The sequence below is a fragment of the Mesorhizobium sp. B2-3-7 genome (assembly GCF_006442695.1).
In the GTDB taxonomy this organism is placed as follows: domain Bacteria; phylum Pseudomonadota; class Alphaproteobacteria; order Rhizobiales; family Rhizobiaceae; genus Mesorhizobium.
In genome coordinates this window covers 1-57,671 of sequence record NZ_VFVV01000006.1, presented here as the reverse complement: position 1 = coordinate 57,671, position 57,671 = coordinate 1, and the positions used below count along the sequence as shown (strand labels likewise).

The 57,671-nt window shown below is 63.4% G+C and carries 39 protein-coding genes and 2 pseudogenes; 15 read left to right on the top strand and 26 right to left on the bottom strand.

Annotation, left to right across the window (positions count from 1 at the left end; genetic code table 11):
• Positions 1 to 128: 128 nt before the first annotated feature.
• From tam to FJ940_RS13290, 3 genes are all read right to left on the bottom strand, one after another.
• On the bottom strand, positions 129 to 911 hold the full coding sequence (gene tam / locus FJ940_RS13300; RefSeq protein WP_224684568.1) for a trans-aconitate 2-methyltransferase: 783 nt from the start codon (positions 909 to 911) through the stop codon (positions 129 to 131).
• 115 nt (positions 912 to 1,026) lie between these two features.
• Positions 1,027 to 2,676, bottom strand: coding sequence for an energy-dependent translational throttle protein EttA (gene ettA, locus FJ940_RS13295; protein ID WP_140567404.1), 1,650 nt, complete (start codon positions 2,674 to 2,676; stop codon positions 1,027 to 1,029).
• Between the two features lie 173 nt (positions 2,677 to 2,849).
• On the bottom strand, positions 2,850 to 3,857 hold the full coding sequence (locus FJ940_RS13290; RefSeq protein WP_140557505.1) for a ribonuclease: 1,008 nt from the start codon (positions 3,855 to 3,857) through the stop codon (positions 2,850 to 2,852).
• A gap of 186 nt (positions 3,858 to 4,043) precedes the next feature.
• On the opposite strand from FJ940_RS13290, the gene FJ940_RS13285 reads away from it, so the two are divergent.
• The 3 genes from FJ940_RS13285 (at position 4,044) to FJ940_RS13275 (ending at position 7,875) form a co-directional block, all read left to right on the top strand.
• Positions 4,044 to 4,976 carry an alpha/beta hydrolase gene (locus FJ940_RS13285; protein WP_140656791.1) on the top strand — a complete coding sequence of 311 codons (933 nt, stop codon included), beginning with the start codon at positions 4,044 to 4,046 and terminating at the stop codon, positions 4,974 to 4,976.
• Between the two features lie 80 nt (positions 4,977 to 5,056).
• Positions 5,057 to 6,229, top strand: a complete 1,173-nt coding sequence (locus tag FJ940_RS13280; protein ID WP_140516648.1) for a CaiB/BaiF CoA-transferase family protein — start codon at positions 5,057 to 5,059, stop codon at positions 6,227 to 6,229.
• A complete protein-coding gene (locus tag FJ940_RS13275) occupies positions 6,226 to 7,875 on the top strand; it encodes a thiamine pyrophosphate-binding protein (protein WP_140656790.1) in 1,650 nt (549 codons plus the stop codon). Before FJ940_RS13280 ends, FJ940_RS13275 begins: the two co-directional genes overlap by 4 nt.
• Before the next feature lie 87 nt (positions 7,876 to 7,962).
• On the opposite strand, the gene FJ940_RS13270 is transcribed toward FJ940_RS13275, so the two are convergent.
• From FJ940_RS13270 to FJ940_RS13245, 5 genes are all read right to left on the bottom strand, one after another.
• Positions 7,963 to 8,412 carry a CHRD domain-containing protein gene (locus FJ940_RS13270; RefSeq protein WP_140521232.1) on the bottom strand — a complete coding sequence of 150 codons (450 nt, stop codon included), beginning with the start codon at positions 8,410 to 8,412 and terminating at the stop codon, positions 7,963 to 7,965.
• 184 nt (positions 8,413 to 8,596) lie between these two features.
• Positions 8,597 to 9,568 (bottom strand): ABC transporter substrate-binding protein, encoded by a 972-nt coding sequence (locus tag FJ940_RS13265; protein WP_140521233.1) that lies wholly within the window; start codon positions 9,566 to 9,568, stop codon positions 8,597 to 8,599.
• Positions 9,569 to 9,606: 38 nt separating this feature from the next.
• The gene (locus FJ940_RS13260; protein WP_140656789.1) at positions 9,607 to 10,761 is read right to left on the bottom strand and encodes an ABC transporter permease; all 1,155 of its coding nucleotides are present in this window, start codon (positions 10,759 to 10,761) and stop codon (positions 9,607 to 9,609) included.
• The gene (locus FJ940_RS13255; RefSeq protein WP_140495135.1) at positions 10,758 to 11,636 is read right to left on the bottom strand and encodes an ABC transporter permease; all 879 of its coding nucleotides are present in this window, start codon (positions 11,634 to 11,636) and stop codon (positions 10,758 to 10,760) included. The genes FJ940_RS13260 and FJ940_RS13255 overlap by 4 nt, the downstream gene beginning before the upstream one ends.
• 367 nt (positions 11,637 to 12,003) lie before the next feature.
• The gene (locus FJ940_RS13245) at positions 12,004 to 12,795 is read right to left on the bottom strand and encodes an ABC transporter ATP-binding protein (RefSeq protein ID WP_140495131.1); all 792 of its coding nucleotides are present in this window, start codon (positions 12,793 to 12,795) and stop codon (positions 12,004 to 12,006) included.
• A 130-nt stretch (positions 12,796 to 12,925) separates the two neighbouring features.
• On the opposite strand from FJ940_RS13245, the gene FJ940_RS13240 reads away from it, so the two are divergent.
• Complete coding sequence (locus tag FJ940_RS13240) at positions 12,926 to 13,330, top strand: cupin domain-containing protein (RefSeq protein WP_140656787.1); 405 nt, start codon at positions 12,926 to 12,928, stop codon at positions 13,328 to 13,330.
• 328 nt (positions 13,331 to 13,658) lie between these two features.
• Here FJ940_RS13240 and hydA read toward each other — a convergent pair whose 3' ends face one another.
• From hydA to FJ940_RS13220, 3 genes are all read right to left on the bottom strand, one after another.
• On the bottom strand, positions 13,659 to 15,110 hold the full coding sequence (hydA, locus tag FJ940_RS13230) for a dihydropyrimidinase (RefSeq protein WP_140656786.1): 1,452 nt from the start codon (positions 15,108 to 15,110) through the stop codon (positions 13,659 to 13,661).
• 64 nt (positions 15,111 to 15,174) lie between these two features.
• On the bottom strand, positions 15,175 to 16,425 hold the full coding sequence (locus tag FJ940_RS13225) for a Zn-dependent hydrolase (protein WP_140656785.1): 1,251 nt from the start codon (positions 16,423 to 16,425) through the stop codon (positions 15,175 to 15,177).
• Between the two features lie 71 nt (positions 16,426 to 16,496).
• On the bottom strand, positions 16,497 to 17,825 hold the full coding sequence (locus FJ940_RS13220) for an aspartate aminotransferase family protein (protein WP_140656784.1): 1,329 nt from the start codon (positions 17,823 to 17,825) through the stop codon (positions 16,497 to 16,499).
• Positions 17,826 to 18,052: 227 nt separating this feature from the next.
• Between FJ940_RS13220 and FJ940_RS13215 the strand changes: the two genes are divergently transcribed.
• Positions 18,053 to 18,688: a TetR family transcriptional regulator C-terminal domain-containing protein gene (locus FJ940_RS13215; protein WP_140495120.1), complete on the top strand. Its 636-nt coding sequence runs from the start codon at positions 18,053 to 18,055 to the stop codon at positions 18,686 to 18,688.
• A 15-nt stretch (positions 18,689 to 18,703) separates the two neighbouring features.
• Here the strand turns inward: FJ940_RS13215 and FJ940_RS13210 are convergent, their stop codons facing one another.
• Positions 18,704 to 19,576, bottom strand: coding sequence for a helix-turn-helix transcriptional regulator (locus FJ940_RS13210; RefSeq protein WP_140656782.1), 873 nt, complete (start codon positions 19,574 to 19,576; stop codon positions 18,704 to 18,706).
• Between the two features lie 102 nt (positions 19,577 to 19,678).
• On the opposite strand from FJ940_RS13210, the gene FJ940_RS13205 reads away from it, so the two are divergent.
• The gene (locus FJ940_RS13205; protein ID WP_140516716.1) at positions 19,679 to 20,518 is read left to right on the top strand and encodes an SDR family NAD(P)-dependent oxidoreductase; all 840 of its coding nucleotides are present in this window, start codon (positions 19,679 to 19,681) and stop codon (positions 20,516 to 20,518) included.
• Complete coding sequence (locus FJ940_RS13200; RefSeq protein ID WP_140516664.1) at positions 20,515 to 21,237, top strand: SDR family oxidoreductase; 723 nt, start codon at positions 20,515 to 20,517, stop codon at positions 21,235 to 21,237. Before FJ940_RS13205 ends, FJ940_RS13200 begins: the two co-directional genes overlap by 4 nt.
• Before the next feature lie 9 nt (positions 21,238 to 21,246).
• Here FJ940_RS13200 and FJ940_RS13195 read toward each other — a convergent pair whose 3' ends face one another.
• From FJ940_RS13195 to FJ940_RS13175, 5 genes are all read right to left on the bottom strand, one after another.
• Positions 21,247 to 21,624, bottom strand: a complete 378-nt coding sequence (locus FJ940_RS13195; protein WP_140516666.1) for a DoxX family protein — start codon at positions 21,622 to 21,624, stop codon at positions 21,247 to 21,249.
• 69 nt (positions 21,625 to 21,693) lie between these two features.
• Positions 21,694 to 22,152 carry a carboxymuconolactone decarboxylase family protein gene (locus tag FJ940_RS13190; protein WP_140495113.1) on the bottom strand — a complete coding sequence of 153 codons (459 nt, stop codon included), beginning with the start codon at positions 22,150 to 22,152 and terminating at the stop codon, positions 21,694 to 21,696.
• 11 nt (positions 22,153 to 22,163) lie between these two features.
• Positions 22,164 to 22,682, bottom strand: a complete 519-nt coding sequence (locus tag FJ940_RS13185; RefSeq protein ID WP_140495111.1) for an Rrf2 family transcriptional regulator — start codon at positions 22,680 to 22,682, stop codon at positions 22,164 to 22,166.
• A gap of 109 nt (positions 22,683 to 22,791) precedes the next feature.
• Positions 22,792 to 24,105 (bottom strand): NAD-dependent dihydropyrimidine dehydrogenase subunit PreA, encoded by a 1,314-nt coding sequence (preA, locus tag FJ940_RS13180; protein ID WP_140656781.1) that lies wholly within the window; start codon positions 24,103 to 24,105, stop codon positions 22,792 to 22,794.
• Between the two features lie 2 nt (positions 24,106 to 24,107).
• Positions 24,108 to 25,472, bottom strand: coding sequence for an NAD(P)-dependent oxidoreductase (locus FJ940_RS13175; protein WP_140516668.1), 1,365 nt, complete (start codon positions 25,470 to 25,472; stop codon positions 24,108 to 24,110).
• A 300-nt stretch (positions 25,473 to 25,772) separates the two neighbouring features.
• Between FJ940_RS13175 and FJ940_RS13170 the strand changes: the two genes are divergently transcribed.
• Entirely contained in the window at positions 25,773 to 26,549 is a 777-nt protein-coding gene (locus tag FJ940_RS13170) for a VOC family protein (protein ID WP_140656780.1), read from the top strand.
• 73 nt (positions 26,550 to 26,622) lie between these two features.
• Here FJ940_RS13170 and FJ940_RS13165 read toward each other — a convergent pair whose 3' ends face one another.
• The gene (locus FJ940_RS13165) at positions 26,623 to 27,111 is read right to left on the bottom strand and encodes a hypothetical protein (RefSeq protein WP_140656779.1); all 489 of its coding nucleotides are present in this window, start codon (positions 27,109 to 27,111) and stop codon (positions 26,623 to 26,625) included.
• Between the two features lie 199 nt (positions 27,112 to 27,310).
• Here FJ940_RS13165 and FJ940_RS13160 point away from each other — a divergent pair, with 199 nt between their 5' ends.
• Positions 27,311 to 27,703: a DoxX family protein gene (locus FJ940_RS13160; protein ID WP_140495101.1), complete on the top strand. Its 393-nt coding sequence runs from the start codon at positions 27,311 to 27,313 to the stop codon at positions 27,701 to 27,703.
• 21 nt (positions 27,704 to 27,724) lie between these two features.
• Here the strand turns inward: FJ940_RS13160 and FJ940_RS13155 are convergent, their stop codons facing one another.
• Complete coding sequence (locus FJ940_RS13155) at positions 27,725 to 30,151, bottom strand: FAD-dependent oxidoreductase (RefSeq protein WP_140656777.1); 2,427 nt, start codon at positions 30,149 to 30,151, stop codon at positions 27,725 to 27,727.
• A 66-nt stretch (positions 30,152 to 30,217) separates the two neighbouring features.
• A complete protein-coding gene (locus tag FJ940_RS13150) occupies positions 30,218 to 31,756 on the bottom strand; it encodes a trimethylamine methyltransferase family protein (protein ID WP_140656776.1) in 1,539 nt (512 codons plus the stop codon).
• Between FJ940_RS13150 and FJ940_RS13145 the strand changes: the two genes are divergently transcribed.
• Together FJ940_RS13145 and FJ940_RS13140 are read left to right on the top strand one after the other, a co-directional pair.
• Positions 31,755 to 31,958 carry a hypothetical protein gene (locus FJ940_RS13145; RefSeq protein ID WP_140656775.1) on the top strand — a complete coding sequence of 68 codons (204 nt, stop codon included), beginning with the start codon at positions 31,755 to 31,757 and terminating at the stop codon, positions 31,956 to 31,958. The two genes, FJ940_RS13150 and FJ940_RS13145, sit on opposite strands and share 2 nt — an antisense overlap.
• 16 nt (positions 31,959 to 31,974) lie before the next feature.
• Positions 31,975 to 32,565, top strand: a complete 591-nt coding sequence (locus tag FJ940_RS13140) for a transglycosylase SLT domain-containing protein (protein ID WP_140521244.1) — start codon at positions 31,975 to 31,977, stop codon at positions 32,563 to 32,565.
• 544 nt (positions 32,566 to 33,109) lie between these two features.
• On the opposite strand, the pseudogene FJ940_RS13135 reads toward FJ940_RS13140, so the two are convergent.
• From FJ940_RS13135 to FJ940_RS13110, 6 genes and pseudogenes are all read right to left on the bottom strand, one after another.
• Positions 33,110 to 35,311 (bottom strand): annotated as a pseudogene (locus tag FJ940_RS13135) (ABC transporter ATP-binding protein); the annotation flags it as partial.
• Between the two features lie 53 nt (positions 35,312 to 35,364).
• Positions 35,365 to 36,522, bottom strand: coding sequence for an ABC transporter permease (locus FJ940_RS13130; protein ID WP_140495091.1), 1,158 nt, complete (start codon positions 36,520 to 36,522; stop codon positions 35,365 to 35,367).
• Between the two features lie 12 nt (positions 36,523 to 36,534).
• Entirely contained in the window at positions 36,535 to 37,569 is a 1,035-nt protein-coding gene (locus tag FJ940_RS13125) for an ABC transporter permease (RefSeq protein ID WP_140521245.1), read from the bottom strand.
• Positions 37,570 to 37,718: 149 nt separating this feature from the next.
• Positions 37,719 to 39,377 carry an ABC transporter substrate-binding protein gene (locus FJ940_RS13120; RefSeq protein ID WP_140656773.1) on the bottom strand — a complete coding sequence of 553 codons (1,659 nt, stop codon included), beginning with the start codon at positions 39,375 to 39,377 and terminating at the stop codon, positions 37,719 to 37,721.
• A 262-nt stretch (positions 39,378 to 39,639) separates the two neighbouring features.
• On the bottom strand, positions 39,640 to 45,693 hold the full coding sequence (locus FJ940_RS13115) for a translocation/assembly module TamB domain-containing protein (protein ID WP_140656771.1): 6,054 nt from the start codon (positions 45,691 to 45,693) through the stop codon (positions 39,640 to 39,642).
• Between the two features lie 2 nt (positions 45,694 to 45,695).
• Positions 45,696 to 47,621 (bottom strand): autotransporter assembly complex family protein, encoded by a 1,926-nt coding sequence (locus tag FJ940_RS13110; RefSeq protein ID WP_140656770.1) that lies wholly within the window; start codon positions 47,619 to 47,621, stop codon positions 45,696 to 45,698.
• Positions 47,622 to 47,894: 273 nt separating this feature from the next.
• Here FJ940_RS13110 and FJ940_RS13105 point away from each other — a divergent pair, with 273 nt between their 5' ends.
• From FJ940_RS13105 to FJ940_RS13080, 4 genes and pseudogenes are all read left to right on the top strand, one after another.
• Entirely contained in the window at positions 47,895 to 53,393 is a 5,499-nt protein-coding gene (locus FJ940_RS13105; RefSeq protein WP_140656769.1) for an alpha-2-macroglobulin family protein, read from the top strand.
• Positions 53,394 to 53,605: 212 nt separating this feature from the next.
• Positions 53,606 to 55,699, top strand: a complete 2,094-nt coding sequence (gene pbpC / locus FJ940_RS13095) for a penicillin-binding protein 1C (protein ID WP_140516692.1) — start codon at positions 53,606 to 53,608, stop codon at positions 55,697 to 55,699.
• A gap of 557 nt (positions 55,700 to 56,256) precedes the next feature.
• Positions 56,257 to 57,282: a sulfate ABC transporter substrate-binding protein gene (locus tag FJ940_RS13085; RefSeq protein WP_140516694.1), complete on the top strand. Its 1,026-nt coding sequence runs from the start codon at positions 56,257 to 56,259 to the stop codon at positions 57,280 to 57,282.
• Between the two features lie 21 nt (positions 57,283 to 57,303).
• Positions 57,304 to 57,671, top strand: a pseudogene (locus FJ940_RS13080) (molybdate ABC transporter permease subunit); the annotation flags it as partial.

The following is a 57,671-nucleotide window of genomic DNA, read 5'->3' as shown; positions in this document are numbered from 1 at the left end:
ATGCCAGCTTAAACCGGTTCCCACGTCCCCTCACCATGCGCACAGTTTGGTGTTAGTCTGTGAGTTGTTCCAGCATGCACCGTCGCGGCTGCACACGAACTGCCCCGGCTCCTCATCGACGTTGTCGTTCAAGCCCGCTTGGCGACAATGAAAATGCGCGGGAAACGCAACAGCACCTTGCCATTTGCGGTCTTGTTATAGGCCTTGGCGATCCTGGCCGTGTAGCTTTCGAGGAACAGCATCTTCTCGTCCGCATCGAGCGGGTCGACAAAAGGCTTCAAGCCCGTCGACTTCACCCATTCCACGATCGCCCCGGCGTCGGCCAGCGGATGGTTATAGACCGTGTGCCAGATGTCGAGCCGGTCCGAGAGTGGCGACAACAGATCATAATAGAACGACACCGGCGGCAGCGGCGCGCGCGCCGCCCCTTTCAGCTTGGCTGCGAACGGCATTTCGGCGGCGGTCTCGCGCATCAGCCTGTGGGAATCCTCGCCCATATTGTCTGGCATCTGCACGGCGAGCGCGCCGCCGGGCGCAAGAAACCCCATCAGCCGCTGGAAGACATCAGGATGTTCCGGCAGCCACTGGAACACGGCATTGGCGAAGATCACATCGACCGGTTGAGCCGGCGCCCATGTCGAGGCATCGGCAAGGTCGAAGCTGACATTGGGCAGGCGTGCCCTAGCCTTCTCGATCATGTCGGGAGACGTGTCGAAGCCGCTCACCTGTGCATCCGGCCAGCGCGCGACCAGAAGCTCCGTCGAATTGCCCGGCCCGCAGCCTATGTCGACAACCCTGCGGGGGAAGTCGACCGGCACCTGCGCCACCAAGTCGCGCGCAGGACGCGTGCGCTCGTCCTCGAACTTCAAATATTGGGCGGCGGACCAATCGGGCTTTGCTGGGCTGTTCAACGGTAAGACCTCGCGGCGGTTGCCACCTTCCATGACCGGCGCGACAAGCCGGCTATCCCAATTGGATGACGATCCCGTCGTCGCCGACCCGGAACCGCCACTGCAATAACGGCCCTTACCGCGTCAGCCTCTTATGCGTCATGCGGTGCGGGGCCGCCGCCTCCGCGCCCAGGCGGCGAACCTTGTCCTTCTCATACTCCTCGAAATTGCCTTCGAACCATTCGACATGCGCGTCGCCCTCGAAGGCGAGCATGTGGGTCGCCATGCGATCGAGGAACATGCGGTCGTGGCTGATGATGACAGCGCAGCCGGCATAGGCTTCCAGCGCGTCTTCGAGCGCGCTCAGCGTCTCGGTGTCGAGGTCGTTGGTCGGTTCGTCGAGCAAAAGCACATTGCCGCCGCCTTTGAGCATCTTGGCCAGATGCACTCGGTTGCGTTGGCCGCCCGAAAGGTTGCCGACCTTCTGCTGCTGATCGCCGCCACGGAAGTTGAAGGACGAGCAATAGGCGCGGCTGTTGACCTCGTGCTTGCCAAGCTTGATGACTTCGGCGCCACCGGAGATTTCTTCCCACACCGTCTTGTTCGGGTCCAGCGCGTCACGGCTCTGGTCGACATAGCCGAGCTTGACCGTCTCGCCGATGCGGATCGACCCCGCATCAGGCTTTTCCTGGCCAGTGAAGGTCTTGAACAGCGTCGTCTTGCCAGCGCCGTTCGGGCCGATGACGCCGACAATGCCGCCCGGCGGCAGCCTGAACGACAGGTCCTCGATCAAAAGCTCATCGCCGAAGCCCTTGGTGAGCCCTTCAACCTCGATGACGACATTGCCGAGGCGCTCGCCCGACGGAATGACGATCTGCGTGTCGGTCGGCTTGCGATTCTGCGACTGCTCGACCAGTTCCTCATAGGCCTTGATACGGGCCTTGGACTTGGTCTGGCGCGCCTTCGGCGAGGATTGGATCCACTCGCGCTCGCGCCAGATCGACTTCTGGCGGGCGTCGTCCTCGCGGCCTTCCTGGATCAGGCGTTTGGCCTTGGCGTCGAGATATTTGGTGTAGTTGCCCTCGTAAGGGATGCCACGGCCGCGATCGAGCTCGAGAATCCATCCCGTGACATTGTCGAGGAAGTAGCGGTCGTGGGTGATGATCAGCACCGAGCCCGGATAGTCGCGCAGGTGCTTTTCCAGCCACGCCGTGGTCTCGGCGTCGAGATGGTTGGTCGGCTCGTCGAGCAAAAGCAGGTCGGGCTGTTCCAGGAGCAGCCGGCACAGCGCCACGCGGCGGCGCTCGCCGCCCGACAGATTGGTCACCTCGGAATCGGCCGGCGGGCACTGCAGCGCGTCCATCGCCATCTCGACCTGCTGCTCGAGGTCCCAAAGGTTGAGCCGATCCATCTCGTCCTGGAGCTTGGCCGACTCGTCTGCCGTCTCGTCGGAATAGTTCATCATCAATTCGTTGTAGCGCTCGATGATGGCGGTCTTCCTGCCGACGCCGTCCATGACGTTTTCACGCACGGTCTTGCTGTTGTCGAGCTGCGGCTCCTGCGCCAGGTAGCCGACCGTGGCGCCTTCGGCCAGCCACGCCTCGCCCTGGAACTCCTTGTCGAGCCCGGCCATGATGCGCAGGATGGTCGACTTACCCGAACCGTTAGGACCGAGAATGCCGATCTTGGCGTCCGGGTAGAAGGACAGATGAACGTTATCGAGCACCTTCTTGGTGCCGTAGGCCTTTGACAGGCCTGACATGTGATAGATGAACTGGCGTGCCACGCGCGCTTTCCCTGAAAAACTGACTGATTTGTCGATCTGAATGGAGGTTGGCCGCTATGTAGGCGATGCGGAGCCGAACGGCAATCGCTTTCGCCGCATCGAACCGATCACAGGCCGCACAACAACGGGCGTTGGCGCCCCGGCCTGCCTGCCGGCTGGAATGAGCTCAGGACCTACTGGAACCCGATTGCGTCGACGGTTCCGGTCGGGCAACCGGCCTTGTTGGTCGGCACCGAGGCCAGCAGCAGGTCCTTGAGCGAGCTGTTTGGGCCGATCGGACCGGCAAGGCCAAGCGTCAACTCTCCGATCAGCCGCCGGCCGCTCGACGGATCGATGACACAGGAGACGCGCACGCGATCGCCGGCGCCGGCGCCAAAGGCCTGGTCGAAGGCGCCGCGGATCTGGTCCGCCGTCAGCTTGCCGCCAATGTTCTTGGCGAAGAGATCGCGCACCGCTGAGCCGTTCACCGCGCGCATCAGGCCGAGTGCGTCGGAAAAATACTCCTGCTGGTTCTTGCCGTAGCAGGTGCCGTGCTTGATCCATTCATGCCGCTCCAACTGCGAAGCGGTGCCCGGCATAACCTTGTCGAGTTCCGCGCGCGTGCCGGCGTCCAAATTGACAGGCGGAAGATCCTTCCAGTGCGCCGGACTGTCGTTGGCCTTGTCGCTGGCCGGTACCTGGCAATAGAAGTTCCCGTTCGGCTGCGGCCACAGGCCGTGCAAGGTGAAGTTGCTGGCATCGAATTCATTCGGGTTTTGTGCCTTGCATTCGCTCTTGCTGGACTTGGTCTCGCAAAAAGCCGGCTGCCAGCTCAGCGCGAAGACATATTCGGGTTTTCCCGACGCCGCCGGCTTGCCCTGCCCGCCGGGGGTCGCCGGCAGCGTTGCTGCGCTGCTGCCGGAGAGATGTCCGCAACTGACCTTCACCCAGCGCCGATCCGGATCTGCGCCCGGCACCAGAATGAGATAGTGCGTCGGCGCATCCTTGTTGCCCGCCAGCAGTTGATAGCTCTGTCCGGCATCAGTCGAGACATTGCCGGGATTCTTGCCGTTCTTGATGGCTTGCGTCGCCGGACAGGAGGCGTCGGCAACGAAGGTGCCACTCATCCTGACGTCGGCATGGGCCGCACCCGTTAACGATGCCGCCAACATGGCCAATCCGAAAACAACAGCAATGCGCATGGGAATCCCTGGATGAAAAAGGTGGGCGACAGACTGAAGCTGTCTCCATGTCAGAATTGCGATATTCCACCGGCCAGATGCAAGAAACATCATCGCGAGAAATCCGGAATGGCGGATTGACGCTGAACCGGCCCCGGCGCAAACAAGGCCGGCGCCACCGAGGCGGGCCAGGGTGGAAATCACTGAATGTCATTCAGCCAGCAGCGCATGGTCCGTTCGCCGACCGGCGCCGACCTCAATCTTCTGGTCCGGCAGGCCGACGGCCATCCGCGCGCCGTCATCCAGATCAATCACGGGCTGGCAGAGCATGCGGCGCGCTATGATCGTTTTGCCGAATTCCTGGGCGCGCGCGGCTTTAGTGTCTATGTTCACGATCATCGCGGCCATGGCACAACGAAGGCACCCGACGCACCGCTGGGCAGGTTCGCGCATGAGGACGGCCCCGCCAAGGTCATCGCCGATGTCGGCGCCATCCATGATCTCATCGCCGGGGAGCAGCCGGGCCTGCCCGTCATCCTGTTCGGCCATTCGATGGGCGCGTCCGTGGCGCTGAACTTTCTCCTGGCCCATTCGAACCGCGTTCACGCCGCCGCCATCTGGAATGGCAATTTTTCAGCTGGCCTGCTCGGGCAGGTGGCGCTCGGCATCCTTGCATGGGAAAGGATGCGGCTCGGCTCGGACGTCCCATCGCGCCTGCTGCCGAAACTCACCTTCCAGGCCTGGGGTAAGGCGGTGCCCAACCACCGCACCTTGTTCGACTGGCTGTCACGCGATCCCGCCGAGGTCGACAAATACATCGCCGACCCGCTATGCGGCTGGGACGCCTCGGTGTCGATGTGGCGCGATGTCGTGCAGATGGCGCTCAATGGCGGCAGGGACGCCGGTTTCGTCGGCGTTCGGCGCGACCTCCCCGTCAGCGTCGTGGGGGGCGAAAAAGACCCTGCCTCGGATTATGGCAAAGGGATCATCCAGCTTGCCGGACGCATGCGCAAAATGGGCTTTTCGAATCTCGTTTCAAAGGTTTACAGCGAGACCCGCCACGAAAGCCTGAACGAGGTGAATCGCGACATCGTCATGGACGATTTCGCGGCATGGGCCGAGACGATCCTGACGCGATGAAGCGTTGGCCCATTGCAAGAGCCGTGACAGCGGCAATCTCTGTTGATAGAGGCTTCGGTTCCGACCAATTCTGGTGATTTATGGCTGAGCCCCCGCTGAAAGGCGTCCGCGTCGTCGAACTCGCCCGCATCCTTGCCGGGCCCTGGGCCGGGCAGTTGCTTGCCGATCTCGGCGCCGACGTCATCAAGGTCGAAAGCCCGGACGGCGGCGACGACACCCGCAAATGGGGCCCGCCCTTCGTCATGGGCAAGGATGGCGAGAACCTGTCGGCCGCCTATTACCATTCCTGCAATCGCGGCAAGCGCTCCATCGCCATCGATTTTTCGACACCGGAGGGCGCCGAAACCGTGCGCCGGCTGGTGGCAACGTCTGACGTGCTGATCGAAAACTTCAAGCTTGGCGGTTTGAAGAAATACGGACTCGACTATGACAGCCTGCGCAAGATCAATCCGCGCCTCGTTTATTGCTCGATCACCGGATTCGGCCAGGACGGTCCTTACGCGCCGCGCGCCGGCTACGATTTCATCATCCAGGGCATGGCCGGCATGATGTCGATCACCGGCGAGGCGGGACGCGAGCCGCAGAAGGCCGGCGTCGCCATCTCCGACATCTTCACTGGCCTCTATTCCGTCATCGCCATCCAGGCGGCACTTCGCCACGCCGAAAAAACCGGCGAAGGCCAGCACATCGACATGGCATTGTTCGACACCCAAATCTCGGCGCTCGGCAACCAGAACCTCAACTATCTCGTCTCCGGCAAGTCGCCTGTGCAGATGGGCAACGCGCATATGAACATCGCGCCCTACGAGGTGCTGCCGGTCCGGGACGGTCACATCATCCTGGCGGTCGGCAATGACGGCCAGTTCGCCAGGTTCTGCGCGGTGGTCGGGCTGGACGAATTGCCCGGCAATCCCGATTTCGCCACCAATCCGGCCCGCGTCGCCAACCGGGCGGCGCTACGCGAGCGGATCGTCGAGGCGCTGAAGACCAAGGATCGCGACCCGCTGCTGGCCAAGCTGGAAGCGGCCAGCGTGCCGGCGAGCCCGATCAACACGATCGGACAGATGTTCGCCGACCCGCAGGCGATCGCGCGCGGCATGCGGCTCGATCTCGACGACGGCCATGGCAATCTTCTGCCCTCGGTTCGCGCACCGATGATCATGTCCGAAACACCGCTCGTCTATGAGCGCCCCTCGCCCCGCCTGGGCGAACATACTGACGAAATCCTTGCCGAACTGGAGAGAGCAAAATGAAAACCGGCGGACAATTGATCGTCGACGCGCTCGAGGCCAACGGCACCGACCGTATCTTCTGCGTGCCAGGCGAATCCTACCTCGCGGTGCTCGACGCGCTGCACGATTCGGCGATCCGCACCATCGTCTGCCGCCAGGAGGGTGGCGCCGCCATGATGGCCGACTGCCAAGGCCGCCTGACCGGCAAACCCGGTATCTGCTTCGTCACCCGCGGCCCCGGCGCCACCAATGCCTCCGCCGGCATCCATATCGCCATGCAGGATTCAGTTCCCGTGATCCTGTTCATCGGCCAGGTCGCCAGCCACGCCAAGCAGCGCGAGGCCTTCCAGGAAGTGGACTATGTCAGGTTCTTTGGCGACATCGCAAAATGGGTGGTAGAGATCGACGATGCGTCGCGTATTCCCGAATTCGTCACCCGCGCCTTTGCCGTGGCGACCTCCGGACGCCCAGGTCCCGTCGTCATCTCGCTGCCGGAAGACATGCTGACCAGTGTCGTCGATGCACCGGCCGCGATCGCCTACACCCCGGTCGAGACCAGCCCCGCCGAAGCCGAACTCGACCGGCTCGAGGCGCTGCTCAATGCCGCCAAACGACCGATCGCGATCCTGGGCGGCACACGTTGGGATTTCCAGGCTGTTCAGGAAATCACCCGCATCGCCGAGGCGTGGTCGCTACCGGTCGGCTGCTCCTTCCGCCGCCAGATGCTGTTCGATCATCTGCACCCGAACTATGCCGGCGATGTCGGCATCGGCATCAACCCGAAGCTGGCGACAGCAATCAAGCAGGCCGATCTGATGCTGCTGATCGGCGGCCGCATGGGCGAGATGCCGTCCTCGGACTATACGCTGCTGAAGAGCCCCTACCCTGACCAGACGCTGGTCCATGTCCACCCCGATGCCGGCGAACTAGGCCGCGTCTACCGTCCAACACTTGCGATCAACGCCTCGCCCGCCGCCTTCGTGCGCGCCTTCGCCAACCGGAAGGGACCGGCATCGCCGGGCTGGGCGGCGGAGACGGCAAAGCTCCATGCCGCTTATCTCGACTGGTCGACCCCACCGGAAAGCGGTCCGGGCGCCGTCCAGATGGGGCTGATCATGACCTATCTCGAAACGGTGCTGCCCGACGATGCCATCCTGACCAACGGCGCCGGCAACTACGCCACGTGGGTGCACCGCTTCCATCGCTTCCGCCGCTTTGCCACACAGGGCGCGCCGACCTCAGGCTCGATGGGTTACGGAACGCCGGCGGCGGTAGCGGCCAAGGCGCTTTATCCGGATCGCACCGTAGTCGCTTTCGCCGGCGACGGCTGCTTCCTGATGAACGGGCAGGAATTCGCCACCGCCGTGCAATACGGGTTGCCGATCATCGTCATCGTCGTCAATAATGGCATCTACGGCACCATCCGCATGCACCAGGAGCGTGAATACCCCGGGCGGGTGGTGGCCACGGACCTCAAGAATCCGGACTTCGCCGCCCTGGCGCGTGCCTATGGTGGCCATGGCGAAACGGTGGAGAAAACCGCCGACTTCGCCCCTGCCTTCGAGCGTGCTCGCGCCAGCGGCAAGCCGGCAATCGTCGAGATCCGGCTCGATCCGGAGGCAATCACCCCGACCCGAACGATGACGCAGATAAGAGACAAGGCCTGAAAGTCGGTTTCCGGCAGGAGAAAGGGCGGCGCTGTCCCGCAAAGCTTTCGCAAGCAAATACGGGCGCGCGCCCCGAGCGACGTCGCGTTACATCGCCGCCGCCGCCTTTTCGATCTGACCGCGGATCTCGCCGTCCTTGTTGGCCGCGGTGTGTATGTTGACGTAATATTTGCCGGCCTCCAGATCGGTCACCTGCGTATCGGTCAATGTCGCCGATCCCTTGATCGGGCTCTTGAGTTTTTTGAACGGGATTACGGGGTCCGCATTTTCCCCCTTCGCGGCCGGGCCATGAATATGTGCGGCCGTCGCCGGCCCGCTGAGGCCGGAGTATTTGACGTTCCAACTGAGTTTCTTCTTGGCGGTGTCAAAGGTGAATGTGGCGGTTCCCTTGCCCTTGGTAGTGACGGGTGGGCTCTGCTGGCTGCCATCGAGCGTCGCCTTGAACTTCATCATGTCGGCCAGGGCCGGCGACGCGAACAGGAAAGCGGTCGAAATGGCCAGCGCCGAAAGCGTCGGCAAGACGGTCTGTGTGCGCATGAAGAACCTCCGATTGGCTGTAGCATCCGCCGTGGCTCCCCGCACGCGCATGCCTCCGACGCAACGCTCGGCCGCCCCAATGTATCCAGGCACACGCTTTTGTGATTTGGCCGCATGAAAAAGGGGCGGTCGCCCGCCCCTCCAACATCGTCCATCAAGCCCCGTCACGAGGCCGCTTTGAGGCCTACTTGATCGCCTTGTCGGTGATCGCGGTGGTATAGGCGCCCTTCGGCTCCTTGGTGATGATCTTCTGGTCGAGCAACGCCTTGGCGGTACGCTCATAGGTCGCTGGGTCGAGCTTGCCGTCGGCATTGTCGATGAGCTTGGCGACTTCGCTCATCATACGCTTCTGGTGGTTCTCGTCCTGGCCGCCACCGTCCATGACGATCTCGGCCGCTTCGTCATTGTTGTCGACGGCGTATTTCCAACCCTTCATCGAGGCGCGCACGAAACGCACCATCTTGTCCTCGAAGGCCGGATCCTTGAGCTTATCCTCCGAGGCATAAAGCCCGTCCTCGAGCAGGTCGTTGCCCATCGCCGAGTAGTTGAACACGGTGAGCTGCTCCGGCTTGTAGCCGGCGTCGATCAGCTGCCAAAATTCATTGTAGGTCATGACCGAGATGCAATCCGCCTGCTTCTGAATCAGCGGCTGCACGTCAAAGCTCTGCTTGAGAACGGTGACACCATCCGGGCCGCCATCGGTCTTGAGGCCAAGCTTGTTCATCCAGGCGTAGAACGGATATTCGTTGCCGAAGAACCAGACGCCGAGCGTGTGGCCCTTGAAGTCGGCTTCGGTCTTGATCGGGCCGTCTTTCGGGCAGACCAGTTCCATGCCGGCCTTCTTGAACGGCTGGGCGATGTTGACCAGCGGCACGCCCTTTTCGCGGGCTGCCAGCGCGCCGCCCATCCAGTCGACGATGACATCGGCGCCGCCGCCGGCGATCACCTGCTCGGGCGCAATGTCGGGACCGCCCGGCTTGATGTCGACGTCGAGACCCTCGGCCTCGTAGAAGCCCTTCGCCTTGGCGACGTAATAACCGGCAAACTGGGCCTGCGTGACCCATTTCAGCTGCAACGTCACCTTGTCGGCAGCCATTGCCTGGAACGCGGCCAGCGACATCGCGCCGGCCAGTACAGGAATAATCAGTCTTTTCATTTTTTTCCCTCTGGAGTTAGTGCCCAAACCCACCGCCCCTATCCACCACGGACAGAGGGATGCCAAAACGTGACGGCTCTTTCGACAAGAGCGACCACCCCATAAAAGACCGAACCCGCAAGGGCTGCAACTGCGATTTCGGCCCAGACCATGTCGATGTTCATCCGTCCGACTTCGGTCGAGATGCGGAAGCCCATGCCGACGACGGGCGTGCCGAAGAACTCGGCGACGATGGCGCCGATCAGCGCCAGCGTCGAGTTGATCTTCAGCGCGTTGAAGATGAAGGGAGCGGCGGCCGGCAGCCTGAGCTTGATAAGCGTCGGCCAGTAGCCCGACGCATAGGTGCGCATCAGGTCGCGCTCCATATGGCCGGACGCGGCCAGACCGGCGACGGTGTTCACCAGCATCGGGAAGAAGGTCATGATGATGACGACAGCCGCCTTGGACTGCCAGTCGAAGCCGAACCACATCACCATGATCGGCGCCACGCCGATGATCGGCAGCGCCGAGACCATGTTGCCGATGGGCAGCAGGCCGCGCCGCAGGAACGGCACCCGGTCGGCGAGAATGGCCGTGACAAAGCCGGCGCCGCTGCCCACGATATAGCCGAAGATAACAGCCTTGAAGATGGTCTGCCGGACATCGGCGCCAAGGATCGGCAGCGAACTGGCGATGCGCGCGCCGATGGCGCTCGGCGGCGGCAACAGGATGAACGGGATGCCGGCGCCACGCGTCACCGCTTCCCAGATGATCAGGATCCAGGCGCCGAAGATGGCGGGGATGATCAGGCGCAGCGCCGTGCGCATCCAGCTTGCGGTGGGGTGCAGTCCCGATAGCGCCGCGACGCAGCGCCAGCCAAGCAGCCAGGCGGCCGTGAGCAGCACGAAATACGGCGCCAGTGCCGTGCCTTCGAAACCAGCGATACCTGAGATCAGCAGCCAGGCGACGAGGTGGGCGCCGACAAACAGTACGACCGCTTCCACAAAGGGCGAAATCCTGATCATCGAGACCAGGGCCGTCAGCATGGCAAGGCCAAACATCAGGCCCTTCGTTCCGAGATAGGGATAGTTGGCGCTGGTTGTCGGGTCCGCTAGCGCCGCCGCTTCCGGCTTCGACATGGCGCCGAGTGCGACCGCCATCAGGCACAGCACGATGGCCAGCACAGCCTGCCAGGAAGGCTTCAGCCGGTTCATGCCGGCCTCCCGCCCATGGCGCGGTCGACGAGGCGCCCGGCAATGCCGACCACCATGACCAGCAGCGCGGCCACGATCGAGCCCGCGACAAGCGCCGACCAGATGTCGATGGACTGGCTGTAATAGGCGCCAGCGAGCAGCTTGGCGCCGATGCCGGCGACGGCGCCCGTCGGCAGTTCGCCGACAATGGCGCCGACCAGACTGGCCGCCACCGCCACCTTCATCGAGGTGAACAGGAACGGCACCGAGGCCGGCACGCGCAGCTTCCAGAAGGTCTGCGCACGGCTGGCATTGTAGGTGTGCATCAGGTCGAGATGCATGATCTCGGGCGAGCGCAGGCCTTTCACCATGCCAACCGTCACCGGGAAGAACGACAGATAGGTCGAAATCATCGCCTTCGGGATCAGGCCGGTGATGCCGATCGCCGCCAGCACCACGATGATCATCGGCGCCACCGCCAGGATCGGGATGGTCTGCGAGGCGATGATCCATGGCATCAGGCTGCGGTCGAGCGTCGCCACATGTACGATGCCCACCGCGATGATGATGCCGAGCGCCGTGCCGAAGGCAAAGCCCAGCAGCGTCGAGGACAGCGTCACCCAGGCATTGTAGACCAGGCTGCGGTTCGAAGTGACGTTGCGCAGGAACGTGTTCTCGAAAAAGTTCACCGCCACCTGGTGCGGCGCCGGCAGCGTCGGCTTCGGCTGCGAGAGCGTCTTGCCGATGAACTCGACGGTGCCGGGCGTTTCGTTGGCACGTTGGTCGAGATCGCGCTGGAACGGCGTGTTGAGTATGACGGCGAAGACGTACCAGAGTACGACCACGCCGGCGAGGATGGAGGTTACCGGGATGACCTTTGAGCGGAAGGTGTCCATCTAGCGCCGCCCTTCTCCTCTCCCCACCGGGGAGAGGGTGGCCGGAGCGAAGCGGAGGTCGGGGGCCCTTGCCTTCGTCATCCTAGGGCGAAGCAAGGAGCGAAGCGACGCGGCGCAGACCCTAGAATTCATGCCGTTACCTCTCCGCTCCGCGACCATTCGGAATATGGCTCCCTCCGCGCCGCTTAGCCTGCCGAATATTCTCGACTGTTTGCGCCTTTCGGCAGGCGTCACGGCATGGATCCTAGGGTCTACGTATGCCGCTTCGCGGCTACTCCGCCCTAGAATGACGAAGGCGTAGGTGGCCGCTCCTTCGTGAGGTGGAGGCGCCTTTCGGGGCGCTGCCGCCAGTCCATCCTGCCCCCGCTCAATCATCATAGCTGTGCCCTGCCCTTAAGCCGTCTCGCACCCGTGCGGCGATCGCCAGGAACTCCGGCGTCTCGCGGATGTCGAGTGGCCGCTCCTTCGGCAGCGTCGATTCGATGACGTCGCTGACGCGGCCCGGACGCGGCGACATGACGACGATGCGCGTCGATAAATACACCGCCTCGGGAATGGAGTGCGTGACGAAGCAGATGGTCTTGTTGGTGCGCGCCCACAATTGCAGCAATTGCCCGTTGAGATGGTCGCGCACGATCTCGTCCAGCGCGCCGAACGGCTCGTCCATCAACAGAAGGTCGGCATCGAAGGCGAGCGCGCGAGCGATCGAGGCGCGCTGCTGCATGCCGCCGGAAAGCTGCCAAGGATACTTCTTCTCGAAGCCGGAAAGGTTGACGAGATCGAGCGTGCGCCTGATCCGCTCTCCCTGCTCCGCCCCGGACAGACCCATGATCTCCAGCGGCAGCGCGACGTTGCGCTCGATGGTGCGCCAGGGAAACAGGGCGGCGGCCTGGAAGACATAGCCGTAGGCGCGTTTCTCGCGCGCCTGTTCTGCTGTCATGCCGTTGACCGAAATGGTCCCCGAGGTCGGCTTCTCAAGATCGGCGATGACCCGCAGCAAGGTCGTCTTGCCGCAGCCCGACGGCCCGATGAAGGAAACGAACTCACCCTTGCCGATGGTCAGGTCGACATTGGACAGCGCCTGTACCGGCCCGTCATTGGTCTGGAAGGTCAGGCCAAGCTTGCTTGCCGCGACGACGGCTGGCGAAATCCCCGTCATCGGCCGCGGCCTGCCTGTTCCTGCCCCTTTAGTGCCGGCCCGATTCCGATTGCTTTTATCGCGATGTTGTTTTCCACTCGCCCAGTCCCATTGGTCTTGTTCCACTCATTCGACGCCCGGAGTTTCCCCGATGTCGCCTCAACCCACTTGCCATCTTATCCGCCCTGAAAGCTCTTATGAAGGCAAGCAGGGATTGACCTATTTCGCCGGTATCGCCACCGAGTCGGTCGGCTCATCTGGTATCTGCATGCATGTGCTCACCATGCCGCCCGGCGCCCGCGCTAAGGCGCATCTGCATGAGAACCATGAAACGGCGATCTACGTGCTCTCCGGCGAGGTCCATACCTGGTACGGCGACCGGCTTGAGAACCACATCGTCGCCAAAGCCGGCGACCTCTTCTACATTCCGGCCGGCGTGCCGCATCTGCCCGCCAATCTGAGTAGGGCCCCGTCTTCGGCCGTCATTGCCCGCACCGATCCCAAAGAGCAGGAAAGCGTCGTCCTGCTGCCGGAACTGGATGCATTGGTCGCCTGAAGCCGGCCTTGCGGGGCTAAGCGCCCATCGGCCAATTGCTTGAGGTTTGCGCTGCCCCTCATCGCCCTGCCGGGCACTTTTCCCCGTATAGGGACGAGGAGAAGGACGATTTCGCGAAGGATTTCGCCGATTTCCAGCGTTGCCGGAAAGGGCGCCAAGATTGCGTTCAGTTCCCTTTTCCCCGTCCCTATACGGGGAGAAGGTGCCGGCAGGGCGATGAGGGGCAGCACCAACTTCGGCAATCATCGGCACCCGGAAACTTCCCCGCAGACGGTGCCGTCCTTGTCGGCGATCATCAGTTTCTTGGCGCTTTTCGAGCTGCGCAAGCTCAAACCCCAGTCGCCGGAATGCCTGTCCGCTCCACCTTGCGCGGCGCGGTGATCTCCTTCCAGTTCGACAGTGCCCGGTTAACCGCCGCGTTCGGCTCGCGGCCGACGAACTGGCCATGGCCAGGCTTGGCCTTCACCTCGGTCTCCTCGATCGACAATTCGCCACGCGAGAAGACATAGCGCGGCAGGCCTGCCACTTCGACGCCTTCGAAGACATTGTAGTCGATGACCGACTGCTGCTTCTTCGAAGAAATGATCTTCTTGCGCTTGGGATCCCACACGATGATGTCGGCATCCGCGCCTTCGACAATGGCGCCCTTTTTCGGGTACATGTTGAGGATCTTGGCTATGTTGGTCGAGGTTACGGCGACGAATTCGTTCATCGTCAGCCGCCCGGTGTTGACGCCCCTGGTCCACAGCACCGGCATGCGATCCTCGAGGCCGCCCGTGCCGTTCGGGATCTTGGTGAAATTGCCGACGCCGAAGCGCTTCTGGTCCGTGGTGAAGGCGCAGTGGTCGGTCGCCACCACCTGCAACGATCCCGCCTGCAGGCCGGCCCACAGCGAATCCTGGTGTAATTTGTTCCGGAAGGGCGGGCTCATCACGCGGCGCGCCGCATGGTCCCAGTCCTTGTCGAAATACTCGCTCTCGTCCAGCGTCAGGTGCTGGATCAGTGGCTCGCCGAACACTCGCATGCCTTTCTGACGCGCCCGGCGGATGGCCTCGTGCGCCTGCTCGCAGGAAACATGCACGACATAGAGCGGCACGCCGGCCATGTCGGCGATCATGATGGCGCGGTTGGTCGCCTCGCCTTCCACTTCCGGCGGGCGCGAATAGGCGTGCCCCTCCGGGCCATTGTTGCCGGCGGCAAGCAGCTTCTGCGAGAGCGCCGCAACCACGTCGCCATTCTCGGCGTGCACCAGCGGCAGCGCGCCGAGCTCGGCGCAGCGCTGGAACGACGCATACATCTCGTCGTCGTCCACCATCAGCGCGCCCTTGTAGGCCATAAAATGCTTGAACGAGGTGATGCCCTTGTCGACGACGGTGGCCATCTCGTCGAACACCTGCTTGCCCCACCAGGTGATCGCCATGTGGAAGGAATAATCGCAGGACGCCTTCGAGGTCTTGTTGTCCCACATCTGCAAGGCCTCGAGCAGCGACTGCTGCGGCGACGGCAGGCAGAAATCGACCACCATCGTCGTGCCGCCGGCTAGTGCCGCGCGCGTGCCGGACTCGAAATCGTCGGCCGAATAGGTGCCCATGAACGGCATTTCGAGATGAGTATGCGGATCGATACCACCTGGCATGACATAACAGCCGGTGGCGTCGAACTCATGGTCGCCGTGTAGGTCCGAGCCAATGGCGACGATCTTGCCGTGCTGCATCAGCACGTCGGCCTTCCATGTGCGGTCGGCGGTAACGATGGTGCCGTTTCTGATGACTTTGGTCATTTTTCTCGTTCCCTTGTTCCTTCGCGCTTCTTGCGAGCAGCGTTTGGAAATCCAGCTTTCCAGCTTACTCCACGATGACCGCTGTCTCCACCACGGCATGGAACAGCACGTCGGCTCCTGCCGCCGCCCATTCCTTGGAGATCTCCTCGGCCTCGTTGTGGCTGAGACCGTCGACGCAGGGGCACATCACCATGGCGGTCGGCGCGACGCGGTTGATCCAGCAGGCGTCGTGGCCCGCGCCCGAGACGATGTTGCGGTGCGTGTAGCCGAGCCGGTCGGCGGCATCACGGATCGCCTTGACGCAGCCCTTGTCAAAGGTGACCGGATCGAAATGGCCGACCTGCTCGATCTTGTACTGGATGTCGAGCGCCTCGCATATCGTGTCGATGCCTTCGCGGATGCGCCCATCCATGGCGTCGAGCACTTCCTTCTCCGGCGAGCGGATGTCGATAGTGAAGATCGTGCGCCCGGCGATGATGTTGCGCGAGTTCGGATAGACTTCCATGTGGCCGACCGCGCCGACGGCGTCCGGCTGGTAGTCCATGGCAATCTCGTGCACCAGTTCGATCACGCGCGCCATGCCGAGCCCGGCATTGCGGCGCTTGGGCATCGGCGTCGAGCCGGTATGCGCCTCCTTGCCGGTCAGCGTCACCTGCAGCCATTTCAGCCCCTGTCCATGGGTGACGACGCCGATGTCGATGCCTTCGTCCTCGAGGATAGGCCCTTGCTCGATATGCAGTTCGAAAAACGCGTGGATCTTGCGATCGCCGACCTTCTCCGTGCCCTTCCAGCCGATACGCTCCAGTTCCTCGCCGAATTTCTTGCCGTTCTTGTCCGTATGCTCGTAGACGTCGGCCTGGTCGAGCACACCGGCGAATACGCCGGACGCCATCATCGCCGGGGCAAAACGCGAGCCCTCCTCGTTGGTCCAGTTCGTGACCACGATCGGATGTTTGGTCTTGATGCCGAGATCGTTGAGCGAGCGGACGATCTCCAGGCCGCCGAGCACGCCGAGCACGCCGTCATACTTGCCGCCGGTCGGCTGCGTGTCGAGATGGCTGCCGACATAGACCGGCGGCAGGCTGGGATCGGCGCCTTCGCGCCTGGCAAACATGGTGCCCATCTCGTCGACGCCCATTTCGAGCCCGGCGGCATCGCACCAGCGCTTGAACAGATGCCGGCCCTCGCCGTCCTCGTCGGTCACGGTCTGGCGATTGTTGCCACCGGCAATGCCGGGGCCGATCTTCGCCATCTCCATGATGGAATCCCACAAACGGTCTGAATTGATCCGCAGATTCTCGCCGGGTGCGGCCATTCCACGTCCTTCCATTTCATGCTCTGGGCGGGTGGCGGTTTCCATCGCCACCCGCCCAGATAAAAGCAAGTCTAGTCGATCGACCTCAGTACCTCACGCACATGATCGATCAGTTCGTTGATCTGGCCCTTGGTGATGATCAGCGGTGGCGACAGCGCGATGATGTCGCCGGTGGTGCGGATCAGCGCGCCGCGCTCGAACGCCTTGACGAAGGCCGAGAAGGCCCGCTTGGTCGGGCTGCCGGCAATCGGCGCCAGCTCGATCGCACCGATCAGGCCGATGTTCCTGATATCGATGACATGCGGCTCGCGCTTCAGCGAATGCAGCGCGTCTTCCCAATAGGGCGCCAGTTCCTCGCCGCGGGTGAGCAGGCCCTCTTCCTTGTAGGTGTCGAGCGTGCCGAGCGCCGCGGCGCAGGCGATCGGATTGCCCGAATAGGTGTAGCCGTGGAAGAACTCGATCATGTGCTCGGGGCCGGTCATGAAGGCGTCGTGGATTTCCTTCTTCACGAACACCGCGCCCATCGGGATGACGCCGTTGGAAACGCCCTTGGCGGTGGTCATGATATCAGGCGTGACGCCGAAATAATCGGCCGCGAACGGCGCGCCAAGACGGCCGAAACCGGTGATGACCTCGTCGAAGATCAACAGAATGCCGTGCTTGGTGCAGATTTCGCGCAGCTTCTGCAAATAGCCCTTGGGTGGCAGGATGACGCCGGTGGAGCCAGCGACCGGCTCGACGATGACGGCCGCGATGGTCGAGGCGTCATGGAGCGCAACGATGCGCTCCAGCTCGTTGGCAAGCTCCGCGCCATGTTCCGGCACGCCCTTGGAGAAGGCGTTCTTCTCCGGCAGGTGGGTGTGCGGCATATGGTCGACGCCGCCGAGCAGCGTGCCGAACATCTTGCGGTTGGTGACGATGCCGCCGACCGAGATGCCCCCGAAATTGACGCCGTGATAGCCGCGCTCGCGTCCGATCAGACGGGTGCGCGAGCCCTCGCCCTTCACGCGGTGATAGGCGATCGCCATCTTCAATGCGGTCTCGACCGATTCCGAACCGGAATTGGTGAAGAACACGTGATCCATGCCCTTCGGCGCGACGTCGACCAGGCGGTTGGCCAGTTCGAACACGATCGGGTGGCCCATCTGGAAGGCCGGAGCGTAGTCGAGCTCGGCGGCCTGCTGCTGGATCGCCTCGGTGATCTTGGGCCGGCAATGGCCGGCATTGACGCACCAGAGGCCGGCGGTGCCGTCCAGCACCTTGCGGCCATCGCTGGTCGTGTAGTGCATGTCCTTGGCGGACACGAACATGCGCGGCGCCTGCTTGAACTGCCGGTTTGCCGTGAACGGCATCCAGAATGCACTGAGATCGTTCGGCGTGACTTTCAGCCGGTTGGACATGACCAAGACTTCCCCTTGTAACCTGTTTCGGTACGTCCAACGCTTGGTCTTTGCCGCGCTTTCGTGCTACGCAAATTTTTGACCGATTGGACAAACGTTAGCACCGCCCTGTCGGCGGTCAAGGGATTACTAGCGGAAATGCGGCTCCTGAAGTGCGTTCCACAGGCCGGGGAAAAACTGGTCCAGAGAATTGGGCCAGACCGCTTTCAACACGAGGGCGCGCAACGGTGAACACCAGCACGGAAGCCCCTCGCCGTACCCGCATCCAGCAGGAGAAGCGCGAACTCATTCTCGAAGCCGCGCTCGAGGTGTTCTCCACCAATGGCTTCCGCGGCTCGACCATCGACCAGATCGCCGAAGCCGCTGGGATGTCGAAGCCCAACCTGCTCTATTACTTTCGCCGCAAGGAAGACATTCACGAGACGCTGATGCAGCGCCTGCTCGACACATGGCTGGCGCCGCTCAGGGAACTCGACGACATCGGCGATCCCCTGACCGAGCTCAGGAGCTACATCAGGCGCAAGCTTGAAATGGCGCGCGATTTTCCGCGCGAGAGCCGGCTGTTCGCCAACGAGATTCTGCAGGGCGCACCACGCATCATGCCCTTGCTGACCGGCGAACTGAAGACGCTGGTCGACGAGAAGGCAACCGTCATCAAGGGCTGGATGCGCGCTGGCAAGATCGCCAGGACGGATCCTTGGCACCTGATCTTCTCGATCTGGGCGACGACCCAGCACTATGCCGATTTCGACGTCCAGGTCCGCGCCGTGCTCGGCCCGAACCGTGGCGGCGACGGCCGCTTCGAGGACGCAGCGAGGTTCCTGGAGCAATTGTTTCTCGACGGGTTGAAGCCGAAGGCCTGACCCTGCCCTGAAGGCTCACGCGCTGCGCCGCTCGGCCGGCAGCGCATCAAGCAAGCTCTGCAGCTTGGCGATCGAGTTCTGCTCGGCCAGCGGCGTGTAGACGACCAGCCGCATGTCGGATCCATCGTCGATCGACAGACTCATGTGCTCGAAGGCCATGGCGCCGGCCGTCGGATGGCGGACGTGCTTCAGACCCGTCAGCTTTCGCGCCACGTCACGTCGGGGCCACCAATCGCGGAACTCGGGGCTCGAGCGCATCATCAGCGCGATCAGCCGGTCGAAATCGGGATCACCGACATATTTGGCGCTTTCGGCGCGAAACGAAGCGAGCACCACGCGGGCAAGCTCTTCCCAGTCGACGAGCAGGCGGCGATGGTGCGGGTTGGTAAATACCATGTGGACGATGTTGCGGGCGTCGCCTTCCAGCAAGCCATAATCGCCGAACACCGCGGCGGCTGCCGGGTTCCAGGCGAGCACGTCCCAGCGCCGGCCAACCACATAGGCAGGCTGCAGCACAAGGCTTTGCAGCATGTGCAGCAACGGCCCGTCGACCTTTTCGGGCGTCGCCCCACGATGCTCCGGCTGCTGGCGGCCGGCGAGGATGAACAAATGCCGCTTCTCGACAGCGTCGAGGCGCAGCGCCTCGCAGAGCGCCGCCAGCACCTCTACGGAGGGCCTGACATCCCTTCCTTGTTCCAGCCAGGTGTACCAGGTGGTGCCGACACCGGCGATCATCGCCACCTCCTCGCGCCGCAGGCCCGGCGTGCGCCGCCGCGCGCCGCAGGCAATGCCGGCGGCCTGTGGCGAAAGCCTCTCGCGGCGCGAGCGCAGGAAGGCGCCGAGCTCGCGCCGGCGGCTGTCTTCAGCGGAATGAGAAGGAGCATCCATGACCCTATTATAGCAGTACCGATACCAGGATAAAGTTTGAACTGTTTGGCGCGCACCCGCTGCCCCATCTTCTCTCGAGAGCAACGATTGGAGCCTCCAGACATGAACCTGAAAGACAAGATCATCCTGATCACCGGCTCGACCGATGGTGTCGGCCGGGTCGTCGCGCAACGGCTGGGCGCAGGTGGCGCCCGGGTGCTGGTGCATGGACGCGACGCAGCGCGCGGCAAGGTGGCGATCGCGGACATCGAGGCGGCCGGCGGCGAGGCCGAGTTCTTCGCAGCCGACCTCGCCTCGCTGACCGAGGTGCGCCGGCTCGCCGAGGCCGTGCGTGAAAAAACCGCTCGGCTCGACATCCTCATCAACAATGCCGGGGTCGGCACGGCTGGCCAAAACGCCAAAAGGCAGGTCAGCGCCGATGGCTATGAACTGCGCTTCGCCGTCAATTATCTCGCCGGCTTCCTGCTTACGGAGGAATTGCTGCCCCTGCTGAAGGCCAGCGCGCCGGCGCGTATCGTCAACGTCGCCTCGGCGGGCCAGCAGGCCATCGACTTTAGCGACGTTATGCTTACCCATGGCTACAGCGGCGTGCGCGCCTACTGCCAGAGCAAGCTGGCGCAGATCCTGTTCACCGTCGATCTCGCCGAGCAGCTCAAGGGCAGCGGGGTTACTGTCAACGCCCTGCACCCGGCGAGCTACATGAACACGACCATGGTCCGGCAGGCAGGCGTGACGCCATGGAGCTCGGTGGAAATCGGCGCCGACGCTATCCTTAACCTCGCCACCTCATCCGCACTCGAAGGGCGCAGCGGCCTCTATTTCGACGGCCTGCGCGAATCCCGCGCGGACGCCCAGGCTTACGACGCAACGGCAAGACAGCAATTGCGAGTCTTGAGCCTGGACCTTGTCGGCCAGGCAACATCGAAGGAACAACATTCATGACCGACAAGATCGAACACACAGTCGTCATCGGCGGCTCGTCCGGCATCGGCCTGGCGACGGCGCGCAAACTGCTCGGCCCCGGCATGAAGGTGACCATCACCGGACGCAATCAGGACAAGCTCGTCAGCGCATGGAAAAGTCTCGGTGGCGCCGCTGACAAGGCGGCATTCGATGCGTCAAAGCCGAATGAAGTGCGCCACTTCTTCGAGCGTCTCGGCCCGTTCGACCATCTCGTTTTGGCGGCGAGCGGCGGCAAGGGCCTTGGCCCGTTCGAAACACTCGACCTTGCCGATATCGCTGGCGGCGTCGACGAAAAGGTGCGGCCGCAATTATCCTGCTTGCAGGCGGCCTTGCCAACGCTGGACAAATCAGGATCGGTCACCTTCATCTCGGCGGTATCCGCCCAGCTCGCCACGCCGGGCGTCGCCGGCATCGGCGCCGTCAATGGCATGCTCCTGACGGTGGCACCGATCCTGGCCGTCGAGCTGAAGCCACTGCGCGTCAACGTCGTGGCGCCCGGCGTCATCGACACGCCCTGGTGGGACTTTCTGCCGGACGAGCAGCGGCAGGCGATCTTTGCCGACTATGCCGGCAAGACACCGGTCGGCCGCATCGGCCGCGCCGAGGACGTCGCCTCGGCCATAGCCTTCCTCGTCTCCAACGGCTTCATGACCGGCCAGGTATTAACCTGCGATGGTGGTTTGCGGTTCGCGGCCTAGCTGCAACTGTCAAAGCGACTGGGCGATCAGTGTCAGGAAGCCGCCGCTCAGCGCGACATTGCCAACAAAACCATTGATACGCGACGCACGCTCCTGTCCCTGATGATCCCAGAAATTGTGGAACATCGGCGTGGCGACGATCAGGAACAGCACCAGCACCGCACAGGCAGTGGCGGTCCAGAAGCCCGTCACCACCAGCACGCCGGCGACGATCTGCAACACGATGCCGGCCCAAAGTGCCAGCCGCGCCTGCGGCACACCGCGCGCGACCATCAGCCCCGTCAAGAAGCCCGCGTTCTGGATGTTGCGCAAGCCGGCGAAGACAAACCCGCCGCCAAGCAACAGCCGGCCGAGAACCAACAAGGCGGCGGGTAAATCGGCAAGCATCAAACGCTCTCCCTTTGAAATAATGGGAGCGCCGCCTCCCTTGGCGGCGCTCCGATCGTGATCGAACAATCAGGCGGCCTTGGCGGCAGGCATCGGATGAATGGCGTGGAACGGAATGCAAAGCCGGTTCCAGGTATTGATCATGCCCAGCGCCACGGAGAGCTTGACCAACTCCTCTTCCGAGAAATGTTCCAGCGTGCGGGCATAGAGTTCGTCCGAAACACCATTGTTGGCGATCAGCGTCACGGCCTCGGTCCAGGCCAAAGCGGCACGCTCGCGCTCCGAAAACAGCGGCGATTCCTTCCAGGCCGAAACCAGATAAAGCCGCTGTTCGGTCTCGCCGTCGCGCCTCGCCTCACGGCTGTGCATCTCGACACAGAAGGAGCAGCCATTGATCTGTGAGGCCCTGAGCTTGATCAGGTGCAGCAGGCTTTCCTCGAGCCCGCATTCGTCGACCGCCTTATTGAGCGCCGACACCGCTTTCATGATCTCGGGCGCCTTGGCGAAGAACTGGAGCCTCTGTCTCATCATCTTTCCTTTCATGCTTGCTTGGTTGAACTGGATTTCTGCTGCCGCTGGTGGCGCTCGGTGAAAGCGCAGCTTGCCGCGACCGACCGCGGATCGGCGCCTTTCATGAAGTCCGACACGATGTCGGACAGCCTGACCTCGGCCAGCGCCGCGCGATAGGCGCGCTCCGCCTTCAGCATCGCAGCATTGATGCCGCACGGCCTGACATAGGCCGATGCATCGAGTTTCGTCGGGCCGCGCTGGCGGATTTCGCCGCATCGGAAAGCCGGCTCGCGCCCTTCGACCGCCAGCACGATGTCCAGCAGCGTGATGCGTTCGGCCGGTTTCGCCAACCGGTAGCCGCCCGCCGGCCCAGGAACGGATTCCAGGATGCGCGCAGCAGTGAGCATGTTGAGATGTTTCAGGAGATAGCTCGGCGACAGGCCAAACGCCTCCGCCAGGGCCGCACCTGGCATGGTGCTGTCGCCATCGACGCCAGCCAGCGTCGCCGCGCAGTGGATGGCCGCTTCGACGCCATCGCCGAGTTTCATGATACCAATCTCCAATACATGGATAACTTATATCCTGGATATTTTGTATCTGCAATAGCAAAATGAAAACGGCGCCCGAGGACGCCGCTTTTTCCTTGATTGTTCCGCCCTACTCCGCCGCCACCTTGGCCATTTGGTTGTTCGGGTGCGTGGTCCAGTTGGCGTAGACCGGCGACACAGGCATGCCGGTGCGCTGGTCCATCACCCCGGCGGCCAGCGGCTCCATGGTGATGCAGTTGTCAACCGGGCAGACATTGACGCAAAGATTGCAGCCGACGCATTCGGCCTCGATCACCTCGAAATGCCTGACGCCGTCGACCATGCTGGTGATCGCCTGATGCGAGGTGTCCTCGCAGGCGATGTGGCAGCGGCCGCATTTGATGCAGGCATCCTGGTCGATATGCGCCTTGGCGACATAGTTGAGGTTGAGATACTGCCAGTCCGTGACATTGGGCGTGGCACGGCCGATGATGTCGTCGAGCGAGCGATGGCCCTTCTCGTCCATCCAGTTTTCGAGACCGGCGATCATCTCCTGCACGATCTTGAAACCGTAGGTCATCGCGGCCGTGCACACCTGCACGTTTCCGGCGCCGAGCGCCATGAACTCGGCAGCGTCGCGCCAGGTGGTGATACCGCCAATGCCGGAGATCGGCAGCCCCTGCGTTTCGGGGTCGCGCGCGATCTCGGCCACCATGTTCATGGCGATCGGCTTCACCGCAGGGCCGCAATAACCGCCATGCGAGCCCTTGCCGTCGATGGTCGGCATCGGCGCGAAGCTGTCGAGATCGACGCCGGTGATCGAGTTGATGGTGTTGATCAGCGACACCGCGTCGGTGCCGCCGGCATGTGCTGCTCGCGCCGGCTTGCGGATATCGGTGACGTTGGGCGTCAGCTTGGTGATGACGGGCATGCGCGTGTACTGCTTGCACCAGCGCACAACCATTTCGATATATTCCGGCACCTGGCCGACGGCGGCGCCCATGCCGCGCTCCGACATGCCGTGCGGGCAGCCGAAATTGAGCTCGATGCCGTCGGCGCCGGTTTCCTCGACAAGCGGCAGGATCGCCTTCCAGCTTTCCTCGACGCAAGGCACCATGATCGAGGCGATCAGCGCCCGGTCGGGCCACTCCATCTTGACCTGCTTCATCTCACGCAGATTGGTCTGCAAGTCGCGGTCGGTGATCAGCTCGATGTTGTTGAGGCCGAGCAGACGGCGGTCGGCGCCCCAGATCGCGCCGTAGCGTGGGCCATTGACGTTGACCACCGGCGGGCCCTCTTCGCCCAGCGTCTTCCAGACGACACCGCCCCAACCGGCCTTGAAGGCGCGCACGACATTGTAGGCCTTGTCGGTCGGCGGCGCCGAGGCCAGCCAGAACGGATTGGGCGATTTGATGCCGACGAAATTATTCCTGATATCTGCCATGCTCATGCCCTCCCGTTCGAGGTCAGTGCCCGGTGAATGGATTCCGCCGCATCACGCCCTTGCGCCACGGCCGAGACGGTCAGGTCGTCGCCACCGAATATGCAGTCGCCGCCGGCCCAGACCTTGGCCAGCGAGGTGCGCCCTTCCGCATCGACCTTGATGCGCCCGGCCTCGAGCTCGATCGCAGCACCGCTGCCGTTGAGCGCAGCGGGGACGAAACTCTGTCCGATCGCCTTGAACACCTGGTCGGCAACGAGGGTCAGCGTCTCGCCGGTGCCGGCAAGACTGTCGCCGTTCATGGCGGTGTATTCAAGCTCGATGGCATTGACCTTGCCGCCTTCGGCAATCACCCGCTTCGGCTGTAGCCAGTGTCGGATGACGACGCCGTTGGCGGCCGCCAGGTCCTGCTCGAATTCGGAAGCATTCATATGTTCCTGGCCGCGCCGGTAGCAGATCGTCACCTCCTCGGCGCCAAGCAGCTTCGACTGCACCGCGGCATCGATCGCCGTCATGCCGCCGCCGATGACGACGACGCGGCGGCCGACCGGCAGGCCGGAGAGATCGCTGGCTTGGCGCAGCTCGGAGATGAACTCGACGGCGTTGGTGACGCCCACGGCGGCCTCGCCATCGGCGCGCAGCGCATTGACGCCGCCGAGCCCCATGCCCAGGAACACCGCGTCATAATTGCGGATCAGGTCGGAGAGCTGATAGTCGCGGCCGAGCGCCTTACCGTTCTGGATATCAATCCCGCCAATCGAGGTAACGTACTCGACCTCGGCTTGGGCGAAATTGTCGACGCTCTTATAAGCGGCGATGCCGTATTCGTTGAGCCCGCCCGCCTTCGCGCGCGCTTCCAGGATTGTGACGTCGTGGCCATGGCGGGCGAGCCGATGTGCGGCGGCAAGGCCGGCCGGCCCGGCGCCCACCACGGCGACCGTCTTGCCTGTCGGTGCGGCACGTGGATAAAATTGCCTGTTCTCGCTCATCGCGATATCGGTGGCATAGCGCTGCAGCCGACCGATCTGCACCGGCTTGCCTTCCGCCACTTCGCGCACGCAGACCTCCTCGCACAGCGTCTCGGTCGGGCAGACGCGGGCGCACATGCCGCCCAGAATGTTCTGGTCGAAAATGGTCTTGGCCGAGCCGATCGGATTGCCCGTGGAGATCTGGCGGATGAACAGCGGAATGTCGATCGAGGTCGGGCATGCGTTCATGCACGGCGCGTCGTAGCAGAAATAGCAGCGGTCCGCTTCGACCAGCGCCTCGTGGTGATCGAGCGGCGGATGCAGGTCGGAAAAATTGTCCGCATACTGATCGGCAGGCAGCCGGCCGCCTGCAATGCCTTCCCTGAACTGGCCTTCTGCCATCGTCAGTTCCCCTTGTTTTCGTTTTAGGGAAGGCTAGCACGTTTTATTTTTTTATCAATTGGTCAATTTTCTACATAAGCCTCTGAAAAGGCTCGAATAAAACATGATAATTTGGTTCACGTTTAATATCATAATGCGCGAATGTCGAACTTTCGAGGAAGGACGGTCCGCTAAGCGGCAGGCCGCAATCATGGCATGCCTGTCGAGCCGCAATTTTTCCTCCGCTGTCGGATTTCCGTCTCGAAGATCGTCCTATGATGGATCGAAGGACGATCGACGCAAAAGGTGAGGAGACCGACGATGCCGAAATCCCCAATGCCCTTCTTCTGGTACGAATTGATGACATCAGACCTCGACGCCGCCGAGGCGTTCTATACCAAGGTGGTCGGCTGGACCGCGCAAGCCTTCGACAAGGCTCCCGGCATGCCGCGCTACATCGTCATGAATGTCGGCGAGCGTGGCGTCGGCGGGCTGATGACGATGCCTGAGGATGCCGCCAAGATGGGCATGCCTCCCGCCTGGCTTGGCTATATCCACACCAGGGATGTCGATGCTGCCACGGCGTCGCTGCAGAAAGCCGGCGGCGCCGTTCATCGCCAGCCCGACGACATTCCGGGCGTCGGCCACTTTGCCGTCGTCGCCGATCCGCAAGGCGCGACCTTCATGTTCCTGCAGCCGAACGGGCCCGACCAGCCGGTCGTGCCGGCCAGCACGCCGGGCCATATCGGCTGGCACGAGCTTTACACAACCGACTGGAAGGCTGCGTTCGACTTCTATTCCAGCCAGTTCGGATGGACCAATGCCGGCGATTTCGACATGGGGCCGATGGGAACCTATCAAACCTTCGCGGCCGGCCCCGAATCCGGTGGCGGCATCATGAACAAACCCGAACAGATCCCGGTGCCGGTCTGGCAGTTTTATTTCAACGTAACCGCCATCGACGCGGCGGCAAAACGGGTGACCGACAATGGCGGCAAGATCCTGATGGGCCCGATGGAGGTCCCCGGCGGCAGCTGGATCGTGCAATGCCAGGACCCGCAAGGCGCCCATTTCGCCTTGATGGCGCCCGGACGGTAAGGGGCTCAACGTCGCACAGGAGGACGGCCTTTTGACCAAGGGATTGAAGGCCGTCCCCCAGCCTGGCGCCGAGCTATTCCGGCGTCAGCACCGCGACTTTCAGGCCTGCCTTTTTTGCACCGCTGAACTGGACGGTGGCCGGGCCGGGCGCAAGCTTGAACCGAACGCTCTTGCGAATGTCCGGACAGGTCTTGACCCCGCTGTAGCCGGCCAATTTCACGGTATGGCCGTCTTGAATGACATCGATCCAGGCTTCGCCCGACAAGCTTATCTGGATGCCCCCTTCCGGTGGCACAACCATGCTGGCGACAGCGCCGAACGTGCCAGGCGCCGGGGCACGTTCCGGCGGGAGGGCGAATTCCGCTGTCTCGGCCGGCACCAGAACCAGATCGGCGGCAGCGCCGATCGCCAGCGTCGTCCCCGACGCAGCAGAAGGAGGCGCGGCGAACAGCGCCTGCTCGCGCGTTACCGGCCATTTGAAAGCCTCGCAGCCGGCATCCTCGGCCATCGCGAAGCTGGTACCGGCAAGGATTGCGAAAAAGCTGATGACGACTTTTTTCATGGCGAGAGACCCCCGAACGATTTCAACTATCTACAAATCGATACAACCATAGGGATAATAATGCAACCTTAGGGAGAAAATATCGACGCGTTGCGGAACATCTCGCATCACCGATTGTTGATGTCCGGTAGCGGGAAGTGAATGGTCCATCTCGGGGCGATAATCTAGGCCGGACCTGGGGGTGAAAACGGAGTTTCAGATGGCGCTTTTTGAAGGCTTGGCCCGATACCAGCCACAGGCGCTCGGCGTTCTGCGCATCATAACCGCGCTGCAGTTCATCGAGCATGGCAGCCAGAAGCTGTTCAATTTCCCGGCAAGCGCCGAACCCCACGCCCTCAGCGGGTTGACGCTGACAGCCGGCATTCTCGAGTTCGCCGGCGGCATCCTGCTCGCGCTGGGGCTGTTCACCCGCCCAGTCGCCTTCCTTCTGGCCGGCGAGATGGCGATCGCCTATTTCATGGCGCACATGCCGCGCGGCTTCTTCCCGGTCAACAATGGCGGCGATTTGGCGATCTCGTTCTGCTTCATCTTCCTCTATCTGTTCTTCGCCGGCCCTGGCGCCTTTGCGCTCGACAATCGCCGCGCTGCCTGATGCGAGCCGGATGCGGATTGTTCACGCCCGCATTCGCTCCAAATTGGCGTCGAACAACGGTACCGGCTGCATGCGTGCGGCATGGCGCTTGCCGAGGATTTCGATCTCGAAGCCTTCGCTCTCCTCGGCGATCTCCTTCGGCACGTAGCCCATGGCCACCGATTTCCTTGAATGATGCGCATAGCCGCCTGACGTCACCCAGCCACGCACCGTGCCGCCGAACCAGATCGGCTCGTCGCCGATGACATCGGCGTCGGCAGCCTCGACGATGAAGGCGCGCAGCCTGAGCTTGCCGCCCTGCCTGCGCTCTGCCAACGCCCCGGTCTTGCCTATGAAATCGGCTTCCTTGCCATAGGCGACAAAGCGATCGAGCCCTGCCTCCAGCGGTCCGTAGATCGGCCGGTATTCGCGCGCCCACGAGCCATAGTTCTTTTCCAGCCGCAGTGCGTTCAGCGCACGGGAGCCGAACAGGCCAATGCCGAACTCCTCGCCCGCCGCCATCAGCGCCTGGAACGCCGCGCGCTGATATTCCGGCGCCACCCAGATTTCATAGCCGAGATCACCGGTGTAGCTGACGCGGCCTACCAGGCACGGCGCCATGCCGATATCCATCTTGCCGATGGCCATGAAGGGAAAGGCGGCGTTCGAGACGTCCGTCCGCGTGACCTTGGCCAGCACGTCCCGCGCCTTCGGCCCGGCGACGGCAAGGCCGGTGAGTTTCGCGCCCGAAGCCTCGATGCGGACAGAACCATCCGCGGGCAGATGCTTTTCGAACCAGCGCATATGGTACTGCTCGGCAATGCCGGAACCGGCGATGAACCACTCCTCGCCGCCGAGATTGGCCAGCGTGAAATCGCCGATGAGCTTGCCGTCCTCCTTCAGCATAGGCGCCAGCGTCATGCGGCCTGGCCTCGGCAGCTTGCAGGCGAGCAGCCGGTCGAGCCATGCGGCAGCACCCTCGCCTGTCACGCCGTATTTGGCGAAATTCGAAATCTCGGCGATGCCGACGCCCCCGCGAACGTTTGCAACCTCCCTGCCGACATGCGCGAAATCGCTCGAGCGACGCCACGAGAACTCGTCCTTGACGCCTTCGGGCGCGTACCAGAGCGGAACTTCCAGCCCATAGGACACGCCCCATTGCGCGCCCTTGGCCGACAGCAGGTCGTAGACCGGCGTGGTCTTGAGCGGCCGTCCGGCGGGCAATTCCTCATTGGGGAAGCGTATCGAAAAGCGCCTGGAATAGTTCTCGCGCACCTTGGCGTTGGTGTAGGCCATCGTCGCCCAGTCGCCATAGCGCGCAACGTCCATGGCCCAGATGTCGGCGCCGGGATCGCCCTCGATCATCCAGTTGGACAGCGCGAGCCCAACGCCGCCGCCCTGGCTGAAACCGGCCATGACGCCGCAGGCCACCCAGAAGCCCGGCAAACCGCGCACCGGCCCGACCAGCGGGTTGCCGTCAGGCGCGAAGGTGAAGGGTCCGTTGATGATCTGCTTGATGCCGGTGTTCTGAAAGGCCGGGAAATGCCGGAAGCCGACTTCCAGCGACGGCGCGATGCGATCGATGTCCGGCTCCAGCAGTTCATGGCCGAAATTCCACGGCGTCTGGTGCTCGGACCATGCCTTGTTGGCCTTCTCATAGGTGCCCATCAGCATGCCGCCGCGCTCCTGGCGCAAATAGAGCTCGCCGTCGAAATCGACGGCGTGGATGATCTCGGTGCCGGTCTTGGCGTTCCAGGCGGCGACCTCCGGCATGTCCTCGGTGATCAGGTACATGTGCTCCATGGCCAGCACCGGCAGTTCGAGCCCGACCATGCGGCCGACCTCGCGCGCCCAAAGGCCACCGGCGTTGACGACATGCTCGGCCACGACCTCGCCCTTGTTGGTGATGACGCGCCACAACCCGTCGGGACGCCGCACGATGTCCTCGACCTTGGTGAAGCGCTCGACCTCGGCGCCCAGCTTACGCGCAGCCTTGGCATAGGCATGGGTGACGCCGGAGGGATCGAGATGGCCGTCTTCCTTGTTGCGGACAGCGCCGACGAACTGCTTGGGGTCGAGCAGCGGCATCAGTTCGGCCGCTTCTTTCGGCGAGATTTCTTCGAGATCGATGCCGAGATAGCGACCCTTGGCGACGACGCCACGCAGCCAGTCGAGCCGTGCCTCGGTCGCCGCCAGCAGCACGCCGCCGGTCAGATGCACGCCGGTCGCCTGGCCGGAAAGCTCCTCGATCTCCTTGTAGAGGTTGATCGTGTATTTCTGCAGCTTGGCGACGTTGGGATCGCCATTGATCGTGTGCATGCCGCCGGCCGCGTGCCACGTCGAGCCTGAAGTCAGCTCGTCTCGCTCCAGAAGCACGACGTCGGTCCAGCCATGGCGGGCGAGATGGAACAGCACGGAACACCCGACAACCCCGCCGCCAATGACCACGACCTTTGCATGCGATTTCATGGGTTCTTCTCTGATATCAGTGAGTTGGATGGGCTAGATGATTCAAAACGGGACGTTCGTGGCGCATCACGGCTCGCCCGCCCCAATCGCTTCCTTGCGCTTGGTCACATAGGCCTCCAGCGCTTCGCGCACGGCGATGTCCATCGGCGGCTCGACATAGTCTTCGAGCGCCTTCTTCCACAACCGCGTGGCGCGCGCGGTTGCGTCGAGGCCGCCGGCTTCCTGCCAGGCTTCAAAATTCTGCCAGTTCGAAAGCATCGGCTGATAGAAGGCCGTCGCATAACGTTCCAGCGTGTGCGGCTCGCCGAAGAAATGGCCGCCGGTCGGCACCGCGCCCAGCGCCTCGACGGCAAGCTCGGCCTCGTCGACCACGATCGGGCGCAAAAACTCCATCATGTGCTGGATCATTTCGACGTCGATGATGAATTTCTCGAACGACGCCGTCAGCCCGCCCTCCTGCCAGCCGGCGGCGTGATAGACGAGGTTGCCGTGGCCGAGCACCGCGCCCCACAGCGCCATCAACGTCTCGTAGGCGCCTTGCGCATCGGCGGCATTGGAGGCCGAGCCCGGCGTTGTCCGGTAGGGCAGCCCGTAACGCCGTGCCAATTGCCCCGACGCGATGTTGGCCTTGGTGTTTTCAGGCGTGCCGAAGGCCGGCGCGCCCGACTTCATGTCGACATTGGAGGTAAAGGCGCCATACATGACCGGCGCGCCCGGACGCACAAGTTGCGTCAGGACTACGCCGAACAGTGCTTCCGCATTCTGCTGCGCGAGCGCACCCGCCAGCGTCACCGGGCTCATCGCGCCCATCAGCGTGAACGGCGTCACTGCCACAGACTGGCCGAATTCGGCCATCGTCATCAGCCCCTCGGCCATCATCTCGTCGAAACGGCGCGGCGAGTTGACCGAGATGATGGTGGCGACGCCGGGATCGTCGCGCAACTGGTCCAGCGTCAGCCCGCGCGCGATCGCCATCATCTCGATCCCGTCCAGCGCCCTGCCCCGGCCGATCGCCGAGACATGGAAGCTTTTGTCGGTCAGCGTCAGATTGGTGAAATAGGTGTCGAGATGGCGCGAATTGACCGGCAATTCGACCGGCGCGCAGACCTGGTTACCGAGCATGTGCACGCAGTTGAAATGCTGCGCCAGCCGGGTCAGATCCGCATAGTCGCGCAAATTGCCGGGGCGGCGGCCGCGCGCCATGTCGTGCACATTGGGCGGCCCGGCAACGAGCGTGAAATTGATGGTGTTGCCGCCAAGGTGGATGACGTTGGCCGGATTGCGCGGTGTAAGGGCATAGTTGGACCGCGTCGTCTTCAGCGCCTCGTCGACCATGCCGCGGTCAATGCGCACGTTCGCCGACGCGTGGTCCACGCTGGCACCGGCCTGCTCGAATAGCGAGAGCGCCCGCGGGCTCATCACCTCGATGCCGAAATTCTCCAATATGTGCATCGACGCCTGATGGATCGCCTCGATCTGGTCGGGTGACAGCAAGGCCATCGGCGGATAGGGATTGGTCACCCGCCTCGCCGGCAGTTGCGGGATAGGCCCTGGTCCCCGGTTGCTGGTGCGCTCGGCGCCGCGCTTGCGTCTTGGTTCGTTCATGCCAGGCATCAAAGCCTCGGCAAACCGCGCCAGCTGTCAGAAATACGCCGTTTGCGGGCGCGATTTTAACCGAGGCGGCATTTTCGAAACATCGGTTTATGAAAAGCGACAAGATATGTCGGATGATCAATATGGCATTTTTCTGAAGCGCCCGCATCGGCGGCCCGTTAACGAGGGCAGCAAGATTCCCTTTATGATTTGAGCCTATTGCTCTGCCGATGCGTAGGTCGAGTTTTAGTAAAATTGTAGCGGTTGGTATGCTGCTGGCACTTTCGGCCTGTGCGACGGCCCCCAGCCACATCAACAATGTCTGCGCCGTCTTTGACCAGAATGACGGCTGGTTCGACAATTGGCAGTCGGCCGCCGAACGCGCCGAGCAGAAATACGGCGTGCCCGTCCCCGTGCTGATGGCGACCGTGCGCAAGGAATCGGGATTCAAGAGCAACGCCCGGCCGCCACGCACCAAACTGCTCGGTTTCATCCCATGGAAGCACGTCTCGTCGGCCACCGGCTTCTCGCAGGCGCTGGACGGCACCTGGTCGCAATATCAGAGCGAAACCGGCAACTGGGCGGCGCGCCGGACCAAATTCGCCGACGCCGTCGATTTCGTCGGCTGGTACCATTCCAAGACAGCGGATACCTATGGCGTCGCCCGCAACGACACCTACAATCTCTACCTTGCCTACTATCTCGGCTGGACCGCCTATGGCCGCGGCAATCGTGGCGATTCCGGCGTCCAGAGCTATGCCCGGGCCACCGACAAGATGGCCCGCGACTATGCCGAACAGCTAAGGCAGTGCGGCAGCTAAAGGGCTCCCGCTACAACGACAGCATCTGTCAGCGCGGCTTCCTGCCGAACACCTTGATGTATTCCGCCTCGCCGCCCTTGGTGAGCGCCTTCGCCTGCTTGACCCAGTCCTCGCGCTCGATGCGGCCCTGGAATCTCAAATGGTCGTCGACCCACTCCCGTTCGGCCTTCTTCCACGAGGCAATTTGAGCGTAGGTGAAGATACCGAGGCCATTGAGGATGGCTTCCGTCTTCGGACCCACGCCGGATATCAATTTCAAGTCGTCCGGCTTGGCAGGCTTGGAGATGCCGGCGGGTCGGTTCCTGTCGGCCGCGCCATCACGCGCCGCGCCTGGTCTGGCCGCACGGCCGCTAATTGGTGCGACACGCGCATTCTCTGCCTGGCGGCCCTCGCCAAGCGTTCTCGGCGTGAAAGGCGCGGAGGTCGCGTTGGCATCGGTCGCCGGTGCACCTGTTTCGGAGACCTCGTCGCGCACCTCGTGGCGGCGGGCTCGCCACACGGCTTCTGTCTCCTCGGCGTCCTCTCCCACCGCGCTGGCTTCCGCACTGGCGGTCTTGCCATGTGGTCGGTTGGGTGGCTGACCGGCAAAGCCCGGGCCGGCCCCATGCGGCGCGTCGTCCGGCACGCCCTCATGGTCGGCATGCTGCTTGTCGAACTTGATCACTGGCTCCATCGTCGCCAGAACGTCGTCCGAGAGCCAGCACAGGCTCATGTGCCCGCCGCCCAGGTTCTTTACCGGCGGCACCTTGGTTTCGCAGAGATTATCCGGCACCAGTCTCTTGTAGCCGCAGCGCGTCTGGAACGGGCAGCCTGTCGGCGGGTTCATCGCCGAGGGTATGTCGCCCTCCAGCACGATGTGCTTCTTGACCACGCTGGTGTCGGCGATCGGGATCGCCGAAAGCAGTGCCTCGGTGTAGGGATGATAGGGCGGCGCGAAGATCTGGTCGGTCGTACCTTGCTCGACGATATAGCCGAGATACATGACGACGACCCGGTCGGCGATATAGCGCACGACCGACAAATCGTGGCTGATGAACAGCATCGTCGTCTTGTTCTTGCGCTGGATGTCCATCAGCAGCTCGGTCACCGCCGCCTGCACCGACACGTCGAGCGCCGAGACCGGCTCGTCGGCCACCACCACCTTGGCATCGCCGGCAAAGGCGCGCGCCACGCCGATGCGCTGCTTCTGGCCACCCGAAAGCTGGCGCGGCTTGCGGCTCTCGAAGGCGCGCGGCAGCTTCACAAGGTCAAGCAATTCCAGCATGCGCTTGCGCCGGTCGGCGACGGTCTTGCCGACGTTGAACTTTTCCAGTGTGCGGATGATCTGCGAGCCGACCGAATGGCTGGGGTTGAGCGTATCGAACGGGTTCTGGAACACCATCTGGATCGACGACACCGTGTCGACGCTGCGGCTCTCGATGCCGGTCGACTGGATTTCCTTGTTGGCGAGCGTGACCTTGCCGGAGCTCGCCGTCTCGAGCCCGAGCAGTACTTTGGCCAGCGTCGATTTTCCGCAGCCGGATTCGCCGACAATGGCGACGGTTTCGGATTCGCGCGCCGTGAACGAAATCGTCTCGTTGGCCTTGACGACGCGGCCCTCGCTTGAGCCGAACACCTCGCTGCCGCCAACCTTGTAGTATTTTCTCAAGTCCTCGATCTTGAGTACCGGTGCGCCAGGCACGACCTTCTCATTGACCTTTTTGGCGCCGGGCGGCAGGGCGTCCCAATCGATTTCGTTGAAGCGCACGCAGCGCGAGAAATGACCTTCATGTCCCGCGACTTCGATCATCGGGATTTCGGCGGCGTTGCAGACGCCCTCGACGAAATGGTGGCAGCGCGGACCGAAATTACAGCCCTTCGGCCTTTCATGCGGCAGGGGCAGCTGGCCGGGGATCGAGATCAGCGGCCGCGAGTTCTTGTCGGCGCCCGGCAGTGGAATCGAGCGGAAAAGGCCCTGCGTATAGGGATGGCGCATCCGGTCGAACACGTCCTTGATCTTGCCGGTCTCGACGGCCTCGCCCGAATACATCACCGTGATGCGGTCGCAGGTCTCCAGGATCAGGCCAAGATTGTGCGACACGAAGATCATCGAGGTGCCGAACTTCTCGCCCAGCCCCTTGACCAGTTCGACGATGCCCGCCTCCACCGTCACGTCGAGCGCCGTCGTCGGCTCGTCGAGGAGAAGCAACGCCGGCTTCGACAGCAGCGCCATGGCGATGACGATGCGCTGCTGCTGGCCGCCGGAAAGCTGGTGCGGATAGGAGCGCATCATGCGTTCCGGATCGGGAAGCTTCACTGAGCGCACCATTTCGAGCGCACGTTTATAGGCCTCTTCCTTCGACACCTTGTCGTGGATCAACGGCACTTCCATTAGCTGCTGGCCGATCTTCATCGCCGGGTTCAGGCTCGCCATCGGCTCCTGGTAGATCATGGCGATCTTGTTGCCGCGGATGCTGCGCAGCTCCTCCTCGGAGAGCTCGCCCATGTCCTTGCCCTGGAACTTGATCTTGCCGCCGACGATCTTCCCGATGTTGGAGAGATCACGCATGATGCCGAGCGACACGGTCGACTTGCCGCAGCCGGATTCGCCGACAATGCCCATCGCCTCGCCGGGCATGACCGTGCAGGAAAAATCCATCACGGCCGGTATCTCGCCCTTGCGGGTGAAGAAGGAGATCGACAGGTTTTCGATCTCGATGATCGGCCCATTGTTCGGCTTGGCCGGATTTCGAACTGCCTCGTTCATGGGTCGCTCCAATCCTTGGTTTTTCCGGGCAAGTAGGGTCGAGGACCCCGCCATCAATCCTTCATCGATTGCTCGCGCAGGGAATCGGCGAGCAGGTTTAGCCCCAGTACGAACGACATCAGCGCGATCGTCGGCGGCAGTGCCGGGTGGATGAAGGAACGCAGCAGCCGGCTGGCATCCTTGATCGCGGTCCCCCAGTCGGGACTTTCCGGCGCCAGCCCGAGGCCGAAATAGCCCAGCGTGCCGAGCAGGATGGTTGTGTAGCCGATGCGCAGGCAGGCATCGACGATCAGCGGTCCGCGCGCATTGGGCAGGATCTCCCACAGCATGATGTACCATGGCGATTCACCGCGCGTCTGGGCCGCCGCCACATAGTCCCGCGTCTTGATATCCATGGTCAGGCCACGCACGATGCGGAACACGCCCGGGCTAGAGGCGAACACCACCGCCACGAAGATGTTGAGCTGGTTGGGATCGATATGCACGATCTTCAGCGGGTCGGCATCGAACACCAGGCCGGCATAGATCCAGCCGCCGACCACCAGCGTCAGTCCGAGCAGGATGTAGATCCGGTCGGAACGGTTCTTGTAGCGCGTCCAGAACAGCACGCAGAAGAAAATAATCGGGAACAGGAAGAAAACGCCGGCCAGCGCGTAGGGGATCGGCGTGTCCATGATGCCCGGCGTCACCAGGAGGTAGAACAGCAGGATAACCGGGAAGGCCAGCACGAGATTGGCCAGGAACGACAAAACGGTATCGATCTTGCCGCCGTAATAGCCGGCCGGCAGGCCGAGCGTGATGCCGACCATAAGCGCGAAGCCGGTCGCCGCCGGCGCGATGATCAGGACGATCTGGCTGCCATAGACCATGCGTGAAAAGACATCGCGGGCGAGCTTGTCGCCACCGAACAGATAGGCGAGGCCCGATTGCGGTTCGATGGCTCCGGGCAGTGTATCCTTCATGATGGGAATCTGGCCGAGCGGATCGAAAGGCGAGATGGTCGAGGCGAAGATCGCCGTGAACAGCCAGAACAGGCAGATGGCCACCCCCGCTATGCCGACGCCGCTGTCGAACAGTTGGCCGTAGAGAGCCAGCTTCTTCTTGTAGAGGAAGCTCGCGCCCATGACGATGAGAAGCGCGAGCCAGACCGGCCAGAAGCGCCAGAGCACTTCGAGGACGACGGTGGAGGCACCGATATATTGGGCTTGCATGCGCCGTCTCCCCTACTGGACCCGAATGCGCGGATTGAGGAACGCGTAGCCGACATCGGAAATGAGCTGCGTGATCAGGACGATGAACACCGAGACCAGCGAGCAGCCGAGCAAAAGGTCGATGTCGTTGTTGCCGGCGGCCTCGACCAGTGTGTAGCCGAAGCCCTGATATCGGAACATCACCTCGACGATGACGACGCCGGTGAGCAGCCACGGAAACTGCAGCATGATCACGGTGAAGGGCGCGATCAGAGCGTTGCGCAGCGCGTGCTTGACCACCACGCTTTTGAAGGAAAGACCCTTCAGCCGGGCGGTGCGGATATATTGCTGCGTCATCACCTCGACCATCGAGGCACGCGTCATGCGCGCGATGTAGCCGATGCCGTAGATGGCCAGCGTGATCACCGGCAGCGTGAAGTTATAGAAGGTGATGCCCTGGCTTGCCGATGCGGCGGATCCGTTCAGCCAGCCAAGCCAGGAGGCGAAGATGACGGTAAAGATGACGCCCGATACGTATTCGGGCGTCGCCGTCGAGGCGATCGAGGCGACCGACAGCACCCGGTCGGTGCGCGACCCCTCGCGCATGCCGGCCAGGATGCCGATCAGCAGCGAGACCGGCACCATCACCGCCAGCACACAGAACATCAGGATGCCCGTGGCGCCGAGCGCAGGGAACAGCTTGGCGCCCACCGTGGTCTTGAATTTGGTCGAGCAGCCGAAATCACCCTGGAGCACGCCGGAGAACTTCGGCTCGGCCGGATCATTGCAGAAGGAGAAGCGCTGCGCCGGCTTACCGGTCGCCGGATCGGTTACCGGCTGCTTGGGCACGACGCCCAGCCATTGGCCGTAGCGCACGAAAAAGTTCTGCCGGTAGCCGTGATTGACCAGCCAGCTTTCCAGCTGTTCGGCCGAGGTGTGCATCTCGGTCTGGCTGATCGCCAGCTTCTTCAGGTTGGGTTCCAGATTGACGAGGAAGAAGACGACCAGCGTCAGGCACAGCATCGTGAGCAGTATCGTGCCGATGCGTCTGGCGATGAATGAGAACATTGTACCCCCCTGCCGGCCGGGTTGGGGTCAGATAGGTTCAACCCTGTATCAAAAACCTTGTGACGTCACGCCGCCGCTGCATCCAATGCAACGGCGGTGATGCCGCGGGAGCGAAAGGCGCTGGCGCCCCGCTCCCGACAGGCTGTGGGTCACGCCTGATCGAGCCAGACCTTGCCGAAGTCGTGCTCGTAGGTGGGGTGCATCGAGTGGTTCTTCACCTCGGGCTTGATGTTGATGTAGAGCTTGCGCCAGTAAGGCTGGATGATGATGCCGGAATCCTGCAGCATCTGCTCGATGTCCTTCATCACCACCTTGCGCTTCTCCGCGTCGGCGATCCCGAGCGCCTCGTTGACCTTGTTGTCGAAGTCCGGATTGGCGTAGGCCGTCTCGTTCCAGGCTTCACCCGAGCGGTAGGCGATGGCGATGACCTGGATGCCAAGTGGACGCATGTTCCAGTTGGTTTCCGAGAACGGATATTTCGTCCAGTCGTTCCAGAAGGTCGAGCTCGGCAGCACGGTGCGCTTCACCTTGATGCCAGCCTCGCGCAGTTGGGCCGCGATCGCGTCCGTGGTGTTCTTGTGGTAGTCCTCGTCGTTGCTGATCAGCTCGTGTTCGAAATCGATCACGCCGGCTTCCGTCAGCATCTGCTTGGCCTTGGCGATGTCGCGCTTGATCTTGGGCAGCTCGACATATTCGGGATGGATCGGCGCGACATGGTGGTTCTCGGCCGGCGTGCCGGCATTGCCGTAGCCGAGCTGCAGCACCACCGAGTTGTCGACGGCCAGACACATCGCCTGACGCACTTTCTGGTCGCCATAAGGCTTGGCGTTGACGTTGAAGCGAGACACCACGGTGGCGGCGGTCACGACCTCGGAAGGCGGCGCGCCGACGTCTGCGATGATCTTGACGTAGTCGGCGGTCGTCTCATGGTTGGTCTGAACTTCGCCCGATTCGAAGGCCGAAACCGTTGCGGCCGGATCGGTGCCGTAATCGATGAACTCGACGCCATCGAGGAAGGCTTCGCCCTGCCACCACTTGCCGGTCTCGCGGCGCTTGTAGACGACCTTCTGGCCGACGTCGTAGGAGACGAGCTCGAACGGACCCGTACCGATCGGGCAGTTCTTGAAGTTGGCGCCCTTCTCGTCGAAGCTCTTGTGCACCACCAGTGCCGGATAGTCGGTCAGGTTGGGGATGATGGCGATATCGGGCTTGGTGAGCTTCAGCTTGACGGTCATGTCGTCGACCTTGATGACCGACCCTTCGCGCAATTTCTTGGTCTTGTCATCGACGAGGCTGCCGAGGCGGCCCGGCATGGAGTTGCCTTCCGCGGCCTTGTCGGCCCAGCGGGTGAAATTGTAGATCACGTCGTCGGCGGTGAACTTGTCACCATTGTTCCATTCGACGCCCGGCCGCACATGCAGCGTGTACTCGGTGGCGTCGTCATTGATGTCCCAGCTTTCCAGGAGATAGGGCGCGAATGTGTACTGGTGGGTGTATTTCACCAGCGGCTCGAGCGCCTGCCTCTCGGCATTGGAGATTTCCGACCAGTCGGCCGTGCGCGGATCTTTGGGATCCTTCACCGACATTGCCACCTTGAGCACGCCGCCTTTCTTACCCTGCACGTCCTCGGCCCTGGCCGGCGTCGGGGCGGCGAGCCCCAGAAGGCCATAGGCCATGGCCGTCGAAGCGCCGAAGACGCTGGCAAGCGCGAGGAATTCGCGGCGATCGACCTTACCCGACTTAGCTTCTTCGGCCATGGCCAGGATGTGATCCGGAACGCTATCGCCATTACTCTTGTAGATTGTCATGACTAACTCCCATTGTTGGCTTTCCGCCGATTAACATTCCGCATCCAGGCCATGATGTCAAAGACGGCATGGTTGGGAACATATTGACGAATGTGCAACTTTGGAGGGGGAGCGGTTCGCGTGATAGCGACAGTCTTGGCGCAAAATTGCTAGTGCGCGACGGATTTCCACTAAATCTCTTCAGGCGATTAAACTGAGACATTGGCGCGGTTTGCGACAGGACCAGCCCTCGCCAGGATGAGGGCCAGCCCAAGTCTCCGCTTCAATATTCCTTCTCGTAGAAGATGCCGCCCTTGGCTTCGCCGGCGTCCGTCGCCTCGCCGCGCAGTTTGACGCCGCGTCCCACGTTGAGGTCGATCGTGGCCTTGCCCGAGCCCGGCTTGTCGCCTTTCTGGATCGTCACATAGGTGCGGTCGTTGAGGTACTTGCCGGCAGAAACCGCCGTGCCGCCTTTTTCGTCGGTGGTGACATCAAGATCGTCGACGCCGATCGCGTTGCGCAGGTTTTCCAGCAGCGACGTCGAGCCGCCGACACCGGCGAGTTGCCCGGCGGCTTCGGCCAGTTGCGCGATCTGCAGCGGCGACAGGTTCGACATGGACCGCCCGAAGATCAGTTGCGCCAGCACCTCGTCCTCGGGCAGCGCCGGCACCGAGGTGAAGGTGAATTTCGGATTGGTCGCCTCGCCCGACACCACGATGGTGACGGTTGCGCTGCTCGTGGTCGTTGTCGCGGTCAGGTTGAGATAGGGCACCAGCGAGCCAGAAAAGCCGACCGTGCCCTCGGTGAAGGTCAGCCGCTTGCCGAGAATCGACAGCCGCCCGCGTTGCAGCGTGAAAGTGCCGACCGCTTGCGGCGATGAGGCCGGACCGGTCAGCCTGAGCGAGCCGCCGAGTTCGGCGTCCACGCCCCTGCCCTGGATGAAGATCTGGTTCGGCGCGTTGACGGTGACATCCAGCACAAGGCCGCTGCCACCCGTCTTGCCGCTGGTCGTGGCCGGGCGCAATGCCTTGTCCTGCGCCCTCACCGCGCCGGGCGCGTTCTTGTGTTTGACATCGAGCGCCGAAAGCGAACCTGGCAATTTGTCCGGAACGGTGATCACGGTCTTGGCAAGGTTGACGGTGCCGGCAATCACCGGCGCCGACGTCAGCGGTCCTTTGATCGTCAGGTCGCCGCCAAGATTGGCGGTGACCACCCGCCCATCGGTGTAGCGGCCGTCGGTGAGCTTGATCGACAGATCGGCCGGGAACCCCTGCGCCGGATTGATACCGACCGTGCCGCTGGCCGACAGGCTGCCGCGCGTCGACAGCGTCCCGGTCAGCCGGTTGATCCTGGCGACGCCATTGCCGATGGAAATTTCGGCTGCGATGTCGTTGACCGCAAGCCCGGAACGCGCGTCGAGCAGGCGGGCGCCCGACGTGCTGATGCTGCCGCCGATGACCGGCGATGTCGCGGGACCGCGTACCTGCACATTGACACTCGCGGTCCCCGTCAGCGACAGGCCTTGCGCGGCGAGCTTCTGACTGAGGATGCCGAACGGCACGGCGCCATTGAAGTCGAGCGCGAGCGCCGGCGTGCCTGATGTCGTCACCGTGCCGCCCCCCTTGAGACCAAGGCCGGCCCCATCGCTGACATTGGCGTTGAAGGTCAGCTTGTTGCCGGCAAAGGTGCCGGAGGAAGAGACACTCACCGCACCGACCCCCGCGCCGCGGGTCTGCGAAGTCTGCACGCCGGCAGCATCGAGGTTGAACGCCACACTGGGGCTGGCTGGTGCCCCGGTGACCTTCACCGTGCCCGAAATCGAACCGGCGGCATCGAGACCCCGCGAAAAACTGTTGGCAAGCGAGATCGGCACCCGCGCCAGCGCCGCGTTGATGTCGAGCGCCTGCCCGATCTTGCCGGTCACCGTCGCCGTGCCGCCGCCCAGGTTGAGCACCAGCCTGTCCAGCGTCGTCGTGCCATTGGCGATGGTGACGGTCGAAGCCTGCGCGATGGCAGCCTTTATGCCTTGGACGGTCGCCTCGCCGGAAGCAAGCTCTATGGTCGTCGTGCCGTTTGCCGCCTTCACGCGGCCCGCGGCCCTCGCCGGAATTCCTTTCACCGTCGCGCCGCCGGAAAAGCCGGTCCAGTCGCCGTCACGCTTCAGGTCGACATCGATGCCGCCGATCACCGTGCCGCCCGACGTGACGGTGTCGGCATGGATTTTTCCGGAGATGACCGGAGCGGCGAGGTAATTGGCGATCAATGCGTCGATCGACACGGCCTTCGCCTGAAGATCGCCGCGCGTGACCGAGGCGGTCGTAGCCTTGATGGCGACCTGCGGTGCGGCACCGTTCTTCGAGAACGCAATCGTGCCGCGCACATCGCCTTCCGCTTTTTCCAGCGCCAGTGCGGCAAGCGGTCCTATATCGGGCAGGTCGAGAGAGATCGTGCCTTCGGGTATGAACTTGTCGTCCAGCGCCAGGTCGCCGGAAATCCTGTTTTGGCCCAGCGACAAAAGCAGGCCATTGATGGCGCTCTTGCCGTCCGCGGTCGCCAGCACCGCACTGCCTTGCAAGGGTTGGCCCGCGACATTGCCTGTCAGCTGCACATTGGCCGCCGGCTTGGCCGCGTCGGCTTTGCCGGTGGCGGTTAGTCTGAGCCCGGTGATCTCGCGCGACGCCACCGAAAGCTTGTCGCTGTCGACGGTCAGCGACAGATCCGGCGCGGTCGCCGGGCCCTGCGCATTCAGCGCAAAGGCGATAGCGCCTTTGGCATCCTTCGACAGCAACGAAACATCGCTCAGCACGCCCTTGATGTCGGCGGCCAGCGTATTGTCGGCAAGGCTCGCCTGCCCCCGTGCGGTCAGCGCGCCGGAGGCCAGCGTCAATCCGCCTATGGCGATATTACCGTTGGGTTCGCGCTTCAGCGTGGCGCTCAACTGCGCCCGTTCGCCAAGCATGCCGCGTGCTGCGGCCGGCAGGGCCGACGATGGAGCATCCGCCTTCAGCTTGAGGTCGATGGCGCCGTCACGCAGCGACACCAGGCCGGCGACCTGGCTGTTGAGCGCGTCGCTTTTGAGCGAGCCGCTGTCGATGGCGACAGCGTCGGCTGACAGGCGCCCGCTGAGCGCGGCCGTGACCTTGCCGGCGATCAGCGGCGCGATGGTGGGATTGTCGAGCCCAACCCTATCCACCGAAACTGTGCCCGAAACCGGCCCGGCGCGGTTCTTCAGATCGAACGCATCCGAGTGCAATGCCAGGCTCAGTCCGTCCACCTTCGCCGGTCTCGTGGCGATCGAGGGCAGGATCGCGGACATATCCAATCGGGCCCGCGTGCTCTCGCCCGCCACCTTTGCCGACAGCGACCGGACCTCGATCTTGATGGGACTCTCGGCGCTTCCGACCGTGAGCGGCAGACTTGGACCGGATGAGACGAGGTCAAGGGCGAAATCGCTGGCGCCGTTCGGATTGATCGTGCCGGCAGCTTGACCGGAAACCTTGTCACCGGAGAGCGTCGCGTGATCGAGGACGACGCCGCCGGCCATGGTGTAGCGGCCGGCCGCGTCGACTGCGAGCTGCCGAAGCCCAGTCTGGCGGGTTTGGCTTGTTTCGACACCGGCCAGTTGCACATTGAACCGGACGTCCGGAGCCGACGGCGAGCCCGTTACCTCAGCGCTGCCATCAAGCGTTCCAGCGGCATCGAGGCCGGGCGAAAAGCCGTTGGCAAGGGCAGCCGGCAAGGCGGAGACCTTTGCCGCGAGATCGAGCGTCTGGCCGGCGGTACCGGACAGCGCCACCGAGCCGCCGCCGACATCGAGCGCTAATTTTTCGATGCTGGTGGTGCCATCGGCGATACTGAGCATAGATGGCTCGGCAATTGCCGCCTTGATGCCGCGAATCGTAGCCTCGCCCGAGGCGATCTCGACGCTGGTGACGCCATCGGCGATCTTCACGCGCCCCGCCGCCTTCGCTGGAATGCCGGATACGGTGGCGCCGCCGGAAAAATTCGTCCAGTCTCCGTCGCGCTTCAGATCGACGATGATGCCGCCGACTTGGGTGGTCCCCGACGTCACAGCATCGGCCTTGATCGAGCCTGAAATCGCCGGCGCCTTGAGATAGTTGGCAATCAAGGCATTGACGGCGATTGTGCTGGCCGTCACCTCGCCGCGCGCGATCGACGTGCTCTTCGCGTCAATGGCAACGGAGGGCACGTCGCCACTCTTGGCAAAGCGGATGGTGCCGTTGATGTCGCCGGTCACCGCCTGGCCGGCCAGCGCCGCAAGCTGATCGATTGCAGGCGCAGAAAGAATGAGCGTGCCCAGCGGCATGAACTTGTCATCCAGTGCCAGATCGCCCGACACCTTGTTGTCACCCAGCGACACCGCAAAGCCATTGATCGAGCGCTTGCCTTCGCTCGTCACCAGCGCCGCCTTGATGTCGAGCGGCTGGTCGTTGACGGCGCCGGTCAGCGAAACATTGGCGGAAGGGCTAGCAATGTCGGCCTTGCCGCTCGCGGTCAGCTTGATCGACTTCACCGTGCGGCCCGAGGCCGTCAGGCTATCGCTGTTGGCGGAAACCGTGAAATCCGGCGCGGTCATGGCGCCGCTTGCCGACAGGGCGAAATCGACACCGCCCTCGACCGGGACGCCGACCGTCGGCGACAGCACCGAAACATCCCCCAGCCTGCCTTTGATATCGGCCAGGATGTCGGTACCTTGCATGCTGGCGGTACCGCTGGCGCTGAGCGAACCGGACGTGAGTTCGATCGAGTTGGCGGCGAACGAGCCCTGCGGATCGCGCGACGCTGTGGCCGAGAACTTCACCCGCCCGCCGAGCACCGAGGCGATCTGCTGCGGGAAGGCGGTCGCCACGGCATCGGCATTCATCTTGAGCTGCATCGACAGGTCGGCGAGCGCCACGGTCGCCGTCAGCGAGGCATTGAGCGCATCGGACCGGAGCGTGCCCTGATCGATGACAATGGCGTCCTTGCTGAGGGAACCAGCCAGGCCGACGTCGACCTTGCCAGTGACCAGCGGCGCCAGCGTCGCGACGTCGGTTTTCAGGCCACCGGCCCCAAGCTTGACGGTAACCGGCCCGGTGCGGTTCTGGATGTCGAACCCGTCGGAGTATATCTGCGCCGCCAGGTCGTCTAGCCGCGTCCCGCCGACGACGATCGAAACGAAGGAGGCGCCGATATCGACGATCGGCGCCTTGCCGTCGCCGAACGCCCGGGCGGTGGCATTCTTGATCGCCAGCGTGATCGGCTGCGCCTTGCTGCCGACGCTAACCACCACGGGTGGCCCCTTGGCGGCGAGTTCGACCGAAAGATCGCTGGCTCCGGCGGGATCGACGATACCGGTCGCGGTGCCGTGCACGGCATCACTGTCGATGTTGGCCCGGTCGACACTGATCCCGCCCGCCGTCGTGGCAGTGCCCGCCATATCGAAGCTGGTCTTACCGGCAAACAATGGTTTCAGGTTCTCCGGCAGGAAGCGGGCGAAATCGCCGTCGCCCTTGGCTTCGAGATAGTTACCCTTGTCGGTGAGCTGATGGCGGCCGGTGAGCTGGGTTACGATCCGATGATCGACAAGGAAGGTACCGACGCCACTCCAGTTGGCCAGCGGCCCGGTGCCCGAGACGACGATGTCGACCGGCGGCGTGTCCGGCAGATTGAGCAGATTGGCGATGATGCCGCCGGTCGGTTCCGACGCCTTGAGGTTGAGGTCGAGCTTGTTGTCCGCTGGCGCGAAATGGATCTGCGCGTCGACATTGCCCTGTTTGCCGTCATGGCGGGTAATGTTGAGCACCGTCTCGACCGACAGCGGTGCGGCGTCGGCCTTCACCGAGGCCTTGGCGGCGAGTTCGGCGATGCCGCTGCCGGCCAGTTGTTGGCCGAGCGCGACTTCCGGCAAGTCGATCTGCTTGATATCAATGGAAACCGGCAGCGTCGTCGCGCCGCCTTGCGCCGGCTGCTGCGTGCCGGCCACCGGCAGACGCGCAAGCTCGATGCGCTCCGCCGCGATGCGGTCGGCGCTGAAGTTTTTGGACAACAGTGCCAGCGGCGACCAGTCGATGGCCACCTTGCGCGCCACCAGCCAGGCGCCCTCGCGGTCCTCCAGCACGACATGGTCGACACTGAGCGCGCCCGACCAGATACCGTCGATGCCGCTGACGGTGACCTTACGCTCGTCGCTCGAGGCCAGGCGCGAAATGATGCCGGCGAGATTGTCGCGTCCACGCTCGGTCTTGGTCAGCACGAAAAGCGCGCCGATGGCGCCTGCTACCACGATCAGCAGCGTGTAGAGAAAAATGCGAAGGATGCGCCAGACCGTCTTCATGTTCAAAACGCTTGGCCAATGCCGGCATAGATGCCGAAATGAGGGTCGCCTGGGTCGCGGTTGAGCGGCACGGCGGCGTCGATACGCAGCGGCCCGAATGGCGTCACATAGCGCAAGCCGACGCCGGCGCCCACCTTGACGTCGGAAAAATCGGGGAACGACTTCGTCGATACCGTGCCGGCATCGACGAACGGCACGATGCCGATCGTGTCGGTGATGGCGATACGCATTTCAACCGAGGTCTCGAAGAAGGACAGGCCGCCGATCGGCTGGCCGGTGAAATCCTTGGGGCCGATGCCCTGATAGGCATAGCCGCGCACCGAGCCGCCGCCGCCGGAATAGAAACGCCGGTCGGCAGGCACGTTCTGCAGGCTGGTGCCGACGATCGAGCCAAGTGCGACACGTTCCGCCAGCACGAATTTCGAAGCGGTATCCAGCGACTGATAGGCCGATCCCTCGCCCTTCAGCTTGAGGAAGGCGGCACCGCTCAATATGTCGTAGCTCGGCTCGGCATAGGCCAGCAACCTGAAGCCCTTGGTCGGGTTCAGCCTGACGTCCCTGTTGTCATAGACATATTGCAGCGGGATGCTGGCGATCAGGTATTTATGTTTGCCAAAGGAATCGTGGATGCGTGAATAGTCGAGCGCGACCTCGGCCGACACGGTTTGGTTCTTGGTCAGTTCATAGGACAGGCCGGTGTTGCCCTTGACCGAGAAATGGTCGTAGGCGTCGGGATGTTCGAGCACGGTCTTGATGCCGGCGAAGAATTTAGATGCCGGCCCGATCACGCCGGGTTTCTCGAACATGATGCCGGCATTGTAGTTCAATTCGGACAGGTCATTGCTGCCGATGCCGCTGATGGCTCCGTCGATGCGCAGCTTCTCGGCCCGGCCGAACAGGTTGCGATGGCCCCAATACCCCTCCAGCCCCAGCCCTTCCGTATTCGAGAAGGTGCCGCCCAGCCCGAAATAACGCGGCTTGCGCTCGCTGACCTGGACGCCGATCGGAATGTTGCCCTCGGCATCGAGCTTGTCGGCCTCCTTGAAAGTCACGCTGTTGAAGACCTCGAGCGCCAGCAGCCTGTCGCGCGCATCGTCGATCTCCTGAGGCGAGTACTGCCGGCCACGTTTCAGCCCGGTCATGTATTCGGTGAAGTCGCGGTCGACCTTCTCGGTGCCTTCCACCGTGGTCGCGCCATAGCCGGCGACTGGCCCGGCAGCAACCGTCAGCGTCACGTCGAGGGTCGACGTGTCATGGTCGGCGACGATGTGCCTGCTGGTCACCTCGGCCAGCGGCCTGCCCTGCTCCTTCAGCGTGCGCACGATCAGCGCCTCGGCCTTGAGCACCGCGCCAGACCCAGCGTCGCCGCCTGATATCAGGCCGTAATCGGCGCCCATCAGTCCAGCGGCGTCACCCTCCAGCCGGATATCGCCGAGGGTGAATTTGGGACCCGCGGCGATGTTGACGGCCACGGGAATGGGCTGCGGACCCTTGAATTCGGCGTCCGGCGGCAATTCGTCCAGCGGCTTGCCCTCGATGGTGATGGTGACGACGCCTTCGTAGCGGGCATCGGCGTAGAGCGCCGCCACAAGCTGTTCTCGATCGCTGCGCGCCTTGGCCATCAGACCGAGCGAGCCGGAGACGGGATGGTCTTCGTCGCTCTTCAGCGCCGAGGCGTTTTCGAGCTTTTTCACCAGGTCTTTGTCGGCGTCGGGCGCGGAGATGGTCACGGCGTAGCGCATCGGATCGACGATGTCGGCATCCTCATCGCTCGATGAGCCCCACAGCTTGATGCCGAAGATTTCGAAGGCGGCCGCCGGTCCCAGCCCGGCGATCAGCGAGCAGCAGATCACGGCCAGAAGCAGCGCGCGCGAAAGCACGCGCTTTGGCTCGGTACCCCCTGACATCTGCCTTTCATACGCCGGCATTAAGACAACCTACTTTACAAACCTAAAATTGGAATGAAGTTCTGAAGCGCTCGTAAAGGGGCCACAATCCAATTGTCTGAAATAGGACGGGCTTGGAATTCACACCTTTTGCATTGCCGCAAGAATGCGTGATCCCCTGTCCTATGGAGGTACTACCGGCTGTTGGCCGGAAAGGAAACCGTTGGCAGGCGGAACCCTGCCGCGTCCTCATGTTGACAAGCCTGAGTGAAGCTTGAACATGCCCGGACGTCTGCAAATTGTCTGGAGGGTGTTATGGCAATGCGCGCGGCTCGTCGTCTGTCTTTCCTGATCCTTCTCTTCTTCGCCTGGGCCAATGTCTTGGCCTGGGGTAACGTCGCGCAAGCGGCCGAAGCACGGCGAGTCGCAACGACCGACAATTCCGACTATTTCGGTTTCGACCTCCGGTCCGACCAGAACGTCACGCTCGATCAATGCAAGACCACCTGCCTGGGCGATCCCGCCTGCCGCGCCTTCACCTATAACACCAAGGCCAAATGGTGCTTCCTCAAATCCGATTATAACCAGTTGAAGCCCTTCAACGGCGCGGTCGCGGGCAAGGTCGTCAATATCGACGGCGACCCCGACATCGGCGCGCCGCCGGAACTCGCCTTCTTCCCCAACTGGATGGCTGACCAGGCCCAGCAATACCGTAACCGGCTGCTCGGCCCGGCCTATGACAGGCCGACCGAGGGCATGGCCGCGCTGACCACGGCGGCCGAGCAGGCGGTGCTCACCGGCGATCATCGCACTGCCATGCAGAAATACGAGGCCGCGGTCTCTGTCATGCCCGACGATGGCCAGCTCTGGCTCAACCTGGCGCGCGAAACGCTTGCCGTGCAGCCGGCGGCCAACACATCCGAGGCCTCCACCTTGCCGGCAAACGGTACGTCGGCCGCCTTCAATGCCTACAAGCTCCTGCGTACAGCCAGGACGCGGGCGGAGACGCTGGCTCTCATCGGCTCCGGCCTCGACAAGCGCGACCTCTATCGCCCCGCCCTCCAGGCCTATGAAGCCAGCCTTGCCCTGATGCCCTCGCCTGCGGTCCAGGCCGACTATTCCGATCTCAAGGCTCGCAAGGGTTTCCGCGTCATCGACCACACCGTCGATGCCGACACCAGCGCACCGCGCATCTGCGCCCAATTCTCCGAGGAATTGGTCAAGACCGGCGTCGATTACGCACAATTCGTCACCGTCGACAACCAGCCGCCCAAAGGCGTTGAAGCCAAGGACAAGCAGATTTGCGTCGAAGGACTGGAACACGGCAAGCATTATGACGTGACCTTCCGCGCCGGCCTGCCGGCCGCCATCGGCGAAGTGACCGCCGCGCCCGTCGTGCTGTCGATCTATGTGCAGGACCGTGCGCCTTCGGCCCGCTTCACCGGCGACAGCTTCGTGCTGCCGGCCGGCGCGCGCCGTGGCATCCCCGTCGTCACTGTCAACATGAACGCCGCCGAGATGAAGCTCTATCGCATCGGCGACCGCTCGCTGGCCCAGCTTCTGTCCGGCTACCAGTTCCTGCATCAGCTCGACAGCTACGACATCTCAAACATTTCCGAGCAGATGGGCGAGCCGGTCTGGGAAGGCCAGCTCGACATCGCCAACGACCTGAACAAGGAGGTCACCACCTCCTTCTCGGTCGACGAGGCGCTGCCGCGGCGCAAGCCCGGCGTCTATGTGCTGACTGCCCAGGCTGTCAGCGAGAAGAGCGACGACTACAACTCGATGGCCACGCAATGGTTCGTCGTTTCCGACATCGGCCTCTCGACCTATACCGGTCAGGACGGGCTCAATGTCTATGCCCGTTCGCTGGGCAGCGCCAAGCCGATAGCGGGCGCCGAACTGACGCTGGTTGCCCGCAACAACGAGATCCTCGGCACCGCGACTTCGGATGCCGATGGTCATGCCGTGTTCAATCCCGGCCTGACGCGCGGCGACGGTGGCATGGTGCCGGCCGTGCTGATGGCCAGGCAGGGCGATAACGACTTTGTCTTCCTCGACATGGCCCGCGCCGGTTTCGACCTGTCCGACCGCGGCGTCACTGGACGCGCAGCGCCGGGCGCGCTCGATGTCTACGCCTGGACCGAGCGCGGCATCTACCGCGCCGGCGAGGAGGTGCATGTTGCGGCTCTTGCCCGTGACGGCGCCGCCAAGGCGGTCGAGAACCTGCCGCTGACCTTCATCTTCTCGCGCCCGGACGGCGTCGAGGATCGCCGCATCGTCAGCGATGGCGCGTCAGCCGGCGGGCACGCCGTCGATCTGCCGCTCCAGCCAAACGCCATGCGCGGCACCTGGTCGGTATCGATCTATACCGATCCCAAGCAACCGGCCGTCGCCAGCCAGATGTTCCTGGTCGAGGATTTCGTGCCGGACCGCATCGAATTCGACATGAAGGCCGACAAGCAGGAGATCGCGCAGGGCGAAACCGCCAACATCACCGTCGACGGCCGCTTTCTCTATGGCGCACCGGCTGCTGGCCTCGCGCTCGAAGGCGAACTGACCCTGTCGACCGCGCGTGACTGGGACCGCTTCAACGGCTATTCCTTTGGCCTTGCCGACGAGCAGTCGTCGGAACCGACCGTCACCCCGTTCACCGATCTTCCGGTGGTCGGCGAGGATGGTAAGGCGACCTTCCCGGTCTCCGTCGAGCAACTGCCGTCGACCACGAAGCTCATCGACGCCAAGGTGACGGTCCGTATGCGTGAGACCGGCGGCCGCGCAATCGAGCGCTCGCTTAATATCGGCATCCGCCCGCAAGGCCACATGATCGGCATCCGGCCGGACTTTGCCGATGATGAAGTGCCGCAGGGCGGCACGGCGAAATTCAGCCTGATCGCCGTCGACCCCGACGGCCAGCGCGAGGCGCTGAAAGGTGCGCAATGGTCGCTGGTCAAGGTCGAGCGCAATTACCAGTGGTACCGCTCCAACAACTCATGGAATTACGAACCCGTCACCTTCACCAAATCGATCGCCAATGGCCAGGTCGACCTTGGCGCCGACGGCGAGGCGACAGTGTCGATCCCGGTCGACTGGGGCCGCTACCGGCTCGAGGTCGAGACGGCGGATCCGGAAGGACCCGCGACCAGCTATGAGTTCGATGGCGGCTGGTATGTCTCCTCCACCACCACCGAAACGCCTGATGGTCTCGAGATCGCGCTCGACAAGGGCAATTATGCCGCCGGCGAAGTGGCCAGGCTCAAGGTCTCGCCGCATTTTGCCGGCGAACTTCTGGTCAACATCGGTTCCGACAAGCTGTTGAAGACCGTCACGGCGTCGGTGCCGGCCGGCGGCGGCACGGTCGACATCCCGGTCGGCGACGACTGGGGCGCCGGCGCCTATGTCACGGCAACCCTGTTCCGGCCTGGCGACGCGCAGGAAAGCCGCATGCCGGCCCGCGCCATCGGCGTGAAATGGCTGAAGGTCGATCCGGGCTCGAAGAAGCTCGCCGTCACCCTTACCCCGCCGGACAAGACCATGCCGCGCCAGCAGCTGTCGATCCCGGTCGCGGTCGCCGGCGTAGAGCCCGGCAGCAACGCCTATGTCACTGTCGCCGCCGTCGATGTCGGCATCCTCAACCTGACCAACTACAAGGCGCCGGATCCTGAGAATTGGTTTTTCGGCCAGCGCATGCTGGGCATGGAAATCCGTGATCTCTACGGCCGCCTGATCGACGGCTCTCTCGGTACTATGGGCAAGCTCAGGACCGGCGGCGACGGCGCCAACATGCAGGCGCAGGGCAGTCCGCCGACCGAAAAGCTGGTCGCCTTCTTCTCCGGCCCGGTGCAGCTCGATGCCGACGGCAAGGCACGCGTCGACTTCGATATTCCGCAGTTCAACGGCACGGTTCGCGTCATGGCCGTCGCCTGGACCAAGGAAGCGGTCGGCCACGCCCAGTCGGACGTGATCGTGCGCGATCCGGTGGTGATCACCGCCGGCCTGCCGCGCTTCCTGGCGCCCGGCGACGCCGCCGTCATGCGGCTCGACATTGCGGACACCGACGGTCCGGCCGGCGACTATGCGCTGTCGATCGACACGACGGGGGACCTCTCGACGGGCGACAAGCCCCTGCCCCAGAAACTGACGCTGGCGCAGGGCAAGCGCCAGACCCTGATCGTGCCGCTGATCGCACAGACGGCAGGCAATGCCTCGCTCACCATCAAGCTAGCGCACGCCGATGGCACCAAGGTCGAGCAGACGCTCTACGTGCCGGTCCGTCCGGCACAACTGCCGGTCACCACCCGCATGGTGGTCGACCTCAAGGGCGATGGCGGCGCGCTGCGCGTCGACAAGGAGCTTTTGGCGGCAAGCCTGCTCCACGGCGCTTCGGTCAGTGTCGGCGTTTCGCAGGCGGCGGCCTTCGATGTGCCTTCGCTCCTGATGACGCTCGACCGCTACCCCTATGGTTGCGCCGAGCAAACCACCAGCCGGGCGATGCCCCTGCTCTATGTCAACGAAATGGCCTCGGGCGTCGGCATGGAGAGCGATCCCGAGCTGCATGGCCGCATCCAGGACGCGATCTACAAGGTGCTGAGCTACCAGGCTTCGGGCGGCAGCTTCGGCCTGTGGGGCCCGGGCTCCGGCGATCTATGGCTCGACGCCTATGTCACCGACTTCCTGACCAGGGCGCGCGAGCAGAAATACGATGTGCCGGCGCTCGCCATGAACCAGGCGTTGGGCAATCTGCAGAACTCGCTCGGTTACGATCAGAGCGTACAGGACCGCGGCAGCGAGATCGCCTACGCGCTCTACGTGCTTGCCCGCAACAAGAAGGCCTCGATCGGCGACCTGCGCTATTACGCGGACACCCAGCTCGAGGCCTTCACCAGCCCGATGGCCGTTGCCCAACTGGCGGCGAGCCTGGCGCTGTATGGCGACACACAGCGTTCGGAAGCGACCTTCCAGACGGCGCTGCGGCTCGCCAAGTCGAGCACGGACTATGACTATTATCGGTCGGACTATGGCTCGGCGCTGCGGGACGGCGCCGCGATGCTGGCGCTGGCGGCGGAATCAAAACCGGTGCCATCGGTCGTACCGGAGCTGATCAAGCTGGTGACCAGGGAACGCGCCGAGGTCCGCTGGACCAGCACCCAGGATGAATCCTGGATGCTGCTGGCGGCCCGCGCCCTCAGACAAGGCAATGATTCGATCACGCTTTCCGTCAACGGCGCACCGCATTCCGGCGGCTATTCCAGCCAGATCAACGGCAGCGATCTGGCCGACAGCCCGCTCACCATCGCCAACACCGGCAGGACCCCGCTGCAGGCTGTCGTCACCACCGTGGCATCGCCGGTACAGCCCTTGCCGGCCGGGGGTGACGGCTTCACCATTGAGCGCACCTATTACAAGCTCGACGGCACCGAAGCCAATGTGACGGAGGCAACCCAGAACGAACGCTATGTCGTCGTGCTCAAGGTCAATGAACAGAACAACTGGCCTTCGCGCCTTTTGATCACCGACCTTTTGCCGGCCGGCTTCGAGATCGACAATCCCGGCCTGGTCTCCAGCGCGCAATTGTCGAACTTCTCCTGGCTGGCACAGACCGACGCCGCGCATCTGGAATTCCGCGACGACCGTTTCGTCGCCGCCTTCAACCCCAGCGACGGCGACCACGACCACAATCTGACGCTCGCCTATGTCGTGCGCGCCGTGACGCCGGGCACCTACGCTCATCCGGCCGCAACGGTGGAGGATATGTACCGGCCGCAATATTCGGCCCGTACCGCCACCGGCATGATGGAGGTCAAGGCGCCGTAAGGTGTCGAGGCGGACATGAACGTGAAGTTTGCGCTGCCCCTCATTGCCCTGCCGGCACCTTCTCCCCGTTTAGTGACGGGGAGAAAGGGGCATGCACCAAGGCTTTCGCCAATTTTCAACGTTACAGAAAAGGCGCCGACGATTGCGACAGCTCCCTTCTCCCCGCCACTATGCGGGGAGAAGGTGCCGGCAGGCGGATGAGGGGCAGCGCCATGCCCTCAAGAAAATTCCTGCGCCGCGCGGCTATCGCTAGCACCTCCTTGGTGGCTGTTATTGCTGTTTCCGCCGCTACCCTGTGGCAGCTCGACCGCGCCTTCCCGCCTCCGCTTCCTGAAAAGCTTACCGTCTCGACGGAAGTCCAGGACCGCGACGGCCAGCTGTTGCGCGCCTTCGCCACGCCTGACGGCTATTGGCGGCTCGAAACCCGCCTCGACCAGGTCGACAAGCAGTTCGTCGACATGTTGGTCACCTATGAGGACAAGCGCTTCTGGAACCATGAAGGCGTCGATGTGCTGGCGCTTGCCCGCGCCGCCGGCCAGTTCGCCACCAGTGGCCACATCGTGTCCGGCGGCTCGACGCTGTCGATGCAACTCGCCCGCCTGATCGAGCCGCGCGACAGCCGCAGCCTCGGCTCCAAGCTCAAGCAGATGCTGCGCGCCATCCAGATCGAGCGGCGGCTGTCCAAGCACGAGATCCTCGAACGCTATCTGACGCTGGCGCCCTATGGCGGCAATCTCGAAGGCGTGCGCGCCGCTTCGCTCGCCTATTTCGGTAAGGAGCCGAAGCGGCTCACCGTCTCGGAAGCCGCGCTTCTCGTCGCCCTGCCGCAGCTGCCGGAGAAGCGCCGGCCCGACCGCAACCTCGCGATCGCGCACGCCGCCCGCGACCGCGTGCTGTCCCGCATGGCCTCGGCTGGCCTGCTTGGCGAACGCGAGGCCGCGCGCGCCGCGCTCGACGATGTGTCTGGCCTGCGCCGTAGCTTGCCGGCGCTCGCCGCGCACGCCGCCTATGCGATGCTGCCCAAGGCGGTTCCCGGCCAGCCGCTCAAGCTGACGATCCGCAAGAGCGTCCAGGAAGGGCTGGAACAGGTAGCGCGCGACGCCGCCGCCAAGCTTGGGGCGCGTCTCTCCGTCGCCATGGTGCTGGCCGATTCCCGCACCGGCGATATTCTGGGCGAAGTCGGCTCGGCCAATTTCTTCGACGCCAGCCGCTCCGGCTGGATCGACATGACCAAGGTCGTGCGTTCGCCGGGCTCGACGCTGAAGCCATTCATCTACGGTCTTGCCTTCGAACAGGGACTGGTGGCGCAGGAAATGCTGATCGAGGACAGCCCGGCCGATTTCGGCGGCTACCGGCCGAAGAATTTCGATATGGGCTATCAGGGCGACGTCAGCATCCGCGAGGCGCTGCAACTGTCGCTCAACGTGCCGGCGATCCGCGTGCTCGACGCGGTCGGTCCCGCGCGGCTGACGGCCCGATTCCGCCAGGCTGGGGTAAACCCGATCCTGCCGGTCAACGAGGCGCCGGGCCTGGCCATCGGCCTTGGCGGCGTTGGGATTACGCTGCGCGATCTCGTCCAGCTCTATACAGGGCTCGCCAATGGCGGCAAGACGCACACGCTGCATGATGGCACCGAGCCGGCCGATGCCGAGCGCACCACCGCGACCATCCTCGATGACCAGGCGAGCTGGCAAATCATGGACATTCTGTCGGGCGTCAAGCCGCCCGAGGGTGCATTGCAGCGCGGCATCGCCTACAAGACCGGCACCTCCTATGGCTACCGCGATGCCTGGTCGGTCGGCTTCGACGGCCGTTACGTGCTGGGCGTCTGGGTCGGCCGGGCCGATGCAGGCGCGGTGCCTGGCCTGTCCGGCTATGTGTCGGCAGCCCCAATTCTGTTCGAGGGCTTTGTCCGCTCGGGTCTCGCCACCGTGCCGCTGCCGGGAAAGCCCCCCGGCGCCTTCACTCCTCGACGTAACGACCTGCCTGTGACGCTTGCCCGCTTCGGCGCCGGGTCCGACGGCCTGGTTCAGGCCTCGACCCCCACAGAGCCCGCGCCGACCATTATCTTTCCGCCCGACGGCGCCCGCGTCGATCTCGCCACCAACTCGGCCGACGCCTCGCCGCTGGTACTGAAGCTGCAAGGCGGGCGCGCGCCGTTCCGCTGGCTGGCCAACGGCAAGCCGCTGACCGGCATCGACCGCCGGCGCACCGCGACATGGCAACCGGACGGCACCGGCTACTCGACCTTGACCGTAATCGATGCGGCGGGACGCGCGGCAAGTGTGAAGGTGTTTGTTGAATAAGATTGCGCAAGCGATTCAGGGATTGCGCTTCTTCGCCTGAGGTACGGCGCCTCGCGACAATACTCGCGACGCCAGTTCCTTTACCCGCAATCTCCTCCCAGCCCGCGCCGACGCCCTGCCCGCCGACTTCGTCCGCGTTGCCGGCCCCTCGATCCGCCAGGATATCCGTTACGCCGGAACGGACAATTTTCCTGTACCGCAAGCGAAGCGACGGCAAACCGCAAGCTGCTGCTCGGCGCGATGCACTCGGCCGGATTCAAGAACTATGCACGCGAATGGCGGCACCTTCACGCTGAACCACGATCCCTCCGCCAAGCAGCGCTTCGATTTCCCAGTCCAGCCGGATAGCGTGCCGACCAAATGCCACAGCCTTGCTTCGGCCCCGCTTGTTCCTAGATAGGTCGATGGGGATTCGCCAGCGGACGTTTGAGGAAAATGTTTCTCCGCACCCCGAAATCAGGTCCAAGATTTTCTCCAAAACAACAAAAAAGGCAACATTTAATGCATCTAAATTCTACCAATTCGGTAGATTTGACGCGGGTTCAACGGAGGCAGAAATGACCAAACCTCGTTTCAGGAGACTGCTCGGCGCACTGGTCGCCACGTCTGTCCAGTTCGGCACGCTCGGTTTCGCGTTCGCCGATACCACCATTCTCAACGTGTCATACGATCCGACACGCGAGCTCTACAAGGCCTATGACGAGGCCTTCGCCGCTCACTGGAAAGCCGAGACAGGGGAAACGGTCACCATCCAGCAGTCGCACGGTGGATCGGGCGCACAGGCCCGGGCCGTGATCGACGGCCTCGACGCCGACGTGGTGACGCTGGCGCTCGAAGGCGATATCAACGCCATCGTCTCCAAGTCGAAAAAGATCAATCCGGACTGGCGCACGAAATTCGAGAACAATTCGGCACCCTACACCTCGACCATCATCTTCCTCGTCCGCAAAGGAAACCCCAAGGGCATCCACGACTGGAACGACCTGGTCAAGGACGGCGTCCAGGTGATTACGCCCAACCCGAAGACATCGGGCGGCGCACGCTGGAACTATCTCGCCGCCTGGGCTTATGCCAACGCCAATGACGGTGGCGACGAGGCCAAGACGAAGGAGTTCGTCGGCAAGCTCTATGCCAACGCTCCGGTGCTCGATACCGGTGCGCGCGGCTCGACGGTGACCTTCGCGCAAAAGGGCCTGGGCGACGTGCTGATTGCCTGGGAAAACGAGGCCTATCTAGCGCTCGACGAGTTCGGTGCCGAAAATTTCGATATCGTCTATCCACCGACCTCGATCCTGGCCGAGCCGCCGGTCGCTTTGGTCGACGCCAATGTCGATGCCAAGGGCACGCGCAAGGTCGCCGAAGCCTATCTGGGCTGGCTCTATTCCAAGGAAGCGCAGACGATCATCGCCAAGAACCACTATCGTCCGGCCAAGCCCGATCTGGTGCCGGCAGAGGACCTGGCCAAGCTACCGCCGATCAAGCTGGTCACCATCGACGACCCACAATTCGGCGGCTGGAAGAAAGCACAGCCTTACCATTTCGGCGATGGTGGTATATTCGACCAGATCTACAAGCCCCAGTAAGCAGTCGATATTCAGGACGATATGATCACAGCACCCGCTCGGGCGGGTTGGCGGTTTCGACAGCCGAGCGTCATTCCGGGTTTCGGATTGACGCTCGGCTTCTCGCTTGCCTACCTGACCCTCATCATCCTCATTCCGCTGTCGGGGCTGATCTGGCGCTCCGCGGCGCTGGGCTGGACCGATTTCTGGGCGATCGCCACCGACCGCCGCACCATCAACGCGCTGGAGATCAGCTTCGGCACCGCCTTTGTCGCGGCCGCCGTCAATGTCGTGTTCGGCACGCTGGTCGCCTGGGTGCTGGTGCGCTACCGCTTTCCCGGCCGCCGCATCGTCGATGCCATGGTCGACCTGCCCTTCGCGCTGCCGACGGCGGTGGCCGGCATCGCGCT

Excerpts from the sequence above, each read along its gene's own strand:
- FJ940_RS13290 (WP_140557505.1), bottom strand. The coding sequence starts at position 3,857 with ATGCGCATTGCTGTTGTTTTCGGATTGGCCATGTTGGCGGCATCGTTA.
- FJ940_RS13285 (WP_140656791.1), top strand. The coding sequence starts at position 4,044 with ATGTCATTCAGCCAGCAGCGCATGGTCCGTTCGCCGACCGGCGCCGAC.
- FJ940_RS13280 (WP_140516648.1), top strand. The coding sequence starts at position 5,057 with ATGGCTGAGCCCCCGCTGAAAGGCGTCCGCGTCGTCGAACTCGCCCGC.
- FJ940_RS13275 (WP_140656790.1), top strand. The coding sequence starts at position 6,226 with ATGAAAACCGGCGGACAATTGATCGTCGACGCGCTCGAGGCCAACGGC.
- FJ940_RS13270 (WP_140521232.1), bottom strand. The coding sequence starts at position 8,412 with ATGCGCACACAGACCGTCTTGCCGACGCTTTCGGCGCTGGCCATTTCG.
- FJ940_RS13265 (WP_140521233.1), bottom strand. The coding sequence starts at position 9,568 with ATGAAAAGACTGATTATTCCTGTACTGGCCGGCGCGATGTCGCTGGCC.
- FJ940_RS13260 (WP_140656789.1), bottom strand. The coding sequence starts at position 10,761 with ATGAACCGGCTGAAGCCTTCCTGGCAGGCTGTGCTGGCCATCGTGCTG.
- FJ940_RS13255 (WP_140495135.1), bottom strand. The coding sequence starts at position 11,636 with ATGGACACCTTCCGCTCAAAGGTCATCCCGGTAACCTCCATCCTCGCC.
- FJ940_RS13245 (WP_140495131.1), bottom strand. The coding sequence starts at position 12,795 with ATGACGGGGATTTCGCCAGCCGTCGTCGCGGCAAGCAAGCTTGGCCTG.
- FJ940_RS13240 (WP_140656787.1), top strand. The coding sequence starts at position 12,926 with ATGTCGCCTCAACCCACTTGCCATCTTATCCGCCCTGAAAGCTCTTAT.
- hydA (WP_140656786.1), bottom strand. The coding sequence starts at position 15,110 with ATGACCAAAGTCATCAGAAACGGCACCATCGTTACCGCCGACCGCACA.
- FJ940_RS13225 (WP_140656785.1), bottom strand. The coding sequence starts at position 16,425 with ATGGCCGCACCCGGCGAGAATCTGCGGATCAATTCAGACCGTTTGTGG.
- FJ940_RS13220 (WP_140656784.1), bottom strand. The coding sequence starts at position 17,825 with ATGTCCAACCGGCTGAAAGTCACGCCGAACGATCTCAGTGCATTCTGG.
- FJ940_RS13210 (WP_140656782.1), bottom strand. The coding sequence starts at position 19,576 with ATGGATGCTCCTTCTCATTCCGCTGAAGACAGCCGCCGGCGCGAGCTC.
- FJ940_RS13205 (WP_140516716.1), top strand. The coding sequence starts at position 19,679 with ATGAACCTGAAAGACAAGATCATCCTGATCACCGGCTCGACCGATGGT.
- FJ940_RS13200 (WP_140516664.1), top strand. The coding sequence starts at position 20,515 with ATGACCGACAAGATCGAACACACAGTCGTCATCGGCGGCTCGTCCGGC.
- FJ940_RS13195 (WP_140516666.1), bottom strand. The coding sequence starts at position 21,624 with ATGCTTGCCGATTTACCCGCCGCCTTGTTGGTTCTCGGCCGGCTGTTG.
- FJ940_RS13190 (WP_140495113.1), bottom strand. The coding sequence starts at position 22,152 with ATGAGACAGAGGCTCCAGTTCTTCGCCAAGGCGCCCGAGATCATGAAA.
- FJ940_RS13185 (WP_140495111.1), bottom strand. The coding sequence starts at position 22,682 with ATGAAACTCGGCGATGGCGTCGAAGCGGCCATCCACTGCGCGGCGACG.
- preA (WP_140656781.1), bottom strand. The coding sequence starts at position 24,105 with ATGGCAGATATCAGGAATAATTTCGTCGGCATCAAATCGCCCAATCCG.
- FJ940_RS13175 (WP_140516668.1), bottom strand. The coding sequence starts at position 25,472 with ATGGCAGAAGGCCAGTTCAGGGAAGGCATTGCAGGCGGCCGGCTGCCT.
- FJ940_RS13170 (WP_140656780.1), top strand. The coding sequence starts at position 25,773 with ATGCCGAAATCCCCAATGCCCTTCTTCTGGTACGAATTGATGACATCA.
- FJ940_RS13165 (WP_140656779.1), bottom strand. The coding sequence starts at position 27,111 with ATGAAAAAAGTCGTCATCAGCTTTTTCGCAATCCTTGCCGGTACCAGC.
- FJ940_RS13160 (WP_140495101.1), top strand. The coding sequence starts at position 27,311 with ATGGCGCTTTTTGAAGGCTTGGCCCGATACCAGCCACAGGCGCTCGGC.
- FJ940_RS13155 (WP_140656777.1), bottom strand. The coding sequence starts at position 30,151 with ATGAAATCGCATGCAAAGGTCGTGGTCATTGGCGGCGGGGTTGTCGGG.
- FJ940_RS13145 (WP_140656775.1), top strand. The coding sequence starts at position 31,755 with ATGCCAGGCATCAAAGCCTCGGCAAACCGCGCCAGCTGTCAGAAATAC.
- FJ940_RS13150 (WP_140656776.1), bottom strand. The coding sequence starts at position 31,756 with ATGAACGAACCAAGACGCAAGCGCGGCGCCGAGCGCACCAGCAACCGG.
- FJ940_RS13140 (WP_140521244.1), top strand. The coding sequence starts at position 31,975 with ATGCGTAGGTCGAGTTTTAGTAAAATTGTAGCGGTTGGTATGCTGCTG.
- FJ940_RS13130 (WP_140495091.1), bottom strand. The coding sequence starts at position 36,522 with ATGCAAGCCCAATATATCGGTGCCTCCACCGTCGTCCTCGAAGTGCTC.
- FJ940_RS13125 (WP_140521245.1), bottom strand. The coding sequence starts at position 37,569 with ATGTTCTCATTCATCGCCAGACGCATCGGCACGATACTGCTCACGATG.
- FJ940_RS13120 (WP_140656773.1), bottom strand. The coding sequence starts at position 39,377 with ATGACAATCTACAAGAGTAATGGCGATAGCGTTCCGGATCACATCCTG.
- FJ940_RS13115 (WP_140656771.1), bottom strand. The coding sequence starts at position 45,693 with ATGAAGACGGTCTGGCGCATCCTTCGCATTTTTCTCTACACGCTGCTG.
- FJ940_RS13110 (WP_140656770.1), bottom strand. The coding sequence starts at position 47,621 with ATGCCGGCGTATGAAAGGCAGATGTCAGGGGGTACCGAGCCAAAGCGC.
- FJ940_RS13105 (WP_140656769.1), top strand. The coding sequence starts at position 47,895 with ATGGCAATGCGCGCGGCTCGTCGTCTGTCTTTCCTGATCCTTCTCTTC.
- pbpC (WP_140516692.1), top strand. The coding sequence starts at position 53,606 with ATGCCCTCAAGAAAATTCCTGCGCCGCGCGGCTATCGCTAGCACCTCC.
- FJ940_RS13085 (WP_140516694.1), top strand. The coding sequence starts at position 56,257 with ATGACCAAACCTCGTTTCAGGAGACTGCTCGGCGCACTGGTCGCCACG.